Origin of the sequence: Janthinobacterium sp. GMG1 (assembly GCF_034427795.1) — a bacterium.
Classification (GTDB): domain Bacteria; phylum Pseudomonadota; class Gammaproteobacteria; order Burkholderiales; family Burkholderiaceae_D; genus Janthinobacterium.
The window spans coordinates 281,539-338,363 of sequence record NZ_JAXQNT010000006.1 but is presented as its reverse complement, the minus strand read 5'-3'; the positions used below and the strand labels follow the sequence as shown (position 1 = coordinate 338,363).

53 protein-coding genes, 8 tRNA genes and 1 pseudogene (2 of these 62 only partly in view) are annotated in these 56,825 nt (G+C 61.9%); 19 read left to right on the top strand and 43 right to left on the bottom strand.

All coding sequences use genetic code 11. The annotated features are described in order from the left end of the window. The 4 genes from SJI03_RS18205 to dbpA form a co-directional block, all read left to right on the top strand. Positions 1–1,650, top strand: the 3' portion of a protein-coding gene (locus tag SJI03_RS18205) for a TonB-dependent siderophore receptor (protein WP_322428115.1). 846 nt of this gene lie to the left of the window's left edge; the window shows 1,650 of its 2,496 coding nt (coding positions 847–2,496); the start codon falls outside the window, past its left edge; the stop codon is at positions 1,648–1,650. 116 nt (positions 1,651–1,766) lie between these two features. Then, positions 1,767–3,431 (top strand): acid phosphatase, encoded by a 1,665-nt coding sequence (locus SJI03_RS18200; RefSeq protein ID WP_322428114.1) that lies wholly within the window; start codon positions 1,767–1,769, stop codon positions 3,429–3,431. Between the two features lie 216 nt (positions 3,432–3,647). Continuing rightward, complete coding sequence (locus SJI03_RS18195; RefSeq protein ID WP_322428113.1) at positions 3,648–3,884, top strand: hypothetical protein; 237 nt, start codon at positions 3,648–3,650, stop codon at positions 3,882–3,884. A gap of 110 nt (positions 3,885–3,994) precedes the next feature. Next, positions 3,995–5,422, top strand: a complete 1,428-nt coding sequence (gene dbpA, locus SJI03_RS18190) for an ATP-dependent RNA helicase DbpA (protein WP_219313264.1) — start codon at positions 3,995–3,997, stop codon at positions 5,420–5,422. On the opposite strand, the gene SJI03_RS18185 is transcribed toward dbpA, so the two are convergent. The 4 genes from SJI03_RS18185 to SJI03_RS18170 form a co-directional block, all read right to left on the bottom strand. Further along, positions 5,409–5,951 carry a hypothetical protein gene (locus SJI03_RS18185; RefSeq protein ID WP_322428112.1) on the bottom strand — a complete coding sequence of 181 codons (543 nt, stop codon included), beginning with the start codon at positions 5,949–5,951 and terminating at the stop codon, positions 5,409–5,411. The genes dbpA and SJI03_RS18185 overlap by 14 nt on opposite strands. Then, positions 5,944–6,522, bottom strand: coding sequence for a hypothetical protein (locus SJI03_RS18180; protein WP_322428111.1), 579 nt, complete (start codon positions 6,520–6,522; stop codon positions 5,944–5,946). The genes SJI03_RS18185 and SJI03_RS18180 overlap by 8 nt, the downstream gene beginning before the upstream one ends. 42 nt (positions 6,523–6,564) lie before the next feature. Further along, on the bottom strand, positions 6,565–7,947 hold the full coding sequence (cysS, locus tag SJI03_RS18175; RefSeq protein WP_322428110.1) for a cysteine--tRNA ligase: 1,383 nt from the start codon (positions 7,945–7,947) through the stop codon (positions 6,565–6,567). 238 nt (positions 7,948–8,185) lie between these two features. Next, positions 8,186–9,427, bottom strand: a complete 1,242-nt coding sequence (locus SJI03_RS18170; RefSeq protein WP_416208764.1) for an MFS transporter — start codon at positions 9,425–9,427, stop codon at positions 8,186–8,188. Positions 9,428–9,554: 127 nt separating this feature from the next. Between SJI03_RS18170 and SJI03_RS18165 the strand changes: the two genes are divergently transcribed. Next, positions 9,555–10,385 carry a helix-turn-helix transcriptional regulator gene (locus SJI03_RS18165; RefSeq protein ID WP_322428109.1) on the top strand — a complete coding sequence of 277 codons (831 nt, stop codon included), beginning with the start codon at positions 9,555–9,557 and terminating at the stop codon, positions 10,383–10,385. A gap of 42 nt (positions 10,386–10,427) precedes the next feature. On the opposite strand, the gene aqpZ is transcribed toward SJI03_RS18165, so the two are convergent. From aqpZ to SJI03_RS18070, 19 genes and pseudogenes are all read right to left on the bottom strand, one after another. Next, positions 10,428–11,117, bottom strand: coding sequence for an aquaporin Z (gene aqpZ / locus SJI03_RS18160; protein ID WP_034778070.1), 690 nt, complete (start codon positions 11,115–11,117; stop codon positions 10,428–10,430). Between the two features lie 227 nt (positions 11,118–11,344). Beyond that, positions 11,345–11,755 carry a GNAT family N-acetyltransferase gene (locus tag SJI03_RS18155; protein WP_322428108.1) on the bottom strand — a complete coding sequence of 137 codons (411 nt, stop codon included), beginning with the start codon at positions 11,753–11,755 and terminating at the stop codon, positions 11,345–11,347. Then, positions 11,755–12,213 (bottom strand): Ivy family c-type lysozyme inhibitor, encoded by a 459-nt coding sequence (locus SJI03_RS18150; protein ID WP_158301342.1) that lies wholly within the window; start codon positions 12,211–12,213, stop codon positions 11,755–11,757. Before SJI03_RS18150 ends, SJI03_RS18155 begins: the two co-directional genes overlap by 1 nt. A gap of 65 nt (positions 12,214–12,278) precedes the next feature. Then, positions 12,279–12,689, bottom strand: a complete 411-nt coding sequence (locus SJI03_RS18145; protein WP_099380164.1) for a hypothetical protein — start codon at positions 12,687–12,689, stop codon at positions 12,279–12,281. A 29-nt stretch (positions 12,690–12,718) separates the two neighbouring features. Beyond that, positions 12,719–13,855 (bottom strand): amidase family protein, encoded by a 1,137-nt coding sequence (locus tag SJI03_RS18140; protein WP_322428107.1) that lies wholly within the window; start codon positions 13,853–13,855, stop codon positions 12,719–12,721. 158 nt (positions 13,856–14,013) lie between these two features. After that, positions 14,014–14,589: an elongation factor P gene (locus SJI03_RS18135; protein ID WP_034758247.1), complete on the bottom strand. Its 576-nt coding sequence runs from the start codon at positions 14,587–14,589 to the stop codon at positions 14,014–14,016. A gap of 135 nt (positions 14,590–14,724) precedes the next feature. After that, the gene (earP, locus tag SJI03_RS18130; protein WP_322428106.1) at positions 14,725–15,894 is read right to left on the bottom strand and encodes an elongation factor P maturation arginine rhamnosyltransferase EarP; all 1,170 of its coding nucleotides are present in this window, start codon (positions 15,892–15,894) and stop codon (positions 14,725–14,727) included. A 93-nt stretch (positions 15,895–15,987) separates the two neighbouring features. Further along, positions 15,988–16,063, bottom strand: a tRNA-Glu gene (locus tag SJI03_RS18125). Between the two features lie 57 nt (positions 16,064–16,120). Next, positions 16,121–16,196, bottom strand: a tRNA-Glu gene (locus tag SJI03_RS18120). Between the two features lie 124 nt (positions 16,197–16,320). Next, positions 16,321–16,396: transfer RNA gene (locus tag SJI03_RS18115), tRNA-Glu, on the bottom strand. Positions 16,397–16,638: 242 nt separating this feature from the next. Continuing rightward, positions 16,639–17,715 (bottom strand): DUF5694 domain-containing protein, encoded by a 1,077-nt coding sequence (locus SJI03_RS18110; RefSeq protein WP_322428105.1) that lies wholly within the window; start codon positions 17,713–17,715, stop codon positions 16,639–16,641. 386 nt (positions 17,716–18,101) lie between these two features. Further along, positions 18,102–19,072 (bottom strand): annotated as a pseudogene (locus SJI03_RS18105) (IS110 family transposase). A 179-nt stretch (positions 19,073–19,251) separates the two neighbouring features. After that, positions 19,252–19,327, bottom strand: a tRNA-Ala gene (locus SJI03_RS18100). Positions 19,328–19,374: 47 nt separating this feature from the next. Next, positions 19,375–19,450, bottom strand: a tRNA-Glu gene (locus SJI03_RS18095). 51 nt (positions 19,451–19,501) lie between these two features. Beyond that, positions 19,502–19,577: transfer RNA gene (locus tag SJI03_RS18090), tRNA-Ala, on the bottom strand. Positions 19,578–19,711: 134 nt separating this feature from the next. Then, a tRNA-Glu gene (locus SJI03_RS18085) sits at positions 19,712–19,787 on the bottom strand. A gap of 67 nt (positions 19,788–19,854) precedes the next feature. Next, a tRNA-Ala gene (locus SJI03_RS18080) sits at positions 19,855–19,930 on the bottom strand. Between the two features lie 124 nt (positions 19,931–20,054). Further along, positions 20,055–21,461 carry a glutamate--tRNA ligase gene (gltX, locus tag SJI03_RS18075; protein WP_322428104.1) on the bottom strand — a complete coding sequence of 469 codons (1,407 nt, stop codon included), beginning with the start codon at positions 21,459–21,461 and terminating at the stop codon, positions 20,055–20,057. Between the two features lie 70 nt (positions 21,462–21,531). Further along, complete coding sequence (locus SJI03_RS18070) at positions 21,532–22,443, bottom strand: LysR family transcriptional regulator (RefSeq protein ID WP_322428103.1); 912 nt, start codon at positions 22,441–22,443, stop codon at positions 21,532–21,534. Positions 22,444–22,544: 101 nt separating this feature from the next. Between SJI03_RS18070 and lysA the strand changes: the two genes are divergently transcribed. Both lysA and SJI03_RS18060 read left to right on the top strand, forming a co-directional pair. After that, positions 22,545–23,783, top strand: a complete 1,239-nt coding sequence (gene lysA / locus SJI03_RS18065; RefSeq protein WP_322428102.1) for a diaminopimelate decarboxylase — start codon at positions 22,545–22,547, stop codon at positions 23,781–23,783. A gap of 63 nt (positions 23,784–23,846) precedes the next feature. Further along, positions 23,847–25,418, top strand: coding sequence for a phospholipase D family protein (locus tag SJI03_RS18060; RefSeq protein WP_099380691.1), 1,572 nt, complete (start codon positions 23,847–23,849; stop codon positions 25,416–25,418). A 5-nt stretch (positions 25,419–25,423) separates the two neighbouring features. Here the strand turns inward: SJI03_RS18060 and SJI03_RS18055 are convergent, their stop codons facing one another. From SJI03_RS18055 to apbC, 3 genes are all read right to left on the bottom strand, one after another. Beyond that, positions 25,424–27,106 carry an alkaline phosphatase family protein gene (locus SJI03_RS18055; RefSeq protein ID WP_322428101.1) on the bottom strand — a complete coding sequence of 561 codons (1,683 nt, stop codon included), beginning with the start codon at positions 27,104–27,106 and terminating at the stop codon, positions 25,424–25,426. Positions 27,107–27,244: 138 nt separating this feature from the next. Beyond that, a complete protein-coding gene (locus SJI03_RS18050) occupies positions 27,245–27,652 on the bottom strand; it encodes a DUF4399 domain-containing protein (RefSeq protein WP_322428100.1) in 408 nt (135 codons plus the stop codon). A gap of 231 nt (positions 27,653–27,883) precedes the next feature. Next, positions 27,884–28,972 carry an iron-sulfur cluster carrier protein ApbC gene (apbC, locus tag SJI03_RS18045; RefSeq protein WP_322428099.1) on the bottom strand — a complete coding sequence of 363 codons (1,089 nt, stop codon included), beginning with the start codon at positions 28,970–28,972 and terminating at the stop codon, positions 27,884–27,886. A 160-nt stretch (positions 28,973–29,132) separates the two neighbouring features. Here apbC and metG point away from each other — a divergent pair, with 160 nt between their 5' ends. The 5 genes from metG (at position 29,133) to panC (ending at position 33,949) form a co-directional block, all read left to right on the top strand. Continuing rightward, the gene (metG, locus tag SJI03_RS18040; RefSeq protein ID WP_322428098.1) at positions 29,133–31,289 is read left to right on the top strand and encodes a methionine--tRNA ligase; all 2,157 of its coding nucleotides are present in this window, start codon (positions 29,133–29,135) and stop codon (positions 31,287–31,289) included. 19 nt (positions 31,290–31,308) lie between these two features. After that, positions 31,309–31,788 (top strand): GNAT family N-acetyltransferase, encoded by a 480-nt coding sequence (locus SJI03_RS18035; protein WP_034778216.1) that lies wholly within the window; start codon positions 31,309–31,311, stop codon positions 31,786–31,788. Positions 31,789–31,895: 107 nt separating this feature from the next. Then, positions 31,896–32,105: a DUF3460 family protein gene (locus SJI03_RS18030; protein WP_034778041.1), complete on the top strand. Its 210-nt coding sequence runs from the start codon at positions 31,896–31,898 to the stop codon at positions 32,103–32,105. 17 nt (positions 32,106–32,122) lie between these two features. Beyond that, on the top strand, positions 32,123–33,055 hold the full coding sequence (locus SJI03_RS18025) for a ScpA family protein (RefSeq protein WP_322428097.1): 933 nt from the start codon (positions 32,123–32,125) through the stop codon (positions 33,053–33,055). Positions 33,056–33,109: 54 nt separating this feature from the next. Continuing rightward, entirely contained in the window at positions 33,110–33,949 is an 840-nt protein-coding gene (gene panC / locus SJI03_RS18020) for a pantoate--beta-alanine ligase (RefSeq protein ID WP_099380687.1), read from the top strand. Between the two features lie 41 nt (positions 33,950–33,990). Here panC and SJI03_RS18015 read toward each other — a convergent pair whose 3' ends face one another. The 3 genes from SJI03_RS18015 to SJI03_RS18005 all read right to left on the bottom strand — a co-directional run bounded on the left by SJI03_RS18015 (position 33,991) and on the right by SJI03_RS18005 (position 36,143). Beyond that, a complete protein-coding gene (locus SJI03_RS18015) occupies positions 33,991–34,959 on the bottom strand; it encodes an IS1595 family transposase (protein ID WP_322428096.1) in 969 nt (322 codons plus the stop codon). A gap of 97 nt (positions 34,960–35,056) precedes the next feature. Further along, positions 35,057–35,494: a hypothetical protein gene (locus tag SJI03_RS18010; protein WP_322428095.1), complete on the bottom strand. Its 438-nt coding sequence runs from the start codon at positions 35,492–35,494 to the stop codon at positions 35,057–35,059. A 124-nt stretch (positions 35,495–35,618) separates the two neighbouring features. Continuing rightward, positions 35,619–36,143 carry a hypothetical protein gene (locus SJI03_RS18005; protein WP_322428094.1) on the bottom strand — a complete coding sequence of 175 codons (525 nt, stop codon included), beginning with the start codon at positions 36,141–36,143 and terminating at the stop codon, positions 35,619–35,621. A gap of 214 nt (positions 36,144–36,357) precedes the next feature. Between SJI03_RS18005 and SJI03_RS18000 the strand changes: the two genes are divergently transcribed. Both SJI03_RS18000 and SJI03_RS17995 read left to right on the top strand, forming a co-directional pair. Next, complete coding sequence (locus SJI03_RS18000) at positions 36,358–37,110, top strand: SDR family oxidoreductase (protein WP_322428093.1); 753 nt, start codon at positions 36,358–36,360, stop codon at positions 37,108–37,110. A 76-nt stretch (positions 37,111–37,186) separates the two neighbouring features. Then, positions 37,187–38,080, top strand: a complete 894-nt coding sequence (locus tag SJI03_RS17995; RefSeq protein WP_099380624.1) for an SDR family NAD(P)-dependent oxidoreductase — start codon at positions 37,187–37,189, stop codon at positions 38,078–38,080. Between the two features lie 71 nt (positions 38,081–38,151). Here the strand turns inward: SJI03_RS17995 and cheY are convergent, their stop codons facing one another. From cheY to flhD, 14 genes are all read right to left on the bottom strand, one after another. Beyond that, positions 38,152–38,550: a chemotaxis response regulator CheY gene (gene cheY / locus SJI03_RS17990; RefSeq protein ID WP_010396677.1), complete on the bottom strand. Its 399-nt coding sequence runs from the start codon at positions 38,548–38,550 to the stop codon at positions 38,152–38,154. Between the two features lie 147 nt (positions 38,551–38,697). Then, the gene (locus tag SJI03_RS17985; protein WP_034778028.1) at positions 38,698–39,768 is read right to left on the bottom strand and encodes a protein-glutamate methylesterase/protein-glutamine glutaminase; all 1,071 of its coding nucleotides are present in this window, start codon (positions 39,766–39,768) and stop codon (positions 38,698–38,700) included. Between the two features lie 108 nt (positions 39,769–39,876). Then, positions 39,877–40,485, bottom strand: a complete 609-nt coding sequence (gene cheD / locus SJI03_RS17980; protein WP_034758343.1) for a chemoreceptor glutamine deamidase CheD — start codon at positions 40,483–40,485, stop codon at positions 39,877–39,879. 9 nt (positions 40,486–40,494) lie between these two features. After that, positions 40,495–41,367, bottom strand: a complete 873-nt coding sequence (locus tag SJI03_RS17975) for a CheR family methyltransferase (RefSeq protein WP_034778025.1) — start codon at positions 41,365–41,367, stop codon at positions 40,495–40,497. 71 nt (positions 41,368–41,438) lie between these two features. Continuing rightward, entirely contained in the window at positions 41,439–43,160 is a 1,722-nt protein-coding gene (locus SJI03_RS17970; RefSeq protein WP_099380617.1) for a methyl-accepting chemotaxis protein, read from the bottom strand. Between the two features lie 180 nt (positions 43,161–43,340). Next, positions 43,341–43,847, bottom strand: coding sequence for a chemotaxis protein CheW (locus tag SJI03_RS17965; RefSeq protein ID WP_034758356.1), 507 nt, complete (start codon positions 43,845–43,847; stop codon positions 43,341–43,343). 30 nt (positions 43,848–43,877) lie between these two features. Further along, positions 43,878–46,079, bottom strand: coding sequence for a chemotaxis protein CheA (gene cheA / locus SJI03_RS17960; RefSeq protein WP_322428092.1), 2,202 nt, complete (start codon positions 46,077–46,079; stop codon positions 43,878–43,880). A gap of 43 nt (positions 46,080–46,122) precedes the next feature. Continuing rightward, positions 46,123–46,488, bottom strand: a complete 366-nt coding sequence (locus SJI03_RS17955) for a response regulator (RefSeq protein WP_034758362.1) — start codon at positions 46,486–46,488, stop codon at positions 46,123–46,125. A gap of 83 nt (positions 46,489–46,571) precedes the next feature. Continuing rightward, a complete protein-coding gene (locus SJI03_RS17950; RefSeq protein WP_099380615.1) occupies positions 46,572–47,120 on the bottom strand; it encodes a chemotaxis protein in 549 nt (182 codons plus the stop codon). Between the two features lie 46 nt (positions 47,121–47,166). Then, positions 47,167–48,144, bottom strand: a complete 978-nt coding sequence (motB, locus tag SJI03_RS17945) for a flagellar motor protein MotB (RefSeq protein ID WP_099380614.1) — start codon at positions 48,142–48,144, stop codon at positions 47,167–47,169. Between the two features lie 58 nt (positions 48,145–48,202). Continuing rightward, a complete protein-coding gene (motA, locus tag SJI03_RS17940) occupies positions 48,203–49,063 on the bottom strand; it encodes a flagellar motor stator protein MotA (RefSeq protein ID WP_077401985.1) in 861 nt (286 codons plus the stop codon). Between the two features lie 219 nt (positions 49,064–49,282). After that, the gene (locus SJI03_RS17935; protein WP_322428091.1) at positions 49,283–50,044 is read right to left on the bottom strand and encodes a class I SAM-dependent methyltransferase; all 762 of its coding nucleotides are present in this window, start codon (positions 50,042–50,044) and stop codon (positions 49,283–49,285) included. Positions 50,045–50,153: 109 nt separating this feature from the next. Beyond that, complete coding sequence (gene flhC, locus SJI03_RS17930; protein WP_077401979.1) at positions 50,154–50,717, bottom strand: flagellar transcriptional regulator FlhC; 564 nt, start codon at positions 50,715–50,717, stop codon at positions 50,154–50,156. A gap of 39 nt (positions 50,718–50,756) precedes the next feature. Continuing rightward, the gene (gene flhD / locus SJI03_RS17925) at positions 50,757–51,074 is read right to left on the bottom strand and encodes a flagellar transcriptional regulator FlhD (protein ID WP_034758381.1); all 318 of its coding nucleotides are present in this window, start codon (positions 51,072–51,074) and stop codon (positions 50,757–50,759) included. A 608-nt stretch (positions 51,075–51,682) separates the two neighbouring features. On the opposite strand from flhD, the gene kynU reads away from it, so the two are divergent. The 5 genes from kynU to SJI03_RS17900 form a co-directional block, all read left to right on the top strand. Then, a complete protein-coding gene (gene kynU, locus SJI03_RS17920; protein WP_322428090.1) occupies positions 51,683–52,933 on the top strand; it encodes a kynureninase in 1,251 nt (416 codons plus the stop codon). An 8-nt stretch (positions 52,934–52,941) separates the two neighbouring features. Next, a complete protein-coding gene (gene kynA / locus SJI03_RS17915) occupies positions 52,942–53,829 on the top strand; it encodes a tryptophan 2,3-dioxygenase (RefSeq protein ID WP_416208763.1) in 888 nt (295 codons plus the stop codon). Between the two features lie 15 nt (positions 53,830–53,844). Then, positions 53,845–54,390: an RBBP9/YdeN family alpha/beta hydrolase gene (locus tag SJI03_RS17910; protein ID WP_099380611.1), complete on the top strand. Its 546-nt coding sequence runs from the start codon at positions 53,845–53,847 to the stop codon at positions 54,388–54,390. Positions 54,391–54,497: 107 nt separating this feature from the next. Further along, on the top strand, positions 54,498–56,552 hold the full coding sequence (locus tag SJI03_RS17905; RefSeq protein ID WP_322428089.1) for a hypothetical protein: 2,055 nt from the start codon (positions 54,498–54,500) through the stop codon (positions 56,550–56,552). 2 nt (positions 56,553–56,554) lie between these two features. Beyond that, positions 56,555–56,825, top strand: partial view of a hypothetical protein gene (locus tag SJI03_RS17900; protein ID WP_322428088.1) — the 5' end (the start) only. It continues 755 nt past the right edge of the window; the window shows 271 of its 1,026 coding nt (coding positions 1–271); it begins with the start codon at positions 56,555–56,557; the stop codon falls past the right edge of the window.

Genomic DNA, 56,825 nt, shown 5'->3' with positions numbered 1-56,825 from the left:
CAGTTCCAGGCCTCGGTCGAGGGCGAGCTGGCTTCCCACGATGAGCGGCGCGCCATGGCCGACGTCTCGGGTCCGCTGAACGAGACTGGCACCGTGCGCGGCCGCCTGGTGACGGTGTACGAAGAAGGCGACAGCATCATCGACGGCTACAGCCGCGACAAGAAAGTGGTCTACGGCGTGGTCGAAGCGGACCTGTCACGCGACACGAAGCTGACGGCCGGCGTCACGCACCAGCGCAAGCGCTCGAACGGATCCTTGTCCTACCTGGGCTTCCCCCTGTTCTACAGCAATGGCGTCATGACGGACCTGCCGCGCTCTTTCAGCCCGGCCGCCAAGTCGAATAGCTTCGACACCAATTCGACCGACCTCTTCGCCACCGTGGAGCACGCGCTGGCCAACGACTGGAAGCTGAAAATATCGGCCAACCGCGTGCAGTCGTCGCAGGAAGAACGCGCCGTCTACCTGAGCGTCAGTGGCGGCTTTCCCGACCAGGCCACGGGCGATGGCCTGCGCTTGAACGCCGACTACCGCGACTACCAGCTTCAGGTCAACAGCGTGGACGTCAATGTGCGCGGGCCGTTCAGCGCGTTTGGCCGCCAGCACGAGCTGGTGCTGGGCATGGACTACAGCGAATTTCAAAGCACGACCGATGGCCGTTTCGACCGGGGGGTCGAAAACACGCCCGTCAACCTGTACCGCTGGAATCGCACGGCAACGCCCGTGTTTGGCGGCACCACCGTCATCTACGACAGCACGCGCCGCCAGGCCAGCGCCTACGCGGCCAGCCGCTTCAACCTCTCCGAACGCCTGAAACTGATCGCCGGCGCCAAGGTGCTGCGCTACAGCGAGAACTACATCTCGGACGCGCCGTCCGTGAATTTTTACAGCGCGTCCCCCGCCTCGGAGAGCCGTGTCTTCACGCCGTATGGCGGCCTCGTATTCGACATCGACGGCACGCACAGCGCTTACGCCAGCTACTCCACCATCTACCAGCCGCAAGCATCGCAAGACCGCTATGGCAAGCTGCTGGCGCCGCGCGAGGGCAAGACCCTGGAAGCGGGCGTCAAGAGCGGCTGGTTCGATGGCCGCCTGAACACCTCTGCCGCGCTGTACCAGATCCGCCAGAGCAATCTGTCCGAATCGGACCCCGGCTACACCGTGCCTGGCACGAACAATCCTGCCAACCGCGCCATCCAGGGCGCCAAGACCCAGGGCGTGGACCTGGAAGCGACGGGCGCCATCACGCCGGACTGGAATATTTCGGCATCGTGGTCGTACAGCCAGACGGAAAACAATGCTGGCAAGGCCATCCTGACCACCTTCCCGCGCCACCTGGTGAAACTGTGGACCACTTACCGCCTGCCCGGCGAGCTGCATCGCCTGACGGTGGGTGGCGGCATGAACTGGCAGAGCCGCGTGTATTCCGACATCGACGCATGGCAGATCAACAGCACCATGCACTGGGAACAGAAGGCATACTCGGTGGCCAGCCTGATGGCGCGCTACGACGTCAACGACAAGCTGTCGGCCACCGTCAACGTGGCCAACCTGTTCGACAAAAAATACACGGCTTCCGTGTCGGACTGGTGGTACTCGGGCATGTATGGCCCGGCGCGCAAGGTGGCGTTGAGCGTGCGCTATCAATTCTAGGCCGGGCTGAATATTTCACATTGGCGCAGGGCCGGTGATACAATTTTCCCGCTTCACGGGCGTTGCCGGCCATTGCCGTCAACGCCCGTGCCCATAGAGACACCCAAGGAGAATGTGTGAAGGACCTCGCCCCCGCCCTGCCAGCCGATCCGGCCGACCAACCCGCCAATCCCTCGCGCCGGCGCATCTTCCAGGCCGCTTCCGCAGTCGGCCTGGCCGCCAGCCTGCCGGCGCTGGCCGACGCCGCGCCAGCCAAAAAGACCATCGCCAAAGGTTCGCTCGACGCGAAACTCAAGGCGCACGTCAAGAACGTGGTCGTGATCTACCTGGAAAACCGCAGCTTCAACAACCTGTTCGCCAACTTCCCCGGCACCAGCGCGCCCCTGTCCGCCGTCACGGCGGAACAGGCGCAGCAACTGGACCGCGATGGCAAGCCGCTGGCCACCCTGCCGAAAATCTGGGGCGGCCTCGTGCCGAACCAGCAAAATATCGGCGGCATCGATTACCTGATCAAGGAAGAGCAGATTTCCGGCCTGCCGAACGCGCCCTACAAATTGAGCGACGCAGCCGGCAAGCCCCTGCCCGAGAGCATCATCACGCGCGACCTCGTGCACCGCTTCTATAACAACCAGATGCAGATCAACGGCGGCAAGAACGACGGCTTTGCCGCGTGGGCCGACAGCGGCGGCCTGGTGATGGGCCACTACGGCGAAACGTCGAAAAACCTGAACCTGTGGCAGATCGCCGAGCAGTACACCCTGTGCGACAACTTCTTCATGGCAGCCTTCGGCGGCTCCTACATGAACCACCAGTTCCTGGTGACGGGCCGCGCCAACGAATACTTCAACGCGCTTGATACGGCGGCGAAGAAAAAGATCGCCGTGCTGTCCGACGGGCCGCAAGGCGTGCGCCTGGCGATCTCGCCCGACTGCCCCGCCTCGGCACTGGACGGCAAGCCGAAATACGTCAATGACGGCGCCCTGACGCCGGACGGCTACGCCGTCAACACCATGGCGCCGCCCTACCAGCCAAGCTATGTCCGTCCCGCGTTTGACGGCGACCCGCTGCATGCCGATCCGGCTGACGCGAATACCCTGCCGCCGCAAACCTACGACACCATCGGCGATCTGCTGTCGCGCAAGGGCGTCAGCTGGGCGTGGTATGGCGGCGGCTGGCAAGCGGCGCTCGACCACAAGGGCGGCGGCAGCAAACCGAACTTCCAGTTCCACCACCAGCCGCTGAACTACTTCAAGCAGTTCGCCCCCGGCACGGCCGCGCGCGCAGAGCACCTGCGCGATGGCGGCACGGGCGACAGCCCCATCTCGAACAAATTCCTCGCCGCTGCCGTGGCGGGCAAGCTGCCGGCCGTGACCTTCTACAAGCCACAGGGCAATCTAAACCTGCACGCCGGGTACTCGGATATCGAATCGGGCGACCAGCACGTGGCCAACGTCATCCAGCATCTGAAGGAATCGCCGCAGTGGAAAGACATGATCGTGGTGATCACGTTCGATGAAAACGGCGGCTGGTGGGATCACGTGGCGCCGCCAAAAGGCGACCGCTGGGGTCCGGGCACGCGCATTCCCGCCATCGTCGTCTCGCCGTACGCGAAGAAAGGCGCCGTCGACCACAGTTTTTATGACACGACGTCGATCCTGCGCCTGATCACGCGCCTGCACGACCTGCCGCTGCTCGAAGGCCTGAAAGTGCGCAATGACGCCTTCGCGTCCCGTGGCGCGCTGCCGCCGGGCGACTTGACCGGTGCCCTGAGCTTCCGCTGATAGGCAACAGCGCATCCCACAATGCGGCACGCCTGTGATACACTGCGTGCCGCACTTAAATCCGCAGGACAAGTTTTCCTGCAGCTTGTCCCAACAATGAGCCCGACTCCAGTAGCCGGGCTTTTGTTTTGTGGATGAAGTTAAAGCGTATAGACATAGGCAGGCAGCACCTTGCCCGCCCCTTGGCTTTCGCAGGCCAGGGACTGAGGTTAGCAAATGAGAGACAAAAAAGACAACGCCACCATCGACTTGCCCGGCTTCGGCCCGCCGCCAGCGCACGAGGCCCAAGAGCCGGCGCCGGAGCCGCAGCGCCGCGCGCGCGCGCGCAAGGTGGCGCTGAAGCAGGTGCAGCTCGAATTGCTGGAGCCGACCGACGCCACGGGCCTGCCCGTCTGGACGCGCGACGCCGGCCTTGATCTCACCGGTTTGCCCATCTGGGCGCCCGACAATTAGTATCCATGCCGGCGGCCGTTTGCCGCCAGCTTCCACACCACCATCCGCACAAGGGCGTAGAACGCCTGTAGACTGTGCCCATCCACCCGCTTTTTACCGGCTCCGCCCCTATGAACACCACCACTGCCACTACCACTTCCTTTTCCAGCCTGCCGCTGACGCCCGCCTTTTTGGCCAACCTCGATTCGCTCGGCTACCACGAGATGACCACCATCCAGGCGCAAAGCCTGCCGGCGGTGCTCGATGGCCGCGACCTGATCGCCCAGGCGAAAACGGGCAGCGGCAAGACCGCCGCCTTCGGCATCGGCATTCTGCACAAGCTCAATCCGGCCTGGTTTGCCGTGCAAGGCCTGGTGCTGTGCCCCACGCGCGAACTGGCCGACCAGGTGGCCAATGAGCTGCGCCGCCTGGCCCGCGCGGCTGGCAACATCAAGATCCTGACCCTGACGGGCGGCGCGCCGATGCGCCCGCAAATCGCCTCGCTGGAACATGGCGCCCACATCGTCGTCGGCACGCCGGGCCGCATGCGCGACCACCTGGGCCGCGGCACCATCAACCTGAATCACGTGCAAACCCTGGTACTCGATGAAGCGGACCGCATGACGGACATGGGCTTTTACGAGGAAATCGCCGGCATCGTCAGCGCCTGCCCGGCGCGCCGCCAGACCTTGCTGTTCTCGGCCACGTATCCGGAAGACATCCGCCGCGCCACGGCGTCGTTCCTCGTCAATCCGCTGGAAGTGACGGTCGAGGCGCAGCACGACAACGACAAGATCGAACAGCGCTTCTATGAAATCGGCTTCGACGAGCGCAATGGCGCCGTCGGCAAGCTGTTGAAACACTTCAAGCCGGAATCCACGCTGGCCTTCTGCAACACCAAGGTGCATTGCCGCGAACTGGCCGACGAACTGCGCCAGCAAGGCTTTTCCGCGCTGGCCCTGTACGGCGAGCTGGAACAGCGCGAACGCGATGAAATCCTGGTGCTGTTCGCCAACCGCAGCTGCTCCGTTCTGGTGGCCACCGACGTCGCCGCGCGCGGCCTCGATATTTCCGACCTGGGCGCCGTGATCAACGTCGACGTCTCGAAAGACACGGAAGTGCACATCCACCGCATCGGCCGCACGGGCCGCGGCAGCAAGAAGGGCCTGGCCCTGTCGCTGTGCGCACCGAACGAGAAAAAATGGGTCAAGCTGATCGAGCAATACCAGAACAGCGCCGCCGAATGGCACGACCTGAAGGAACTGGCGGAAGATGACGGCATGGAGGCGCTGCCGGCGCCGATGGTCACCCTGTGCATCATGGGCGGCAAGAAGGACAAGCTGCGTCCGGGCGACTTGCTGGGCGCGCTGACGGGCGACGCCGGTCTCACCAAGGAACAAGTGGGCAAGATCAACGTGTTCGAGTTCATGACCTACGTGGCGCTGGACCGCAAGGTGGCCGAAGCGGCATTCAAGCGCCTCAACGCGGGCAATACCTTGGGCCGCGACTTCGGCAACATCAAGGGCCGCAGCTTCAAGATGCGCTTTATCGAGGCGTAAGCGCCTGCAATGCACGCAGGGCCGCCATGGCCCTGCGTCCCGGATAGTCTTCCCACACGGGATACTGCCGGCGGTAGTAGCAGTTCCAGTAGCTGATGGCGCGCCGCTCCAGGGTGTCCACATAGGCGGGGTTCTCCCGCAGGTAGCGCGCCAGCGCATCGGTATTCCAGGCCGGCAGCGCCGCGCCAATTGCCTCGACAATCTCCAGCACGTATTCGCCGCACAGGTGCACGACGAAGGGCACCGTCCACGCCCGCTCCTGCAACAGCAACTGCCTTGCACACGCTTCGCGCACATGGCCGTCATGGTGGCGCGTGCCCAGGCACAGGGCGAGCACGCCCGCGTCGCCGGGCAGCCGCGTACAGGCCAGCAACCGCTCGCGGTCGTAATACGTGCGCGTCGGGATCAGCAAGGCCTGTCCATCCTGGCGCACGGCAAATGGCGGATGTGCGGGGCTGCTCCCCAGCGCGGGCAGCAGCTGCGCCACCGCGCCGGCCAGCGCGGCCGGAAAGGCATCCGCTTCAGCCATCGCCAGCTTCCTTGCACACCTTGCGCACGCCCAGCGCAGGCATGTCGACCTTTTCAAAGATCACATTCGAATACCATGCGGCAGGATCGCCTTCGGTGGGCTTGCCCAGCGAGATATAAAAGCCGCCATGCGTGAACAGCGCCGTGGTTTCCTTGCCCGGCCTGGCGGCTTGCAGGAAGCCGGGCCAGGCCGCCTTGTCGACGGGCGTAAAACGCGCGGCCAGCAGCGCCAGCAAACGCGCATGCGTGGCTGGCGCATACGGGAACAGGTACAGGTACTCGACCAGTTCACCGCCATCGGCCAGGCGCGTGACGGCGGATGTCGCAGCCTCCACGGCATCCTTGCCCGCGCCAAAACTGCACAGCACCCCGCCGCTGTAGGCGAAATCGATGACGGTCGCCGGCGCGCACGCCTGCCGTTCGCGGTCGATGCCGACGGGCGGCAGCGCGCGCACTTGCGCCAGCAGCGCCTCGCTGGAAGTGGTCAGCGCGGGAAAGCCCGGACATTCGCTGGCCGCCTGCGCGGCAGAGAAGACCAGGCAACAACTCAGTAGCAGCAAACCACGCTTCACGGCACCTCCAGTGTCATCGGGCGGCCATTATGCCGGACATCCTCACAAAGGCCGCGCCTGTTGCCCCTGCGGCGTATCGTCGATGTCATAGCCGGCCGCGCGCGCCAGTGCACGCAAGCGGTCCGCCTCGGCCCACTGGCGCTGCGCACGGGCGATGGCCCGTTCCGCCATCCATGCCTGCACCGGCTGCGGCACGTCCACCTGCGTTGGCTGCCAGGCCAGCAGATCGAGTCCCAGGGCCGCATCGAAACGGGCCATGGTAGCCTTTTTGACGGCGTCCGGCAGCTCGCTTTTCAACAGTTCCCAGGCCACGGCCAGCGCGCGCGGGAAGTTCAGGTCATCGTTGATCTGCGCCGCGAAACGCGCCAGCCATGCAGGATCAGGAGCGGCCTCCCCCTGCGCTTCGCCAAGGCCATGTACGCTGACCCGCAGGCGCGCCAGGCCGCTGCTGGCGGCACGCAGGGCGTCGTCCGTGAAATTGAGGCTGCTGCGGTAGTGGGCGCCCAGGCACAGGTAGCGGTAGGCCAGCGGATCGACGCCCTGCTCCACCAGGCTTTGCAAGCGTAAAAAGTCGCCCGAGGATTTCGACATCTTCGCGTCCTGTGTTTTCAGGAAGGCACCGTGCAGCCAGAAGTTGGCCAGGCGCGTGCCGTGGCGCGCTTCCGTTTGCGCGATCTCGTTGCTGTGGTGGACGGCCACGTGGTCTTCGCCGCCGCAATGGATGTCGAAATACGCGCCCAGGTGCTTTTCCGCCATGGCCGAGCATTCGATATGCCAGCCCGGAAAACCCAGGCCCCACGGGCTGTCCCATTCCATCTGCCGCTGTCCCGGCACGCCGCTGAACTTCCACAGCGCAAAGTCGCAGATGTCGCGCTTCTCGCCCAGGTCCACGCGCTTGCCCGCCTGCAGGCCGTCGCGGTTCAGGCGCGCCAGTTTTCCGTAACTGTCCTGGCGCGTCGTGTCGAAATAGATGCCGTCGTCCGTGCGGTAAGTGTAGCCCTTCGCTTCCAGGTCGAGAATAAATTCAATCTGCTCCGCGATGTGGTCCGTGGCACGGCACCAGACGGTGGGCGGCAGAATATTCAGCGCGCGCAGATCGCCCTCGAACGCGCGCGTGAATTCGACGGCGATATCCCAGGCCGACTTGCCGCTGCGGGCGCTGCGTACCTCGATCTTGTCGTCGCCGCTGTCCGCATCCGATGTCAGATGACCGACGTCCGTGATGTTCATCACGTGGCGCACCTGCAAGCCGTTGAACTCGAGCGCGCGGCGCAAGCCGTCGACGAACAGATAGGTGCGCAGGTTGCCGATGTGCGCATAGTCGTAGACGGTGGGGCCGCAGGCATACACGCCAGCCTTGCCGGGGGCGATGGTCTCGAAGGGCCGCAGGCTGCGGCTATACGTGTCGTACAAATGAAGTGTCATGCGGGACTTTCATGCGCGTTGCGGAAAAAGAAAATGGCCACAGGTTTTTCAACACTGTGGCCATCGGGATGAGGAGTAAAAGTTTAACGGCGCCGGGCCGCATCCTCGCGAAGCCAGGTACACGGACACAGCGCAGCAGCGGCGCGGTATGCAAGGACTGGATGGAGGATGGAAGAGCTCATGGGGGAGAATATCGCATGCGTGCGGGCGGGCCGTCAAGCCCTCCCGCGACGCGGGCCTACTTTTTCGCCTGCTCGATATGCGGCAGCAGTACCGTCAGGATGCCCAGCAGCGGCAGGTAGGAGCAGATTTTATACACATAGGCGATGCCCGACACGTCGGCCAGGTGGCCCATCGCGGCGGCCGCGATGCCCGAGACGCCGAACATCAGGCCAAAGAATATCCCCGCGATCATGCCCACCTTGCCCGGCACCAGTTCCTGCGCAAAGACGACGATGGCGGAAAAGGCGGACGAAATCACGAAACCGATGATCACCGTCAAGACGGCCGTCCAGAACAGGTCGACGTACGGCAGCAGCAGGGTAAATGGCGCGGCGCCCAGGATGGAAATCCAGATCACGCGCTTGCGGCCGATGCGGTCGCCGATGGGGCCGCCCATAAAGGTGCCGGCCGCCACCGCGGCGAGGAAGAGGAACAGATACAACTGGGCATCGCCGAGCGACAGGTGAAATTTGTCGATCAAATAAAACGTGTAATAGCTCGACAGGCTGGCCATGTAGATGTACTTCGAGAACACCAGCAGGGCCAGCACACCCAGCGCGCCAATCACCTTGTTGCGCGACAAGTTAGGGCCATGGCCGCCCGTCTTCGGCTTGAAGCTGGCCAGGTGGCCGCTATACCAGTGGCTGACCTTGTACAGCACCCCGATGGCCAGCACGGCCAGCAGGCTGAACCAGGCGACATTGCCGTGGCCACGGTTCACAATGACGGCCGCCGCCAGCAGGGGGCCCAGGGCGGAGCCGACATTGCCGCCCACCTGGAACAGCGACTGGGCAAAGCCGTAGCGTCCGCCGGACGCCATGCGCGCCACGCGCGACGCCTCCGGGTGGAAGGTCGAGGAACCGACGCCGATCAGGCCAGCGGCGATCAGCAGGGTCGGGAAGGTCGAGACGATGGACAGCATCAGCACGCCGGCCAGGGTAAAGCACATGCCGACCGGCAACAGGAATGGCAGCGGACGGCGGTCCGTGTACAAGCCGATCCACGGCTGCAGCAACGATGCCGTGCACTGGAACGTCAGGGTAATGAGGCCGACCTGGGTAAAACTGAGTGAAAACTCGGCTTTCAGCATCGGATAAATCGACGGCAATAATGCCTGGATCAAGTCATTGAGCAAATGCACGAAGGCGACAGCGCCCAGGATGTGCATGGCCAGACCGGATTGTTGTTGGGAACCTTGAAGCGAGGGAGCCGCCGGCACGGGCGTGGCCAATGCTGGGGCAGGTGTAGTTGTGTGCATGTGTCATCCGCAATAATCGGGCACGGCGGGCGGCCCGGCAAAGAAGCCAGTATAGTATGGTCGCTGAACTGATAACTTCCAATAATCGTCGCCCAAGTGACAACCAAGAGACAAGCCAACGCCCTACATGTACACCCAGCAACCCGCCCAGACCCATCCCGATGGCGTGCCGTTCAGCCGCAGCACCAGCTCGCACGATTACCAGCACGTGCCGCGCCCCGTGACGGCCATGTCCAGGCAATATGCGGCGGGCGACTACACGGCGCCGCACAGCCATGTGCGGGCGCAACTGCTGTATGCGACGGAAGGCGTGATGCGCGTCTCCACCGGGCACGGCGTGTGGATCCTGCCGCCGCGGCGCGCCCTGCTGATCCCCGTGGGCGTCGTGCATGAAGTCCACATCTTGAGCGAACTGAGCATGCGCACCGTGTACATCGATGCGCAGGTGGCGGCCCAATATGGCCCCGATTGCAAGGTACTGGAAGTGAGCCGGCTATTGCGCGAGCTGATCCTGGCCTTGCTGGCCGAACCGATCGAATATGCGCTGGCGGGACGCGGCGACTGGCTGGCGCACCTGATCCTGTCGGAACTGGCGGCGGCCGATACCGTGCCCCTCGCCATCCCCTGGCCGCGCGACCGGCGCCTGGTGGCCGTCTGCTCGGCCATCATGAGCGCGCCCGGCAGCCGGCGCAGCATCGAGGAGTGGGCGCAGGATGCGGGTGCCAGCGCGCGCACCCTGATCCGTCTATTTCCCAAGGAAACGGGCTTGCACTACCGCCAATGGCTGCAGCAAGTCCACCTGGCCGAGGCCTTCTGCCGCCTGGACCGGGGCGAAGGCGTGGCGGCCATCGCCTATGCGCTGGGCTACGCCAGCCCCAGCGCCTTCAGCGCCATGTTCCGCCGTATCCTGGGCCGCACGCCGCAACACTACCTGAGCGAGTGGCGCGCCGCCGATTAAACGGAAAAAGCAGCCCGCAGGCTGCTTTTTACATATTAAAACTTACTCTTTTTCGCCCGCAATCAAGCGGTAGGCCAGCGCGCCCAGCAAGGCACCGATGATCGGTGCCAGCCAGAACAGCCACAACTGGCTCGTGGCCCAGTCGCCCACGTACAGGGCCACGCCCGTGCTTCGGGCCGGGTTGACGGAAGTATTCGTGACAGGAATGCTGATCAGGTGGATCAGGGTCAGCGCCAGGCCGATCGGCAGCGGGGCAAAGCCGGCCGGCGCGCGCTTGTCGGTGGCGCCCAGGATGACGATCAGGAAGAACATCGTCAGCACGATTTCAATGACCAGGGCCGACAGCATCGAATAACCGCCCGGCGAGTGGGCGCCGAAGCCGTTCGAGGCAAAGCCCTTGCTGACATCGAAACCGGCCTGGCCGCTGGCGATCACGTACAGCACGCCGCCGGCCACGATGGCGCCCAGCACTTGCGCGATGATGTATGGCAACAGTTGATTGGCGGGGAAGCGGCCGCCGGCCCACAGGCCGATCGACACGGCTGGGTTCAGGTGGCAGCCCGAGATGTGGCCGATGGCGTAGGCCATGGTCAGCACCGTCAGGCCGAATGCCAGCGCCACGCCGGCAAAGCCGATACCGAGGCCGGGAAAAGCGGCGGCCAGCACGGCGCTGCCGCAACCGCCCAGAACCAGCCAGAACGTGCCAAGAAACTCGGCGCCATATTGTTTCATGATGTATTCCTTTAAATAGTCGAGAAAACGTACCAGGGGACGACCAGTCAGACCGCTCATTGAGCTCGCCCTCACCGCATGGTGATGGCAAGGCAAACACCAGCAAAGTACAGCTACGCAATCGCAGCACAGCGCGCATAATGACATATTGTCATTATCAAGGCAACATTAATTTCATGCAACAATATTAATGGTTTTCTTGGAATCAACTGTTATTTTATCAATCATTAAGACGCAGGGCGGCGCATGTATTTGTGTGGCGCCTCCAATGGCGCAAAACCAAAGCCCGCATACAGGCCATGCGCGTCATCGGTCCCCAGCATCCAGGTGACCTCGCGCAAGCGATCATCGCCGAGCACGGCGGCCACCATCTGCTTGCCATAGCCGCGTCCCTGGTATGGCAGCAGGACAAACACATCGCGCAGGTAGGCAAAATCCGTGTAATCGGTGATGACCCTGGCGAACGCCACTTGCTGGCCATCGACATAGCCGCCGAAACACAGCGCGTTGGCAATCCCCTTGCGCACCGTTTCCAGCGCCACACCGCGCTTCCAGTACGACTGCTCGCTCAGGTAGCGGTGGATCAGGGGCACGTCCAGCTCGTCGCGCACGCTGGAAATACGCAGTGGCGCGTGCATCAGTTCTTGAACAGCAGGTCGGCTTCGGCGATGCTGGGTTCGCCGAAGTACACGGTGCGCAAGCCGCCCTTGCCATCGCTGCCCATGTACACGCCCGTCATGCTGCGCTCGGCCGGATCGTACAAAATGGTGTAGTGGTGGCCGCAATTGTGCGGCTCGCAGACACTGCTCAGCAGGCGCGCCTTGCCGTCGATCTCGACGGGCTTGAGCGGGCTGGCCACGCCATCGGGCACCCAGCGCTGCCGCTTCAGGCCAGCCTTTTTCAGGCCGATATTGAAAGCCTTGCGAAAGGCATAGTCCGCCTTGTAGACGTCGGGGAAATACGGGCAGGTATGGCCGCCGTCGCAGCTTTGCGCCTGCTCGATCAGCGACAGTTTGGGCGTACGCGCTTGCGCCGGCATGGCGGCCAGCGCCACGGCGGCGCCCAGGAACAGGGGTAAGAGCAAACGTGCGGACATGCAATCTCCTAAAAGCATCCAATAATGGCTGCAGCATAGCAGAATGGCATGCTTGCGCAGCGGCCTCAGGGAGAGCAGCGGATGCCGACTACTCCGTTGACCTTGCCTTCCGGCCATCCCGTCTCGCGCCAGCGGTACACGCCGGGCGCGACGATGATCAATTGCCATTCCACCAATTTGCCAGCGGCATTGAGGCGGGTTTCATTGTCATAGCGCAAAGTCAGGCTACGCTCCGTTTCCGCCACCACGGTCGCGGCAAAGCGGTTGGTTTCACCCAGCTTGCTTTTCCACGTCCGGTCACTGAAGATCGCCAGCCGCTGATGATCGTCAGACAGCTGCATGCGCGTAAAGTGCCGCGCTTCTTCGCAAACACTATTCGTATTCACGCTGTCGGACCAGCTGCCAGACAATTGCGCGGCATCAAAAGGAGTCGGGATGGCGGTCAAGGCCACAGTCAGCAGCAAGGTTGCAAGCATAGTTTATCGAAAGAAAACGAAAAGAATCATCATGGCAGGCGCAGCGCCAGGGTAATGCTCGACGGCAGCGCGGGCGTGCGCCGGTGCAAGGTCGCCTGCTCATAGGCATACGCCATTGCAATAAGTTGCATGTCGCCGTGGGCCGGGCCGATGAAGGACAAGCCGACCGGCAAGCCCCCTGCCACGCCGGCCGGCACCGTGATATGCGGCAAGGCCGACGGCGCCTGCGCCCCGCCATGGCAGGTGGGTCCCACCAGCGCGTCGAGTCCGTGCGAGCCCAGCAACGCTTCGATACCGCCAGGTTCGGGTGCGGGCGGCATCTCGATCAATTCCGCGCCCTGTTCGCGCAACGCCAGCAACGCCTGCCCGATCACGGCGTCGGTGCCGGCGCACAGGCCGAACAGGCTGCGCGCCACGCCGATGCGGCGCCCATGCAAGCCGGCCGTATCGAGTACCACGCCATCGGCCAGCCGCTCGCCGCTCAAGGCTGCAAGCAGCCAGGCCGCCTCGCGCACGCTGGGCGCCATCGGTCCGGCCGTGGCTGGCTCACCGCCCTGCCCCGCGGCAGTCCTGCCCGTGGGCTTGATGGCGACCAGGCCGCAGTTTGAAGCAGGCGCGACGATGGAGCCGTCCGCCGCGCTGTCGACGGCCAGGATGGTCAGCCCGGCCCAGCTGGCACTGGCATGCGGTACGCTGACGGCGGCCCACTGGCGTAAATTGCTTTTGCCGATGATGACGGCGCCGGCCGCGCGCAGGCGCGCCGCCACAAAGGAATCGCAGCTGGCATGCGTGGCCAGCGGCGACTGCGTGCGCGTCTTCATGCGGTCGCCCGTGGCAATATTGTCGCGCAAGACGACGGGAATGCCGTGCAAGGGGCCGCGCACCTTGTGCACCTGGCGCTCGCGGTCCATCTCCAGGGCAATTTTCAACGCATCGGGATTGATTTCAATGCCAGGATAGGCGCGCGCGCCGATGCTGCACAGGGAGCGGATGCGCCCCAGGTACTGCGACGTCAGCGCATGGGAACTGAGTTTGCCTGCCTGCATCATCTGCTGTTGCGGCAAGACGCCCGCATCGAGCAGATGGGCCATGGGGCTGGCGGGCGCCGTGGCACGGGCCAATACGGGACGCGACGCGCCACCGCGTAACATCTGACTGCGCTGCATGGTATCTCCAGGAAACTTCAATGTTTCTGCCGCAATAATGTTCTAGCCATAGCATAGCAGTCCTTGCAACACAATTGTTGTTGAAGGGAATTATTTTTTAAGCAAAAAAAAACGCTGCCCGAAGGCAGCGTTTCTTGATGATTCGGCACTGGGGCAAATCAGTTGCGTACGACACGCTTGTATTCGTTGGTACGGGTGTCGATTTCGATGACGTCGTCCTGTGCCACGAACAGCGGCACTTGCACGGTGTGGCGATGTGCGTCGATGGCGTTTTCGATCTTGGCTTCTTTCAGGACGTTGCCCGACGTGTTGCCCTTGACCGCTGGCTCCGAGTACACCACTTGACGGGCGATGGTCGTAGGCAGTTCAACGGAGATAGCTTTGCCGTCGTAGAAAATGGCTTCGCATTCCATGCCATCTTTCAGGTAGTTCAGCGCTTCGCCCAGGTTTTCTTCTTCGATTTCGTACTGGTTGTACTCGGTGTCCATGAACACGAACAGCGGGTCGGCGAAGTACGAGTACGTCACTGGCTTTTTATCCAGAACAACAACGTCGAACTTGTCGTCGCCGCGGAACACGTTTTCCATCGGGGTGTTCGTCAGAAGATTTTTCATCTTCCATTTGTAGGTGAAGCCCGTGCGGCTCGAACCGTTGACATCAGAACGCAACACGATCATTGGCTTGCTGTCGACCATGATGATATTGCCAACACGAATTTCTTTTGCGGGTTTCATAGGAATGTACGTAAAAAGTGGGTTGCATGAAGACCATCTGCCGCCTGTGCGCCATCGGCGCCGCAAGCTTGCGTTTGATCGGTTAAAAATACGTTAGAAATAACCGGGCATTTTACCTTAATTTTTGGCAAGCGCCTATCTCGTCGCGCCAGCGAACGCCAGTAGGTTACTTGCCAGATCGCCATTAGCCTGCATCTGCCGCTGCCAGGCCTGCGCCTGCGCCCGGATGCGCGGCAGATCGGCCTGCAATGCGGGCCACAGCTGCGCCCACGGCAAGGCATCCGCGCTGGCGCCATTCCAGGCCAGCGCCGCTTGCACCAGACTGTCGATGGCACCGTCGGCATCCATCGCATAGCGCTGCAGGAAGGCGCGCAATTTCACGTGATGCAAGTTTTCATCCTGCACGTAGATATGCCAGAGAAACGGCTGGCCGGCCCATTGCGCGCGCACGAAGGAATCTTCGCCGCGCACGAGATTGACGTCGCAAGCCCACAGCAGACGGTCGTAATCGCCTTGCGGCACGAACGGCAGCACGCGCACGGTGAGCGCGCCGCGCGTGCGCGCCGCACCGGCCACCGCCGCATCATCGCCGATAAAGGCCTGAACGGCATCGAACGCGACGCCTTCCGGCACCAGGCACGTCACGGGTTCGCTGCCAGCCTGCCAGGTCGCAAACAGCTCGGCGACGGGAGCGGACGGGTAGCAGAACAGCGAAACTTTCAAGGCGCGCATTTCCGCCTCCGTCACGCCGAATTGGCCGAGGAATGCCGCCATGGCATCCCCATCGGCCTGGAACGCCAGCCTTTGCTCCTCCAGCGCCGCTTCGCGCAGCAGCCCGCCCGTTTTATCCGTAAAGCCAGGGAAGAAGAAATGCTTGATCATGCCGTGGCGCGGCGACGTCAGCGCATGGCAGCCCTCGACCCACTCTTCCGCCGTCAAGCCTTCCAGGTTCAGCCACACGGGATGCGGGGCGCACTGCGCCATGGCGCTGATATAGCCGGGCGGAATGTCGCAGGCAAAGAATTCGATGACGATGTCGGCGATATCGGCGGGCGCAAACACGCCATCCTGGCCGCGCCAGTGACGCACCGTGACGCCGGAGACGTGCTGCGCTTCGGCCGCCGCATCGACTTCAGGACAGATGCGCTGGAAACTGGATAAATCATCGACCCACAGGGTAACGACCACGCCGTGCTCGCCGCTCAACTGCCGCGCGAGGCGCCAGCAAATACCGATATCGCCGTAGTTGTCGACGACTTTGCAGAAGATGGCCAGAGATGCTGCACGATCGGTGGGTAATGGCATATGCAAGGGAAAGAAAAAATGTTAGCATGGCGACCATAACAAAAAAGCCGCACTGTTACCAGGCGGCTTTGTTGTTGGCTGATTCAGCCGGTCTGGCGTCCCCAAGGGGATTCGAACCCCTGTACTCACCGTGAAAGGGTGATGTCCTAGGCCTCTAGACGATGGGGACAGAAAATCTGTCCAAGATGCATTATTCCGCACCCCGACCTGTTACTGCTTGCGAATCTGGCGTCCCCAAGGGGATTCGAACCCCTGTACTCACCGTGAAAGGGTGATGTCCTAGGCCTCTAGACGATGGGGACAGAAATCTGTCCTGAATGCACTACTTTGCATCCTGACCCGGTACTGCAGCAATATGGCAGAAACAAAAAAAGCCTGACTTGTCAGGCCCATTCAGCACTGCACTCTTACTTTACAACTAAATCCTGGCGTCCCCAAGGGGATTCGAACCCCTGTACTCACCGTGAAAGGGTGATGTCCTAGGCCTCTAGACGATGGGGACCTGTGCTGGCTTTACTCTCAGCGGACTCTTCGTTGAAGGCTTTGCTTAGCCCCTCAAAAAAGCGTGCGCGAATTTTAACACGAAGCGATTCACGAAATCAACTGCTGGCCTTCTTATTTTCCACCTTTTTGCATCCCCCTTCCCTATGGAAACAAGATGATGGCAGGAAGATATGCAAAGCAACAGCACGCCAGGCATGCAGGAAAAACCGCGCCAACCTCCCGGCGCGGCAAAAGCACTCCTTAGCGCAAGATATCGTCCGTACTGGTGATGCGCACGTCATGCATCTGGTTCAGATACGCCTCCAGATAGCCCTTGTGGGATGCGCCGACGATGACCAGCACGCGCATGCCCGGGCGCGCCGCCATGATTTCGCGGACATTCGACGCCATGCGCAAGTTGCGCACCTCCCAGGAGGCGACGTAGTTGCGGCCATACCGCTGCGGCGAAGGCTCTTCGAGCGCCGCGCCAAAATCGCCGCGGAAGGCCAGGTCCGCCTCTACCCGTCCGTTATAGGCGCGATACATCGCCAGCACACCAGCCGGCGTATTGAATTGCCCCTCGAACCCGGCGTGGATGCGCTTGCGCTCGGCCGAAAAGGAGTTATTCCAGGCCGCCCTGATCGCCTTGGCATACGCCTTTTCATCGTCAACAGGCATATCGGACGTATGGTCATCCATACCATGCACCCGCTCGTGCCCGCCCTTCGCCGCCAGCACGGCAGCAATCTGATAGCTCTCGTTGCGCTGCCCCAGCAGGGAATTGAGGTCTGCAGCCAAGGGCTCGCTAATGCCGTCACCGGCGCGCCGCTCCTCGACGGGCAGGCGCAGCCATTGCACCAGCGCCGATGCACGCTCGCCACCCGCCAGGAACAGGGAAGCCAATGTTCGCCGCTGCGCGGCGGACAGCACCGCCGGCCAGGCGGCCAGCAAGCGCTCCGCCTGGGCCGTGGCTGCGATTACATCCAGCCCCGTGGCAGCCCGCGCGACGGAAGTGTCATAGCAATAGGTTTTCACCGTATCGTCATAGCGCTGCGGATAAGCACGCAAGAAAGCGCACTGCAAGCCGGAAAGTGCCTCGATCGCGATCGCGTCCGGCCGCCAGCCCGCCAGGCGCTCGTTAAGCAAGCTCAATTGAGACAGATCAAACGATTTCGGCAACTGCGATAAATGGGGCGAGCCGAGCACCAGCACGTCATTGGACGGGCCCTTTTGCAACTTCAGCGCACCGGGGTCAAATCTCGCCTCAGGCGGCGCATCCGCGTGCGCGGGAACGTGAATAACGGCGGCAAGAAAAAAACTGGCAAGTACGCGATGCATCCTGTCTCCTCAATGTAATGGTCCATGTTTTATTCGCAGGCCTGATGAAATCAAGCCGCCAGCCAAATGTAACCACTCCGCAAATCACTGTCAGTTATATCCATGCAACCAATAGGCACAAAAAAATCTATGGTCACCCTCCTTTTTGCAAGCTGATTTTGTATGATGTGAGTAGGCTTGCTTAAATCTATCCGGCGTCTGGTTGGAGATGGATCTCCGCGCCACGATGAGAGTCGCGCCTGTCGGTCCTTAAAAGCCGCTCGGCCTTTGACAGCCGATTTTTTAGCCAGGTTATCCGTCAGGCCGGTGTGCCGTTCACGTCATCCAATGTCAGCAGTCGCAAAACCAGGTAGGTGTGCTGTAAAGCAGTGAGTCTTGGGAGGCCCTCATGTTGTCATGGGCGCCTCTTTTATTTCAAATTCGGTATGGTGGGCCGCGATGGCCCATGCCGTGCGCGCCAGTTTGTTGGCCAATGCGCAGGCCACCACATTCGAGTGGCGTCGCGTGAGCATGGCGTGCACCCACTGCGCCAGGCGCCCACGTTGACGCTCCAGCCTCTGCATGTAAGCCCGCGCGCACTGCACCAGCAACTTGTTTTTACCGCCGGTACTGTACTGGCGTGGCACCAGCCCAACGGCGGCGGCGAAGTCACGCCCGCAGCGGTAGTGTTTGCCGTCACCCACTTCGGCGGCCAGCACGCTGGCCGTGATCGGACCGATGCCGGGCACTGTCATGAGTCGCCGGCCTAAATCGTCCTCGGTCACTTGCCGGGTCAGGTCCTTCTCAATATCGGCAATCTGCTTGTCGAGATACTTGAAATGGGCATGCAATCGCTCCAGCAGCAGCATCAACCGTGCTGGCAGGCGCTGTTCTGCCAGCACGGAAGGCAATTTGTTGATCGCAGCGTGGCCAACCGGCAAGCTGATGCCAAACTCCAGCAGAAAGCCGTGGATTTGGTTGCTCGCCCTGACACGCTCGCGTACCAGCGATTCGCGCACGCGGTGCAGCGCCGAAAGCGTCTGTTGAGCCTCGTTCTTGGGCGTGACAAAACGCATGGCGGGACGGCTGGCCGCCTCGCAAATGGCTTCGGCATCGATGAAGTCGCTCTTATTGCTCTTGACGAAGGGGCGCACGAACTGCGGCGAGATCAGCTTGGCCTCATGGCCAAAGCCGGCCAGAAGTGCGCTCCGGCACAGGCCTCTATGATGATGGTGCAGGGATGGAAAGTGGCGAGAAACGCGATCAGTTGTGGGCGGCTGAACTTCTTGCGCAGCAGTGTTTTACCTTGGCGATCCTGTCCGTGGACATGAAAGCTGTGTTTGCCGAGATCGATGCCGATGAGCGTAACGTTTTCCATGATGGCCTCCTTCAGAAATGAAAACACCCTATAAGTTTAGTAACTTATATGGTGGAGGGTGACCATCTCATTAGCCGCCGAGGCGACTTTGAATATCTTGTGACTTATATGCTATTTCCGGAAATAAAAAAAGCCGCTCAAGGCGACTTTGATTTATTCACTACCTGTTTCTGCGCTGTTGGTGGAGGTAAGCGGGATCGAACCGCTGACCTCTTGCATGCCATGCAAGCGCTCTCCCAGCTGAGCTATACCCCCCGGGCGCAGAAACACTGCTACTTCTTCACTACAACACCAGACTGAACTGGCGTCCCCAAGGGGATTCGAACCCCTGTACTCACCGTGAAAGGGTGATGTCCTAGGCCTCTAGACGATGGGGACCTCGGTACTACATTTTTACCTCTACAGTTTGCCGCTTTATCTCTGCGCTGTTGGTGGAGGTAAGCGGGATCGAACCGCTGACCTCTTGCATGCCATGCAAGCGCTCTCCCAGCTGAGCTATACCCCCCGGGCGCAGAAATAATAAAAGCCGCACTTGGCGACTTTGTTCCACTACTTGCTTTCCATCCAGATTCCGCTTTTTACGGCTCTGAACTTACAACAATCAGTACAAACAACTGCCACTACTATATCACAACTACCTGGCGTCCCCAAGGGGATTCGAACCCCTGTACTCACCGTGAAAGGGTGATGTCCTAGGCCTCTAGACGATGGGGACCGCGGAACTTCCAAACAACATCTGCACCACTTCAACGACTAACAAAACCTGACTGCGATTTTGCTGCTGGTGGAGGTAAGCGGGATCGAACCGCTGACCTCTTGCATGCCATGCAAGCGCTCTCCCAGCTGAGCTATACCCCCGTTGGTGCAGAAACAAGAGTATAGCAAAGAAGTTTCACTCTGCAAATACCCTTTTTCGTCTATGAGCAACTTTTCATAGGGGCGGTTTCCGCACCGTATTTTTACGCGTATTTCATCGCGGCGATTACAGCCACTTTGCCAGGCGCGCCAGCACGGTGTCGCGGCCGAAGATCACCACCACCTGGTCAATGGCCGGGGTCTGCAACTGGCCCGTCAGAATCAAACGCAAAGGCATGGCCAGCAACGGCATCTTGATGGTATTGGCGGCCAGCACTTCCTTGATCATGGCGGCGACGGCTTCCTTGCTCCACTCCACCGTGGCGATACGCTCGGCAAACTGCGCCAGCACGGGCTTGATGGCATCCGTGATGTGCTGCGCTGCCAGTTCCGCTTCCGGCTGCGGCTCGCGGAAGAACAGCATCGAGGCGGCAGCCAGTTCATTGATGGTATTGGCGCGCTCTTTCATCATGCCCAGCACTTGCGCCAGATCCGGCGCGCCTTCGAAGACGGCGCCGGCGGCGACCATTTGCGGGCGCGCCAGGTCGGCCAGGCGCGTGTTGTCTGTCTGCTTGATATAGTGGTTGTTCAGCCAGGCCAGTTTTTCATTGTTGAACTGGGCCGCCGATTTCGACAGGTGGTTCAGGTTGAACCACTCGCAGAACTGCTCGGTCGAGAACACTTCATCGTCGCCATGGCTCCAGCCCAGGCGCGCCAGGTAGTTCAGCATCGCTTCCGGCAGGAAGCCTTGCGCCGGGTAATCCATCACGCTGACGGCGCCGTGGCGCTTCGACAGCTTCTCGCCATCCGCACCCAAAATCATCGGCAGGTGGCCGTACAGCGGCAGCGGAGCGCCGATGGCGCGCAGGATGTTGATCTGGCGCGGGGTGTTGTTGACATGGTCGTCGCCGCGGATCACGTGGGTGATCTGCATGTCCCAGTCATCGACTGCCACGCAGAAGTTGTACGTCGGCGTGCCATCCGGGCGCGCGATCACCAGGTCGTCCAGCTCGCGATTCGAAATCGTGATCGTGCCCTTGACCACATCGTCCCACGTCACGTCGCCATCGAGCGGGTTCTTGAAGCGCACGACGGGCTTGCGGTCGGCAGGGATGGCTGGCAGGGTCTTGCCCGGCTCCGGGCGCCAGGTACCGTCGTAACGCGGCTTTTCGCCGGCGGCGCGCATGCGCTCGCGCATCGCTTCGACTTCTTCCTGCGACGAGTAGCAGTGATATGCCGTGCCTTCGGCCAGCATCTGCGCCACCACTTCGCGGTAGCGGTCCATGCGCTGCATCTGGTAGAACGGGCCTTCGTCGTGATCCAGGCCCAGCCACTTCATGCCTTCGATGATGGCTTGCACGGCTTCCGGCGTGGAACGCTCCACGTCCGTGTCTTCGATGCGCAGCACGAAGGTGCCACCAAAGTGACGGGCATACGCCCAGCTATATAAAGCGGTGCGGGCGCCGCCCAGATGCAGATAGCCGGTCGGGCTGGGAGCGAAACGGGTACGGACGGGAGTAGCGGTTGTGGTCATCGAAGTAGTCAGGCTTGAATAAGTAAAGCGCCATTTTACTCTGTTGACCGCCGCCGCTCCACAAGCGTCGTCACAGCTGCAGCAAGCGCCTTTTCACCTCGTCCGCCTGCGCATGCAGCGCCCGCTCGAACAGGGCGACCAGTTGCGACAGGGGCCGGTGCAGGGGCTTGACCAGATTCACCGTGAACGGCAAGGACACGGCAAAACGGCGAATCTGCAAGCCCTGCCCCGCATAATCGAGGGCCGTGAGCGGATTGACGATGGCCAGCCCCACGCCTTCGCGCACCATGGCGCAGACGGAAGCGGCGCTGTGCGTGTCGAGCGCCATGCGCCGCTCCACGCCCGCCTGCGCGAAGATGGCGTCGATCTGCTGGCGGTAGGGGTCCACGGCGGCCAGGCTGATGAAAGGCTGGCCTGCGAAGTCCGCCGGCTGCAACACGGCCTTGCCGGCGAGCGCATGGCCATCGGGCAGCACGCACACTTCATCGACAGACATCAAGGTATCAAGCACTGTGCCCGGCGGCGCATTGTCCACTTCCGTCAGGCCGATATCGTGGCGCTGCGCCGACAGCCACTCTTCCAGCAGCGGCGACTCCTGCGGCGTGATGCTGATGCTCACCTTGGGAAAATCGGCGACGAAGCGCTTGCACGCCTGCGGCAACAAGGACTGGGAAAACACGGGCAGGCAGGCGATCGACAGCTGCCCCTGGTCAAACTGGCGCAGGGCCGCCGCCGTGCTGACGATGCGCTCCAGGCCGAAATACGCGCGCTGCACTTCCTCGAACAGTTGCAGCGCCTGGGCCGTCGGGCGCAAGCGGCCCCGCTCGCGCTCGAACAGGGTCAGGCCCGTCAAGTGCTCGAGGCGCGCCAGCTCGCGGCTGACGGTGGGCTGCGACGTGTGCAGCATGGCGGCGGCGGCCGTCACGCTGCCCGTCGTCATGATGGCTCGGAAGACCTCGATATGGCGCAAGGAGATAGTCATGGCCATATCATAAATGAATAAGGTAGCCCTAAATAGATATTTTATAGTCGAAGCACAATCGGCCATCATGCGCTATCTCCTCATTCCACCGAAAGCACACGATGAAGCCCGTCACCGACCAGACCCTTGTCCAACTCGCCCAGCAACACGGCACACCATTATGGGTGTATGACGCGGCTACCATCCGCGCGCGCGTGGCGCAGCTGGCGCAGTTCGACACCGTGCGCTTCGCGCAAAAGGCCAATTCGAACATCCATCTGCTGACGTTGATGCGCGAGGCGGGCGTGCACGTGGACGCCGTCTCGCTGGGCGAGATCGAGCGCGCGCTGCAGGCAGGCTTTACGCCAGCGCAAACGAACGGCGCCGCCGGCGTGGTGTTCACCTGCGACCTGTTCGACCGCCCTACCCTGGCGCGCGTGGCGGCAGCAAAGATCGAAGTCAATTGCGGCTCCGTCGACATGCTGCGCCAGCTGGGCCCTGTGTCGCCCGGCCACCGCGTCTGGCTGCGCATCAATCCCGGCTATGGCCATGGCCATAGCAACAAGACCAATACGGGCGGCGAAAACAGCAAGCACGGTATCTGGCATGAAGAGCTGCCAGAGGCGCTGGCCGTCATCCGCGCGCATGGCCTGCACCTGGTCGGCCTGCACATGCACATCGGCTCGGGCGTCGACTACAGCCACCTGGAAACCGTCTGCGGCACCATGGTCGACCTGGTCAAGAATATGGGCCACGACATCGAAGCCATTTCCACGGGCGGCGGCCTGTCCGTGCCTTACCGCGAAGGCGAGCAGCCGGTCGACACGGATCACTACTTCCAGCTGTGGGACGCGGCGCGCAAGCAGATCGAGGCGCACCTGGGCCATCGCGTGCACCTGGAAATCGAACCGGGCCGCTTCCTCGTGGCCGACGCGGGCCTGCTGGTGGCCGAAGTGCGCGCCACCAAGCAAATGGGCGGCAACCATTTCACCTTGCTCGATACGGGCTTCAATGAACTGATGCGCCCCGCCATGTACGGCAGCTACCATGAAATGTCGGTCATCGCGCATGACGGCCGGGCACTGGACACGCAGCACGCCACCGTGGTCGGCGGCCCCCTGTGCGAATCGGGCGACGTGTTTACCCAGCGCGATGGCGGCGTGGTGGAAACCCGTTTACTGCCAGCAGCGCAGGTGGGCGACTACGTCGTCTTCGAAGGCGCGGGCGCGTATGGCGCGTCGATGTCGTCGAACTACAACAGCCGTCCGCATGCGGCGGAATACCTGGTCGATGGGGAACAGTCCCGCTTGATCCGCCGCCGCCAGACGGTGGCCGAGCTGATCGCGCTGGAACAACTCTAAAACCGCGCCCGCGTGCGGGCATGCGCATCTGCTAACATCGGGGCAACTCGATGAAAGCCCGCCATGCCCGCCACCACCCTTGCCCGCCGCAGCGGCGTTTTTCTACTGCCTCTGCTGCCCCTGCTGCTGTCCGCCATCCTTGCCGGCTGCGCCTCGCTGCCCTCGCTGGACGGGCGCAGCCCCTCCAGCGTCATCACCGATACGGCCGACACCCGGCTGGCCACGGCCATTGCGCCCATGGTGGCGCAGCATCCCGGCGTGTCCGGCATTTATCCACTGGTCGACGGACGCGATGCGTTTGCCGCGCGCGCCCTGCTGGCCGCCGCCGCCCAACGCAGCCTCGATGTGCAGTACTACATCTGGCACAAGGACATCACCGGCACCCTGCTGTTTGACGCCCTGCGCCAGGCGGCCGAACGGGGCGTGCGCGTGCGCCTGCTGCTCGACGATAACAACACGGCGGGCCTGGACCAGACCCTGAGCATGCTGGGCAAGCAGGCGAATATCGAAATCCGCCTGTTCAATCCCTTCGTGCCCCGCTCTCCGCGCGCGCTGGCCTTTGCCACGGATTTTTCCCGCCTCAACCGGCGCATGCACAATAAATCGTTCACGGCCGATAACCAGGCCACCATCGTTGGCGGGCGCAACGTGGGCGATGAATATTTTGGCGCGGCCGGCGACGTGCTGTTCGCCGACCTGGACGTGCTGGCCGTCGGCCCCGTCGTCGACGACGTCTCGCAGGATTTCGACCGCTACTGGAACAGCGCCTCGGCCTACCCGGCCAGGCTGCTGCTGACCACCCCTGTCGAGGGTGACGCGGCCACCATCGCCTCCGAGGCGGACCGCATCGACGATACCAAGGCGGCCGAGGAATACGTGCAGGCGCTGCGCACCTCGCCCTTCGTCAGGCAAATGATGGAGCGCACCCTGCCCTTCGAATGGGCCCAGACGCGCATGGTCAGCGACGACCCGGCCAAGGTGCTGGACAAGGCCCGACCAGGCACGGGCGTGGCGGACAAGCTGCAAAACCTGCTGGGCGTGCCGGAAAAGGAAGTGGACCTGGTGTCGCCGTATTTCGTGCCCGGCAAATCGGGCACGCAAGCCTTTGCCGACCTGGCGAAAAAGGGCGTGGGCGTGCGCATCCTGACGAATGCGCTGGAAGCAACCGACGTGGCGGCCGTGCATGCCGGCTATGCGAAGTGGAGGAAACCGCTGCTGGAAGCGGGCGTGCTGCTGTACGAGTCGCGCCGCTCGTGGGAAGCCGGCGACGCGCGCGAACAGCCGGGCCACTTCGGCAGCTCCGCATCGAGCCTGCATGCCAAGACCTTTGCCGTCGACGACCGGCGCATCTTTGTCGGCTCGTTCAATTTCGATCCGCGCTCGATCGAGTTGAACACGGAAATGGGCCTCGTCATCGACAGCCCCGCGCTGGCCAGCCAGCTGGGTCTAGCCATGCGCACCACGATCCCGCAGCGCGCCTACCAGGTGCTGCTTGGCGACGACGGCGCCCTGTACTGGCTCGCCCGCGACGCCAGCGGCGCCACCACGCGCTACGACACGGAACCGGGCACCAGCGTGTGGAAGCGCATGGGAGTGGCGATTCTGTCCGTGCTGCCGATCGACTGGCTGCTGTAAGCGGCCTAGCGCACCGCTTCCGTCAACACCCGCCCTTCCGACGCCGACGGCTGGCGTATGCGCAGCAAATGGGCCAGCGTAGGTGCGATATCGACCACTTCCGCATACTGGCCATACGCGCCCGGCTTGATCCAGCGGGGGCCGAAGACCATCAGCGGCACGTTGGTGTCATAGGTATAGGGCGTGCCGTGCGAGGTGCCGCCGCTGCCCTTGCCGAAGTACCAGGCCGGTTTTGTCACCAGCATCAGGTCGCCCGACAGCTGGCGGTTCCAGGCGCGGCGCATCAGGGTGTCCATGCGCGTGGCGACGGCCCCCGTTTCCATCTGCGTGCGCGTATAGACTTGCGCCAGGCCGTCCTGCTGCAGCAGGAAGCGGGCCGCCGCATCTTCCAGGGCAGCGCGATTGACGCCGCTCTTTTCAGCCAGCGCGTAATCGAGATAGATATTCGGCAGCGATGACATCGTCACCAGCTTGTCGATGCCCAGGGTCGTCGCCAGATGCTGGCTCAAGGCATCGACCAGCTTGGCGCCGTCGATGCGCTTGGCCGAGAAACCGCGCGTTTCGGCAAATTCCGGCACGTTGGCAAAGCCATGGTCGGCCGTCAGTACCACCAGCACGTTGTCCATGCCGACTTTTTTATCGAGGTCAAGAAAGAAGCCGGCCAGCATGCGGTCCAGGCGCTGCAGGTGGTCGTGCGACATCTTGCTTTCCGGGCCGTAGGCATGGTTCACGTAGTCGTGCGCGGACAGGCTCACGCCGAGGATATCGGGCACGCCGGCCGGGTTGCGGCCCAGGTTCTCGCCATCGATGGCGGCGCGGGCGAATTCCAGGGTCAATTCATCGAGGAAGGGACTGGACTTCAAGCGGCTGTAGTATTCGCCATCGAGCTTGCCGCTGTCGCTGTAGTAGGCGAACGGGAAGGTGTTGCGCGTGCCCGGCTTGGCTGCCACAAGATCATCGCGGGCGTCGCGCGCATAGGCCGAATCGGCCAGCAGCGGCGTCCAGCTCTTGCCATAGTAACGGTCCTGCGGTTTGGCGGCCTGGTAGCGCTGCACCCATTGCGGATGCTGCTGCATGTAATAGGTGCTGCTGGCGAAATTGCCCGTCTTTTCCATGTACATATAGGCCGTGCCGGTTTTCCCGGCCAGCAGGATGGCGCCGCGGTCCTTGCCCGATACCGTGACGACCTTGGCCTTGTCGCCCGTGGAATAGCGCAGCTCGTCGCCCAGGGTGCTCACGCGCAGTTTCGTCGGCGCCGTGCCGTCGTCGGACTGCGTCTCTTCGCCGATGTAATGGAAATTGCCATCTTCGGTGCAGTACACGGATTTTTTCGTGACGGGGTCGATCCAGTTATTGCCGATCACGCCATGCTGGTACGGGTAGGCGCCCGACAGCACGGCCGAATGGCCGATGGCCGTGACCGTGATGCCATGTGCCTGGTGCGCATCGCTGAACCACGCGCCCTGCTCCAGCAGGCGGCGGAAACCGCCCTGGCCGAACTGGTCGCGGTAGCGCGTCACCTGCTCCTGCGGCAAGCCATCCACTACCAGCACCACTACCAGCTTCGGCTGCGCCGCAGAGGCAACGGCAGGAATCGCCTTGGCCGCATGCGCCTGGCACGCCGCCACGCCAGCCATCAGCAGCAGCGCCTGCGCCAGTTGCCGGGAAAGGGAGAAATGTTTCGTCATATCCGCTCATCAAAAGTTAGGCCACCGGCCAGCATACGCCGACTATATGACACAATAATGACAAGAGGCAACAATATAAAAAAGGCCAGGCTCCGTCGCTGGAACCCGGCCTTTGCCGCAACAGACAATATATCTGACTTACTTGACCGTCACCTTGATGCTTTTGCTTAACTCCGGCCCATACGACTGGTGCGCGCCATTGGCGAACTGCATCGTCAAGGTGTACTGGCCAGGCGGCAAGGTGACGTCCGTTTCCGTTTGTCCTTTGCCGAAATGCAAATGCTTGTCATCCATGGGAATCATGTCGCCCGCCTTCATCGGCCCCATATTAATGAGCAAATGATGGTGGCCCGTCTTGACCGTCATGTCGCCGGCCGGCTTGACGTCCATGCCGCTGACGGCAAACTTGACCTTGAACGGGCTCGTCACTGTCGCGCCATCGACGGGCTCGACGAACGAGACGGATTGCGCAAACGCGCTGGCGGCCATCAGGCTGCCGGCAATCAGGACTGCGGCCTGGCGCAGGAATACGGTGGTCAATTGCATGATGCCTCCTCTTGTTTAATAACAACACGGACTGCATGAAACCATATTCCTGGCGAGCATGGCGCCGGGGAAGAATTATCCTAATGGATAATCCAATGGCACCACGGCGGCCTTGAAAACCGTAGCGAGCAAGCTCAATGTCGGGTTGAGTAACGCAACCGTACTTTAGTACGGTGAGTAACGCCGACCCGAAAGTGAGCTGCGCAGTAGGTTTGCAAGGTCGCCCGACGTTTAATCGTTTTTAATGACGATGCTCGGGAACTTGCTGGTCATGTCCTTCGCCTTTTCCGCCACCTTGATCGCGATGGTGCGGGCGATCTGCTTGTAGATCACGGCGACGGGGCCTTCCGGCTCGGCCACGACGGTCGGCGTGCCCGAATCCGTCTGCTGGCGAATCGCCATGGTCAGCGGCAAGGCGCCGAGGAATTCCACGCCAAAGTCCGCGCACATCTTCGCGCCGCCGCCGGCGCCGAAGATTTCTTCCGCATGGCCGCAGTTCGAGCAGATGTGCGTGCTCATGTTTTCCACCACGCCCAGAATCGGGATGCCGACTTTCTCGAACATTTTCAAACCCTTGCGCGCGTCCAGCAGGGCGATGTCCTGCGGCGTCGTGACGATGACGGCGCCCGTGACGGGCACTTTCTGCGACAGGGTCAACTGGATGTCGCCCGTGCCTGGCGGCATGTCGACGATCAGGTAATCGAGGTCGCGCCAGTTGGTCTGGTCCAGCAACTGCTGCAAGGCTTGCGTAACCATCGGGCCGCGCCACACCATCGGCTCGTCCGGATCGATCATGAAGCCGATCGACGACACTTGCAGGCCGTGGTTTTCCATCGGCTCCATGCTCTTGCCGTCCAGCGTTTTTGGCTGGCCGCTGATGCCCAGCATCATCGGTTGCGACGGGCCATAGATGTCGGCGTCGAGCATGCCGACGGTGGCGCCTTCGGCCGCCAAGGCCAGGGCCAGGTTGACAGCCGTTGTCGATTTACCAACGCCACCCTTGCCGGAAGCGACGGCGATGATGTTTTTCACGTTGCTCATCGGCTTCAAGCCGCGCTGTACCGTGTGCGAAATGATTTTCGACGACACGCCCACGCTGACATTGCCCACGCCCGGCAGCACGCGCAGCGCGGCCAGCACGGATTTGCGGATCAGGTCGATCTGGCTTTTGGCGGGGTAGCCCAGCTCGATGTCGAGGGAAATATCATCGCCATCGACCGTCAGATTCTTGACGGTTTTGCTGGAAACGAAATCTTTATGTGTATTTGGATCAATAACCTGGGCCAGCGCGGCCTTGACGTCTTCTACTGTGATGCTCATGTAAATCTCCGTGTGTACTACATATGTGCAATACGCGCAGTCTAGCGCAAATTTGCATGGCGCGATGGCGGCAAAAGCATCACTTGCCGGCGCTGCATCTGCTCATATTGCCTTTCCGCTGTTAAAATGTCCTATTATCCATCCCAAAAGTGCATCAATCATGACTCGCAAGCTGTTCGTCACCACTGCCCTGCCTTACGCAAACGCCGCTTTTCACATTGGCCACATCATGGAATACATCCAGGCTGATATCTGGGTCCGGTTCCAGCGAATGCAACGCGATGGCGCAGCCGGCCGTGAAGTGCACTTTGTGGGCGCCGACGATACGCATGGCACGCCCATCATGATTGCCGCCGAAAAGGAAGGCATCACGCCGCAGCAATTCGTCGCCAACATCGCTGCCGGCCGCGCCCAGTACCTCGATGGCTTCCATATCGCCTTCGACAACTGGTATTCGACGGATTCGCCGGAAAACGTCGACCTGTCGCAATCGATCTACCGCAAGCTGCGTGATACGGGCCTGATCGTCACGAAAACCGTCGACCGCTTCTTCGACCCGGTCAAGGGCATGTTCCTGGCCGACCGCAACATCAAGGGCGAATGCCCGAAATGCGGCGCCAAGAACCAGTACGGCGACAATTGCGAAGTGTGCGGCGCGGCCTACCAGCCGACCGACCTGGTCAACCCGTTCTCCGTGTTTACCAACGCGACGCCAGTGATGAAGCCGTCGGAACAGTATTTCTTCAAGCTGTCCGACCCGCGCTGCTTCGAATTCCTGAAAAGCTGGCTGAACACGCCAGGCCGCTTGCAGCCAGAAATGGTCAACAAGGTCAGCGAATGGCTGGGCGAAGCCGGTGAAAAGCTGGCCGACTGGGATATCTCGCGCGATGCGCCCTACTTCGGCATCCCGATTCCCGATGCGCCAGGTAAATTCTTCTATGTGTGGATGGATGCGCCCGTCGGTTACCTGGCCAGCCTGAAAAACTATTGCGACAAGAAAGGCCTCGATTTCGACGCCCTCTTGAACGATCCTGCCACGGAACAAATCCACTTCATCGGCAAGGACATCGTCTCCTTCCATTTGCTGTTCTGGCCCGCCATGCTGAAATTTGCCGGCCACCCGGTGATCGACAAACTGAAAGTCAACGTCCACGGCTTCCTGACGGTCAACAACGAAAAGATGTCGAAGTCGCGCGGCACGGGCATTTCGCCGCTGCGCTACCTGGACCTGGGCATGAACCCGGAATGGCTGCGCTACTACATCGCCTTCAAGCTGAACTCAAAAGTGGAAGACCTGGACTTCAACGGCGAAGATTTTGTCGCCCGCGTGAACAGCGACCTGATCGGCAAGTACGTGAACATCGCCAGCCGCTGCGCCGGCTTCATCGCCAAGCGTTTCGACGGCAAGCTGGCGTCGACGCTGTCGGAAGGCGCGCAAAGCTGGATCAACCGCGCACTGACGGTGGACGTCAACGGCGTCATCGTCGAGCGCCAGGCCAGCATCGCTGCGCACTTTGAAAACCGCGAATTCGGCAAGGCCTTGCGCGAAATCATGGAAATCGCCGACATCACCAACCAGTATGTCGATGAAAACAAGCCATGGATCCTGGCCAAGGATGCGGACAAGACGGCCGAGCTGCACGACGTGTGCACCACGGCCCTGATCCTGTTCCGCCAGTTGACGATTTTGCTGTCGCCGGTCCTGCCGGGCGTGGCCAAGAACGTTGCCTCGTTCCTCAACGACGCGGAATTTACCTGGGCCGACACTCAAGTGTTCGGCGACGCCGTCTCGAACAGCATGCTGGGCCGTACCATCGGCGCCTACAGCCACTTGATGACGCGCATGGATGCGAAGATGATCGAAGCGCTGTTTGACGCACCGCAAGCCGCCGCCATCGCGGTACCGGCTGCCGATGCCGCCAACGACGCCGCAGCGCCTGCAGCTGCCGCCGGTGCCGCCATCGAGGAACTGGCGCCCGAGATCAAGATCGACGACTTCCTCAAGGTCGACCTGCGCATCGCGAAAATCGTCAACTGCGAACTGGTCGAAGGCTCCGACAAGCTGCTGCGCCTGACGCTGGATGCGGGCGAAGGCCGTTTGCGCAACGTGTTCTCCGGCATCCGCTCGGCTTACCAGCCGGAAGAACTGGTCGGCAAGCTGACGGTGCTGGTGGCCAACCTGGCGCCGCGCAAGATGAAGTTCGGCATTTCGGAAGGCATGGTCATGGCGGCATCGAGCGCAGATGAGAAGGCCAATCCAGGCATCTACATCCTGAACCCGTGGCCGGGCGCCGAACCTGGCATGCGCATCCGTTAAGCCAGCACAAGGACCGATGATGAATATCGTGGTGCGCGAAGCAACGAATGCCGATGCACAGCTGATGGCCGAGCTGACCCGCGCCGCGTGGGCCGGCAAGGTGGCAGCCTCGTCCAGTGGACACCACGAGACGGCGCAGCAGGTGGAAGAGCAATTGCGCCATGGTGGCGGTTTTCTGTTGCTGATCGACGACATTCCAGCCGGTTCGCTGCGCTGGATGCCGCTCGACAGCGACCCCGCCATCTGGAAGATTTCACGCATGGGCGTGCTGCCCGCCTACCGGGGCAGCCACGTTTCGCAGCATTTGCTGGAAGCCATCATTCATCACGGTCTGTCGTGCCAGGCCGAGGAATTGCGCTTGGCCGTGCGGCGCGACCAGCGCAAGCTGATCGATTTTTATGCGGCCTTTGAATTCGACCTGGCCGAAGAACTGGAATATTCGCACGCCAACCCCGCCGAACCGGCGCCGATGGTGATGCGGCGTTTGCTGCGTTATTGATTTTTAGCAATTTCGCCCCGGACTTGCCGATACAACAACCCGCCAGGCCACACGGCGCGGTAAAATACGGCCGGCTGACCTTACCCATAAGACACTCAGAAGAGAATATGAAACTGCCTGCAAAACACAACAACTACGTATCCGACCATACCTTGTTCATCGCCGAACTGAAGGCCAAGAATCCTGGCATGGAAGCGGGCCAGCAAGCGGGCCGCGCCCTGCTGTGGGACAAGCCGGCCGTCAGCATCGATGAGCAGGAACGCCAGCTGGCGTCGGCCGTCAAGCAACAGGCTTACGTTTACCAGAACAAGAACTAATATCTGGAACCGGCACGATGTTGCCTGAAGAGTCTGCAGTCACGCCGGAAGCCGATGCTTCCGGTGCCGGCGCAGTCATCGAGTCGCCCGAACCTGTCGCTGAAGGCGACGGCAGCGGCGACCCTGCAGCATCTTCAAGCAAGGTAACGGACGCGGCGCCCGCCGCCGACCCGCTGGGCATCGCCCGCCTGTATGGCGAGCCGATGATGCGCATGCCGACGGATTTGTACATTCCGCCGGACGCGCTGGAAATCTTCCTCGAAGCCTTCGAAGGCCCGCTCGACTTGCTGCTCTACCTGATCCGCAAGCAAAACTTCAACATTCTCGATATTCCGATGGCGCAGGTAACCCTGCAATATCTGAAATATGTCGACCAGATCCGCGTGCGCAACCTGGAACTGGCCGCAGAATACTTGTTGATGGCGGCCATGCTGATCGAGATCAAGTCGCGCATGCTCTTGCCTTCGCGCAAGAGCGACGTCGAGGAAGATGGCGGCGACCCCCGTGCCGAACTGGTGCGCCGCCTGCTCGAGTACGAGCAGATCAAGCTGGCCGCCTACGACCTGAATGCCATCCCGCAGTTCGAGCGCGATTTCGTGCGCACGCAGATTTTCATCGAGCAAAGCCTGACGCCCACCTGGCCCGACGTGGAACCGGTGGACTTGCAGCAGGCGTGGCTCGACGTGCTGAAACGCGCCAAACTGACCCAGCATCACCGCATCAGCCGCCAGGAACTGTCCGTGCGCGAGCACATGTCGAGCATCCTGCGCCATTTGCAATCGTCGCGCTTCGTCGAGTTCAGCGAACTGTTCGACATTGCCGGCGGCGTGCCCGTAGTGGTGGTCAACTTCGTGGCCCTGCTGGAACTGGCCAAGGAAACCTTGATCGAAATCACGCAGGCAGAACCGTTTGCACCCATCTACGTCCGGCTGGCCTATTCGCCCGCCTGACCCCTTCCCTTTGTCACTGACCACCGTACAACGGGGTTTTAGCGAAAGCAATCCATGAAAATTATTTCCGACATCGAAGAATTGCGCGACCAGCTCAGCGGACAGCTGCGCACGGCGTTCGTCCCCACCATGGGCAACCTGCACGAAGGCCATCTGTCGCTGATGCGCCTGGCGCGCAAGCATGGCGACCCCGTCGTCGCCTCGATCTTCGTGAACCGCCTGCAATTCGGCCCGAACGAAGACTTCGAAAAATATCCGCGCACCATGGCGGCCGACATCGCCAAGCTGGAAAAGGAAGGCGTGTACGTGCTGTTCGCGCCGACGGAAAAGGAACTGTATCCGGAACCGCAGGAATACCGCGTGCGCCCGCCCGATGACCTGGGCAATACCCTGGAAGGCGAGTTCCGCCCCGGCTTCTTCGAAGGCGTGTGCACGGTCGTCACCAAGCTGTTCTCGTGCGTGGGTCCGCGGGTGGCCGTGTTCGGCAAGAAGGATTACCAGCAACTGATGATCATCCGCAACATGGCGCGCCAGTTCGCGCTGCCGACGGAAATCATTGCCGCGGAAACCTACCGCGCAGACGATGGCCTGGCCTTATCCTCGCGCAATATGTACCTGTCGGAAAGCGAACGCGCGGAAGCGCCGGAACTGTACAAGGGCCTCAACTTCGTCGCGGAGGAAGTGCGCAAGGGCAACCTGGCCGTCGGCGAACTGGAACAGGCGGCCATGCAATTGCTGGACAACCGCGGCTGGAAATCGGACTACATCGCCGTGCGCAAGCGCGCCAACCTGCAAGCGCCAAACGCTGCGGAACTGGCCGCCGGTGAACCGCTGGTGGTGCTGGCCGCCGCCAAGCTGGGGCAAACCAGACTCATCGACAACCTCGAAATATAAGCACTGTCACAACGGGGCCATTCGGCCCCGTTTCTTTTTGGCTATGTCACCGCCAGATGTGGGAATACTCCCAGCGTTGCTTTCAATAACGTTTCTGGTGAACGGATGCGTCCGGCGTCGAGTATCCAGCGCCAGCCCAGGTAATTTGGCAGGTAGCGCGTGGCCACGCCATGAAACGGACCGAGCCATTGTCTCAGGCGGCTGTGATACGCATTGACGTTCTGCACATGCGCGGCGCCCTGCACGCGGATGCCGGCGCGCAAGTTGACGGCCTCGTGGCTGATGCCCGCTTCCCTCGCAAACGCCCGGTAGGCCGCATGGCCATCCGTTACCAGCAGAACATCCTTGTCGATAACGGGCAACAAACATCGGTGCAGCTGCGCCTTCGTCAACGCGCCTTTGCCCGTGACGAAATCAAGGGTCTGGCCCGTGCGGTCGCGCGCCACCAGGATGCAGACTTGCTCATTCGAGATACCGCGTTTAAAGGCATGGCCGCCCCGGCGGCGAGCCGGCCGCGTCATCTGCCTCGATCCCTTTTCCGATTCCAGCACGTAGAGTTCATCGGCCTCGGCGATGCCATGCAGGCCATGCGGCCGGTCCGTCTTCGCCACGCTGAGAAAGCGGTGGCGCCAGCGAAACGTGGTGTTGCGGTGTAATCCCAGCTGCTGAGCGGCCTGGCGCACCGAGGCGGAGTCGAGCAGGCAATCGGCATACGCGATCCATAGCGCCTTGTGACGCAAGCGGGCCAGCGGCGTGCCCGTCAAGGCATTGAAAGTGCGCCCGCAAGGCACGCAGCGGTAGCGCTGCAAGCCGTGCGCATGGCCATGCCGGTGCAGGTGAGGCGAGCGGCAGGCGGGACAGGCCAAGCGCGGCTGCGCCACGCTTTCCAGCAACGCGACGGTCGCGTCTTGCGGTGCGTTGTCACACAGCAGGGCCATGCCTGTCTGCCGCTGGCGTCGGTTCAGGTGAGCAAACTGGGCGATAAAACGGATCCATTCGGCTGGCTGCACGATCTGCTCCCTGTGTGGTAAGTATGCAGAGTCAGACAGCAATGCCAAGGGAAAATTCCGGCAGTTCCCCTATTTATCGATGACAGAGCCTTCTTTTTTACCTCTCCATCCCTACCAGCTTGAGTTCGGCAAACAGCGGTTTGCTGCTGCCGCGGGCCGCTTGCAACATGTCATAACTGGCCGCATCGAGCACGATTTCTTCTCCCGCCCACAGCTTGCGCTGGTTTGCAGGCAGCCTCAGGCTGCGCAGGATGGCCCGCACCTGGGCCGGATCGGCCGCCAGCAAACGGATGGCGTGCGCATGGCGCTGCGTGCCCATGAGTATCGGCAAACCGCCCTCGGGGCCATTCTGGTTCAGGCTGACATAGTCATGGCCGCCCACGCGGTGCAGGTAGGCATGCCTGCCATCAGCATCGGCAGGCTCCTGCATCTCGACAGACGCGACAGGCGCAACGGCGGTTTGTTCAAGGCTCACGCCACAGGCCGTCAACAGGGCCGTGCTCAGGGCAAAAAATAATACGGGTGCTCGGCGCATCGTGCGCTCCTTCTTGTCGGGGTCGGGGACAAAGGTGGAATACTGCAGCGATCATGGGCCACTTTAGTTGAAGTGTAAAGTTAACTTATGGAAATATTTCATTCCTCTTCGTAACTAGTTGTAGTTAGTCGATATTGCGCAAAATCCCACCGTAAAACTGCTCGCCCTGGCGCACGTGGGCGCCGAAATCGAAGCCTTGTTCGCGCATGCGGGCAAAGTCACCTGCACTGATATGCATCACATAACTGTGCTGGTTCACCACCAGCCGCGACGGCAAGGCTGCGCCCTGCACGGCTACGCCGCCATACCATTTGCCGGCCTCGTCATGCAGGGCAGGATAGACCTTGCCGCCCGCTTCCACCTGCCAGCCGCCATCGAGCAAGATCCAGATGGCGCCATCGCCGTCCTTGCTCGCGGCGATGGGCGTTCCCGCCTCGACTTCCCACTCCTGCGCATGGGCGATCACGTCACGCAACTGCGCCGTGTTCAATTGCGTGAAGAAAGGCGTCTTGCGCAGCAGGTGCAGATAGGTGACAGATGCTTGCATGGCAACTGGTGGATGCTTGGCGTTGAAGGAATAGGCGTAGCGGGCCAGCGGCAACAGCAGCGCGCCGGCGGCAAGCAGAACCAGGGACAATCGTTGAAACATGGTGGCCTCCAAGGGAAACCAGCACTGTAGGCGAGTCGGCAAGGCCGATAAAGGGGGCATTCCTGCCTGCACTGTGCCATGCAGGCCAACAATCATTGTTATTTCTGTTTGCACAGTAAAACCATATTAACCATCTTTATCCACAATCAAACAAAGATCACAATGACTGCACTGGCTCGGCATTTCGGGCCTCCCACACGACAGGAGAAGCACCATGAACACAACACCCCATCCCGACAAAGTTGCCATCGTCACGGGCGCCTCGCGCGGCATTGGCGCCGCCATCGCCCGCCGCCTGGCACGCGATGGCATGCAGGTCGTCGTCAATTACGCCAGCGGCAAGGACGCGGCGGACGAACTGGTGGCGGCCATTCTTGCCGACGGCGGTGCCGCCATCGCGGTCAAGGCCAACGTGGCCGATGCGGACGACGTGCAAGCCCTGTTCGATGCGGCCGAAGCGGCCTTCGGCGGTGTCGACGTGCTGGTCAACAACGCCGGCATCATGCCGCCCGTGCTGCCCGCCCTGGCCGACACGGACAATGCCACCTTCGACAGCCTGTTCGCCATCAATGTCAAGGGCAGCTTCAACACCATGCGCCAGGCGGCGACGCGTTTGCGGCACGGCGGCAGCGTGGTCAATTTCTCCAGCAGCGTGATCGGCCTGGCCCTGCCCGGCTACTCCGTCTACGGCGCCACCAAGGCAGCCATCGAGGCGATGACGAATATCTTCGCCAAGGAATTGCGCGGCAAGAACATCACCGTCAATGCCGTCGCCCCCGGCCCCACGGCCACCGCCCTGTTCTTGAACGGCAAGACGGAGGAAATGATAGAACGCATGAGCAAGATGGCACCCCTGCAACGCCTGGGCACGCCGGACGACATCGCCGCCGCTGTGGCCTTCCTGGCTGGCCCGGATGGCCGCTGGGTCAATGGACAGACATTGCGCGCCAATGGCGGCCTGGTATAACACCTGGCTAAACCTGCTGCGCGTCGGTTTTGCCAGGTGTCGTGAATATTCAATCAAATCCTTTACGAGCCATATCATGAAACAAGTCATTTTGATTACCGGCGCCTCGACCGGCATCGGCGCCCTCTCCGCCCGTGCCCTGGCCGCCGCCGGCCACACGGTCTACGCCAGCATGCGCGACACACAGGGCCGCAATGCGCCACGCGTGCAAGAGTTGCGCGATTTCGCCACGGCCCACGGCACCGACCTGCGCGCACTGGAACTGGATGTGCTGTCGCAAATATCGGCCGATGCGGCCATCGCCACCATCCTGGCCGAACAGGGCCGGCTCGACGTCATCATTCACAATGCGGGCGGTCTCGTCACGGGTCCCATGGAAGCGTTTTCACCACAAGAAATCGAACACGTCTTCGACACCAACGTGATCGGCGCCCAGCGGGTCAACAAGGCCGTCCTGCCCGCCATGCGGGCGCACGGCAGCGGCTTGCTGCTGTGGGTCAGCAGTACCACCACGCGCGGCGGCTTTCCGCCGTTCATGGGGCCATACGCTGCCGCCAAGGCGGCCATGGATTCGATTGCCGTCACCATGTCGTATGAATTGACGCGCTTTGGCATCGAAACGTCCATCGTCACGCCCGGCGCCTTCACGCGCGGCACGGCGCACTTCCCGAACGCGGGCAAGCCGGCCGATCTCGCCACCAGCGCCGCGTACGCGCGCTATGACGGCTTGATGGACCAGGTGGGCGCGCGCCTGTCGGCGCTGACGCCAATCGGTGCCGACCCGCAGGCCGTGGCCGACGAAATCGTGCGCGTGGTGGGCCTGCCCGCCGGCCAGCGCCCATTTCGCACGGTGATCGATTTTATCGGCGACGGCGCGCGCGAAGTATCGGCAATCGCCGAACAGGTGCGCATCGACTTTGCACGGCGCATCGGCATCGACGATTTGCTGTCCATCCACGCCGCAGCCTGAAGCAAGGGGTGAAAAAAAACGCTGCCAGTTCGCACTGGCAGCGTTTTTTCTTGAACCGACTCAAGCCGTGATCAGGCGCCGGCTTTTTCCAGCTTCTCGAAAATCTTGTTCAGCTTTTCATCGAGAGTCGCGGCCGTGAACGGCTTGACGACATAACCGCTGGCGCCAGCCTGGGCGGCGGCGATGATGTTTTCTTTTTTCGCTTCGGCGGTAACCATCAGCACAGGCAGCTTGGCCAGTGCGGGATCGGCGCGGATATGCTGCAGCATCGTCAGGCCATCCATGTTTGGCATGTTCCAGTCCGACACGACGAAATCATACGATTCCGCGCGCAGCTTGGCCAGGCCCATCACGCCGTCTTCCGCCTCATCGACGTTGGCATAACCCAGTTCCTTCAACAGATTCCGGACAATGCGGCGCATCGTCGAAAAATCGTCAACGACTAAAAATTTCATCTTTGGATCAGCCATGAATAACTCCGTTGTTTCTGTAGCGGTTTGTTAATAATATCGACATGAATGCCGACATTATGGTCGACACTACGGCAGCAAGTTGTAGGATAGCATTTTCGTTGCTTTTAGGCGAACAAACTTGCCTCAGATCATATAAAACGTGGCTTACACGCGCAAAGCACGCATGCCATGCGCAGCCAGGTGTCCCAGCACCATGCCAGGCAACGCCGTCAGAGCGCCAACCTCATGCGTGGCACCGACGGCGATCGCCTCGCGCGGCATGCCGAACACCACGCAACTGGCTTCATCCTGCGCAAAATTATACGCTCCTGCGGCCTTCATCTCCAACATGCCTTGCGCGCCATCCTTGCCCATGCCGGTGAGGATCACGCCGACGGCATTCTTACCGGCAGATTGCGCGGCCGAACGGAACAGCACATCGACGGACGGGCGGTGGCGGTTAACCGGCTCGCCCTGGTCGATCTTGGTCATGTAGTTGGCGCCGCTGCGCGTCAGGGTCAGGTGCGAATGGCCGGGCGCGATGTAGGCGTGACCGGGCAGCACCCGTTCGCCGCCCGCCGCTTCCTGCACCGAGATCTTGCACAGCGAATCGAGGCGTCGCGCGAACGAACGCGTAAAGCCTTCCGGCATGTGCTGCGTGATCAGGATACCGGGGCAATCGGACGGCATCTGCATGAGGAATTCGCGGATCGCTTCCGTGCCGCCCGTCGAGGCGCCCACGATGATCAGCTTTTCGCTCGACGTCAAAGGGCTGCGCAGCGCAGGCAGCGGCGCGGCCACCTTGTCGCTGGCCGACGGCAGGGTGCGCGCGCGGATGCGTGCCTTCGAAGCGGCGCGGATCTTGTCGGCGATCATGTCCGTGTACTCGCGCATGCCGCTCTGGATGGAAATCTTCGGCTTGGTGACGAAATCGACGGCGCCCAGTTCCAGCGCGCGCATGGTGATTTCCGAACCACGCTCGGTCAGCGACGACACCATCAATACCGGCATCGGGCGCAAGCGCATCAGTTTTTCCAGGAAATCGAGGCCATCCATCTTCGGCATCTCGACGTCGAGGGTCAGCACGTCGGGGTTGGTCTGCTTGATCATCTCGCGCGCCACCAGCGGATCGGGCGCCGCGCCCACCACTTCCATGTCGGGCTGGCTGTTCACGATTTCCGTCATGACGCTGCGGATCAACGCCGAGTCATCCACGATCAAAACCTTGATCTTCATATTCTTCCTTCCAGGCCTTGCGGCCCTTATTCTTTATTAAATTAGTACACCGGACAGACCGCCGCAAGCCGCACAGCACGACGCGCAGCAGGTTTGCTCTGGTGCTTATCAGAACAGCTCGACCTCGCCACCCACCGGCGCGACTTTCAAGCGGCTGGCGTAATCGAGTTCGCGGCGCACCAGCGTATCGTTATGCGTCTGCATCAGCTTTTTCACCAGCACCTTGCCGCTGCGGGGGAAGAAATACACCTTGCGCGGGTGGATGTCGTTGAGGTCTTCCGCCACCACGCGCATCTTTTCCGCCTTCAGGTAATTGATGACGAAAGCCGCATTGCGTTCGCCCACGTTGATCGCCGTGAAGCCGCGCAGCACGGCGCCGCCGCCGAACACTTTCGCTTCCATGTTCTCGCGCCGCGCACCCGCCTTCAGCAAATCGTTGATCAGGATTTCCATGGCGTAGGTGCCATAGCGCATCGACGCGGAAATCGGGCTATTCGGGTCGCTGCCGCCATCGGGCAGCATGAAGTGGTTCATGCCGCCCAGGCCCGTGACGCGGTCGCGGATGCAGGCCGAGACACAGGAGCCGAGCACGGTGACGATCAGCATGTCCTTGTTGGTAAAGTAGTACTCACCAGGCAAGATCTTGGCGGCGTCACAATTGAACGTCCTGTCGTAATAGACGTTAGTGGCGAATTGCTCTTTGGATTCCAGGCTCATATTTCACTCTCATGTACGATGCGACGATGCCTTGGGCGCGGCGCCCCGAGGCTGATCGAGCTCATAGACTGTTTTACCGCGCAGCTTCAATGAATCCGACACGTACAGAAAATTCTCCGAATGGCCCGCAAACAGCAAGGCATCCGGCTTCATCAAGGGCACAAAGCGCGACAGGATCTTGCGCTGCGTCGCCTTGTCAAAATAAATCATCACGTTACGGCAAAAGATGACGTCGAACTGGCCCGTCAATGGCCAGCTGTCGGCCAGCAGGTTGAGCGGCTTGAAAGTGATCATCTGGCGCAGCTCCGGGCGCACCCGCACCTGTCCTTCGCGATCGCCCTTGCCGCGCAAGAAAAAGCGCCGCGCACGGTCGGCCGGCATCTTGTCGAGCCGGTCCAGGTTGTAGACGCCATTGGCGGCCGTGGCCAGCACGTTCGTGTCGATGTCCGTGGCGATGATGGTGACCGGCGGCGTGAGCGTATTGAACGCCTCGCACACCGTCATGGCGATCGAATACGGCTCCTCGCCGGTGGAACTGGCCGAACACCAGATGGTGATCGGCCCGCTCAGTTTTTTCACATGCTCGGCCAGCAGCGGGAAATGATGCGCCTCGCGGAAGAACGACGTCAGGTTGGTCGTCAGCGCATTCGTGAACGCTTCCCACTCGTCGCCCATGCGGCCCGCTTCCAGGTCGTCCAGGTAGCGGACGAACGAGGAGATGCCGGTCGCGCGCAGGCGCCGCGCCAGGCGGCTGTAGACCATCTCCTGCTTGCTGTCGGCCAGCGCGATGCCGGCCCGCTTGTAAATCATGGCGCGGACCCTTTCGAAGTCCTTGCCGGTGAAATCAAATTCCTTGACCGAATCCGTTTTAGTTTGCGGCATTTTGTTTTTACCTCTCTATGACTACTCTGACCAATGCCTTTGCAAGTATAACTAGCGGGACCGGGTTGGCGTCAGAACTCTTCCCAATCGTCGCCGCCGGCCGCCGCCAGCTTTTTCGCGGGCGGTGGCGTGCCGGCTTGCGCCGTCTTTGCCAACCGCCGTGTCGTTGCCGCCACACTCGGCGCCGGCCGTGCCGCCGCCTTGACTACTGGCGCGGGTACGGGCATGGCCGCCGGCGCCGCGCTCTCGCCATCGAGCTTGAAGATGCTGACGGCATCGGCCAGTTTCTGCGCCTGGTCCTGCATGCTTTCGGCCGCCGCTGCCGCTTCCTCGACCAGCGCCGCGTTCTGCTGCGTCATCTGGTCCATCTGCGCGATGGCCTGGTTCACTTCCTCGATGCCATGGCTCTGTTCCTGCGTTGCCGCCGTGATTTCGCCCATGATGTCGGCCACCTGCCGGATCGACGTGACGATCAGGCCCATGGTCTGCCCCGCCTCGTCCACCAGGCGGCTGCCGGCATCGACCTTGTCGACCGAGTCGCCGATCAGGCCCTTGATCTCTTTCGCTGCGCCAGCGGAGCGTTGCGCCAGATTGCGCACTTCCGACGCCACCACCGCAAAACCGCGTCCCTGCTCGCCTGCGCGCGCCGCCTCGACGGCCGCATTCAAGGCCAGGATATTCGTCTGGAACGCGATGCCGTCGATGACGCCGATAATATCGACGATCTTGCGCGAACTGTCCTTGATGGAGCCCATGGTATCGACCACTTGCGCCACCACCTTGCCGCCCTGCTCCGCCACCGAGGACGCCGACACGGCCAACTGGTTGGCCTGGCGCGCGTTGTCCGCGTTCTGCTTCACGGTCGACGTCAGTTCTTCCATCGACGATGCCGTCTCTTCGAGCGAACTGGCCTGCGTTTCCGTGCGCGCCGACAGGTCCGCATTGCCGCTGGCGATCTCGCGCGACGCCACGGTAATCGTGTCCGTCCCATTGCGCACGTCGCTGACCGTCTGCACCAGGCTCTCGTTCATGTCCTTGAGCGCCTGCTGCAAGGCGCTCGTTTCATCCTTGCCTTCGACTACCACGCGCGACGTCAGCTCGCCGGCCGCCACTTTCTGCGCCACGGCCAGGGCGCCCGACAGCGGCACCGTGATCGAGCGCGTGATGAAGATGGCGCACCAGGCGCCGATCGCCACCGCCGCGCCGCCCAGGATGAACAATACCGTCATCAGGCGCGCATCGGCCGCCAGCGAGTCGTCCATGAAGCTTTGCTGCGCCACATGCTGCAAGTCGAGCAGCTTGTTGATATCGGCCAGGGTCTTCTTGTTCAAGGGGTCGATGCGGGTGGCAATCACCTTCGCCGCACCCTCGCTGTTAAACGCCAGCACCTGCCCCATCGCTTCCTTGAAGGCCGCATCGACATCGCCGTCGACCTTGGCGATATTGGCCAGCAGCGCCTTCTCGCCCTCGGACAGGCCCAGGCTGGCCAGCTTGCCGCGCGCGCCGTCGTACAGCTTGCGCTGCTCGCGCACCTTGCCCTCCTCCACCTGCATCAGGCCCACATCGCCCTGCAGGCCGATATTGCGCATGGCGATACCGGTTTCCAGCATCGCGCTTTTCATCAGCGACGCCTGCGTATTCTTTTCGCTTGCCAGTTCCAGGCCTGTGAGCAACTGGGCCTTGTTACGGTAATTCAGTGCATTCGCCGAAACGATCACTACCACCAGGATGGCGAGGATGCTGCCAAAACCTATCCCCAGCCGGGTGCCTATCTTGAAATCGCGCAAACTCATTACAGTCTCCAATATTTATGTGAACGGCGCCCGTTCAACCGGACGGCGCCGTGTTGTGGCCTGGTCTCTGACGGACCTTGCAGCCTGCCGGCGCGCCTCTGCCCGCGCCGGTACATGCATATCTGTAGTGATTCTTTGCGTGCCAAAACGGCGGCGCACCGGGCGCCGCCTTGCTGCCGCTTACGCCGCCAGCTTGTCGATCAGGCCCATCTCGCTGCTCGACATCAGCTTGTCGATGTCGACCAGGATCAGCATGCGCTCGTCGATGGTGCCCAGGCCGATCATGTAGTCGGTCGAGAAGGCGGTGCCCATTTCCGGCGCCGGCTTGACCTGCTCCGGCGTCAGGGTGGTGACGTCGGAAACGCTGTCGACCACCATGCCGACGATGCGGCCGCCGATGTTCAGGATGATCACCACCGTGAACTGGTCGTACACGGGCGTGCCCAGGTTGAACTTGATGCGCATGTCGACCACGGGGATGATGATGCCGCGCAGGTTGATCACGCCCTTGATGAATTCAGGCGCATTGGCGATGCGGGTAACCGCTTCGTAACCGCGGATTTCCTGGACTTTCAGGATATCGATGCCGTACTCTTCGGAGCCCAGGGTAAAGGCCAGGAATTCACGGCCGGCGATGTCCTTGCCGTCGCCCGCATTGCTTCCGGATGTTTGTTGAGTATCTGACATGGTGCGTTTTCCTATCTTTATCTATCGGTATTACGAAAAAATGGACTCGTCGGCCAGCTGGCGAGAGGAACGGATCAGGGCGGCGACATCGAGAATCAGCGACACGCCGCCATCGCCTAGGATGGTGGCGCCGGAAATGCCCACCACCTTGCGGTAATTCGATTCGAGGTTTTTCACCACGACTTGCTGCTGTCCCACCAGGTCGTCGACAAACAGGGCCGCCTTGCGCCCTTCCGTCTCGAGGATCACGCAGATGCCTTCCGAGGGACTGGTAAAGCGCGGCGCGATGTCGAACATCTGGTACAGCGGGATCAAAGGCAGGTATTCGCCGCGCACTTTCACCACCTGCCCCTTGCCACTGATGTCCTTGATATCCTCAACGGCTGGCTGCAGGGATTCGATGACAAAGCCCAGCGGTAAAATATACACTTCGTCGCCGACGCGGATCGACATGCCATCGAGGATGGCCAGGGTCAGCGGCAGCGAGATCGAAATCGTCGTGCCGAAGCCCTTGGCCGAACGGATGTCGACGACGCCGCCCATGGCGCTGATATTGCGCTTGACGACATCCATGCCCACGCCGCGGCCCGACACGTCGGTGACCGCTTCGGCGGTGGAAAAACCGGGCGCGAAAATCAGCTGCCACACGTCGGCGTCGCTCATCGTCTCGGACACGTCCAGGCCCTGCTGCGCGGCCTTGGCCAGGATACGCTCGCGGTTCAATCCAGCGCCATCATCGGATACTTCGATGATGATGTTGCCGCCCTGGTGGCTGGCCGAGAGGAACAAGCGGCCAGCTTCGGTCTTGCCGGCGGCCACGCGGGCAGCCGGCATTTCCACGCCATGGTCGATGCTGTTGCGCACCAGGTGCGTAAGCGGATCGACGATGCGCTCGATGAGGCCCTTGTCCAGTTCCGTGGCGGCGCCATTCGTGATGAAGTCGACCTTCTTGCCCAGTTTCGTCGCCAGGTCGCGCACCATGCGCGGGAAGCGCGAAAAGACGAAATCCATCGGCATCATGCGGATCGACATCACCGCTTCCTGCAAGTCGCGCGTGTTGCGCGTCAGATGGCTGACGCTGTCGAGCAGTTTTTCATGCAGCATCGGGTCGAGCGCGCTGGCGCGCTGCTCGATCATCGCCTGCGTGATCACCAGTTCGCCCACCAGGTTGATCAGCTGGTCGACTTTCTCGATCGAGACGCGGATCGACGACGACTCGGCGCCGGCCTTGTCGCCCTCTTTCTTGGCCGGTTTCTTTTCCTGCTCCGCTTCGGCCACGGCGCTGGCCACGGCCGGCGCAGCGGCAGCGCTGGCGTTGCCCGCCCTGACCGCGTCAGCGCGAATCTGTTCGAGCGGCTGGAAGAAGCCGTAGCCCTGTTCGGTATCGTTCTGCACGCCGGCGGCGGCGCGGATGTCCTCGAGCGGCTGGAAGAAGCCATAGCCGGGATCCGCCGCGCCCTGCGCGCCCGGCGTGCCTGGCAGCGGGTCGAAGAAACCGTAACCTTGCGCTTTTTCCTGCGCCGCGCGGGCCGCTTCGGCTTCGCCTGGCGCCAGTGGCGGCGCCTGCGTGATCACCATGTCGTCCGGATTGAGCACGAACGAGCAGATGGCCAGGATATCGTCCAGGCTTTCATGCGTCGTCACTTCCAGTACCTTGCGCGCATCGGGCAAGGCGGACACGACGACGTCACCGAGCAAGCCCAGTTCGGCCGCCAGCGCCTCGACTTCGCGCGGCTCCATGGCAGGCAGCTCCAGGCGGATGCGATGGCCGCCGGCATGGCTGACGGCGGCCTTTTCCGCCGTATGGAAGGCTGGCGCGACGGGTGTAAGCGCGGCCACGGGCACGTCCTGCGAGAACGACTGCAGCATCATGCGCACATTGGCCACGGCATCCTGATCGACGGCGCTGCCCAGACGATGGCCGTCGAGCTGCATCTTGAGGATATCCTTGGCCGCCAAAAAGGCGTCGACGTGTTCCGCCGTCAGGGCCATCTGGCCCTGGCGGATGCGGTCGAGCAGCGACTCGAGAATGTGCGTCACCTCGCTCATGTCGGAGAGGCCGAACGTCGATGCGCCGCCCTTGATCGAATGGGCGGTGCGGAAAATGGCATTCAGGTCTTCGGCGTCGGGCGCCGCAATATCAACGGCCAGCAGCAGCCGTTCTTTTTCAGCCAGCAGTTCTTCGGCCTCATCGAAAAAGACCTGAAAAAACTGGCTAATATCGATGGTCATAGGGTGACTCCGTCAATTGCATCGTTGTGCTGCGCGGCTGGCATCAGCCGATCACCTTCTTGACCACTTCGATCAGGCGTTGCGGATCGAACGGCTTGACCAGCCAGCCATTGGCGCCGGCGGCACGTCCCTTCGATTTCATCTCGTCCGACGACTCCGTCGTCAGCATCAGGATGGGCACCTTCTGGTAGGTCGGCAGCTCGCGCAGCAGCTTGATCAGCTCCAGGCCATCCATGCGCGGCATGTTCTGGTCCGTCAAGACCAGGTCCACGGTTTGCAGCTTGGCTTTTTCCAGTCCGTCCTGGCCGTCGACGGCCTCCACCACCTGGTAACCGGCGGCTTTCAGGCTGAACGCCACCATCTGGCGCAATGAGCTGGAATCGTCCACTGCAAGTATCGTTTTGGCCATCTTTGCTCCCACTTATTCCGGGCATCCTGCCCGAGTATTTGATTAATCAATCCATGCAACCACAAGCGTTCCACACTGGCATGCTAGAACAGCTCGATGTCGCCACTTTCCAAATGCTGTTGACTGACAGCCTTGCGCAGCACGCTGCGCAACTCCAGGCTTTGAATCGCCAGCGCCATGCTGACTCGCCCCAGCAAGGCGACAATTTCTTCATTGTCGCTCTCCGGCAACATCTCCGCGCCATGCTCGCCCAAGGTCCCGAGGAACTCGCGCAAGCCCGTCACGCGCTTCAAGGTGCGCTCGATCAGCTGGCTGGTCATGTCCTGGAACTGCAGGCTGGTGATGGCGGCATTCACGTAGCCCCCCACCTCCTCCTGCAACGCCAGCAGTTTTTCGCGCTGCTGCTCGGCCGGAATACCGCCGTCGAGCAGCAGGGCGATGGTGTCTTGCTGCGCAGCGACGGCTGCGTGTATCGCCATGAAATTGAAGGACAGCTTCTCGATCGCCTCTTCCAGCAAGATGCCGGTCTGCACCAGGTCGGTTTCCACCTCCGTCAAGTGCTTGCGGCCATGGTCCGACACGCCAGACAGCAGGCGCTTTACATGCGAGCCAAGTATTTTCTTTCTTGTCATAAAGGTCTCATTGTTTCAATACACCACGCGTCGACAGCCTTGCGTGTTATTTTTTCGCCGCTACCGGGCTGGGGGCTGGCGCCGCCGCGGGCGGCGCACCGGCCGCCAGCCCTGAAGCGACTGCGGCGGAAGCGGCATCGGTCACCGGCAGCTCGATCGCCGAACCATCGCGCAGGACATTTTCTTCCGTGCGTTTGTTCATGACGATGATGCTGATGCGCCGGTTGATCGGATTGAAGGGGTCGAGCTTGTCCAGGTGGGCGGCCGAACCCAGTCCCACCACGCGCAATACTTTCTCTTCCTTCATGCCGCCAATCACCAGTTCGCGCCGCGACGCATTCGCGCGGTCGGCCGAGAGTTCCCAGTTGCTGTAGCCGGCATCGCTCATGTAGGGCGTCGAATCCGTATGCCCGGACAGGCCGATGCGGTTCGGCACTTCATTGAGGACCGAGCCGATGGCGTGCAGGATTTCCTTGGTGTACGGTTGCAGATTCGCATTGGCCAGCGCAAACATCGGACGGTTCTGCTCGTCGACGATCTGGATGCGCAAGCCTTCGCTGGTGATATCGAGCAGCAACTGGTTCTTGTATTTTTTCAGCAGGGGATTGGCGTCGATGGTCGCTTCGATGCGCGCCTTGAGCGCCTGCAGGCGCTTGCCTTCCTCGCGTTCGAGCGCGGCCTTGGCGGAATTGAGGTCGAACGACTTGCGCTGCTGCTCTTCCTGCGCCTTGCGCACTTGTCCATCCTGGCGCGACAAGTCCTGCCCGCCGCCCTGGATCACGGAATTGCTCTCGCCGCTGCCGGAACCGCCCGCCATCGCCACTTTCAGGGGTGTCTTGAAGAATTCGGAAATGCCGTTCAAGTCGCCCTTCGAGGTGGAACCCAGCAGCCACATCAGCAGGAAGAAGGCCATCATGGCCGTGACAAAGTCGGCGTAGGCGATTTTCCACGCCCCGCCATGGTGTCCGCCAGCCGTCTTCTTGATACGCTTGACGATAATCGGGCGCATGCCTTCATCGGCCATGGCGTCCCCCTTCCGTGTGCTGCAAATGACTCATGGTGTCCAGGCGTATATTCACTGCTTACTTCGTTTTCGATTTCTTGATGTGGTCTTCCAGCTCATTGAACGTCGGGCGCTCGGTCGAGAACAGCACCTTGCGGCCGAACTCCACGGCCAGCGCCGGCGCATAGCCGTTCAGGCTGGCCAGCAGGGTGACTTTCACGCATTGGAACATCTTGCTCGACTCTTCCAGCTTCTGTTCCAGCAGGCTGGCCAGCGGGCCGACGAAACCATACGCCAGCAAGATGCCGAGGAAGGTACCGACCAGCGCGTGCGCGATCAGCATGCCCAGCTCGGCCGGCGGAATGCCCACCGATTCCATCGTGTGCACCACGCCCATGACGGCGGCGACGATACCGAAAGCGGGCAAGCCATCGCCCACCTTGGCGATCACGTGGGCCGGCACGGCGCCTTCGTGATGGTGCGTCTCGATTTCGTTGTCCATCAGGTTTTCGATCTGGAACGCATCCATGTTGCCCGATACCATCAAGCGCAGGTAATCGGTCATGAATTCAACGATGTGGTGGTCGGCCAGCACGGCCGGATACTTGGAAAACAGCGGACTTTCCTCGGGCTTGTCGATATCGCCTTCGATCGACATCAAGCCTTCCTTGCGCACCTTGCTGAGCACTTCGAACAGCAGCGACATCAGTTCCATGTACAGCTCTTTGGTATAGCGCGAACCCTTGAACAGGCTGGGCAAGGCGGCGATCGTCGCCTTGATGGCCTTGTTATTGTTACCAACAAGGAAGGCGCCCAGGGCGGCGCCGCCGATCATCAGCAACTCCAGCGGCTGGAACAGCGCCGCCAGATGGCCGCCGGCCAGCGCGAAGCCGCCAAAGACCGAGGCGCAGACGATGATGTATCCGATTATGACTAACAAGTGCCCTGACTCCCAATAATGGCCGCGGCTGTGTGCCCGGCATGTTCAAACCTGTTCCTGTCTTCTGGCGGCTGCGCCGCCGGCAAAGACAGCGGCAAAAAAAGCAACCGGAAGTTAATTGAAATGCGCTGCTTTTCAATGCAAATCCGAGAAAATGCCGTGTGGAACTACAATAACGTGAGATTGCCCTACGGGCAAGCAAATAACGCAGACAATTGCTTAAAAGCACCATATGTAAAGTAAAGGGCCACCCTCTGTGGCGGCGATGGTCTTATCGGGCGCGCGTGCCGCGATCTGGAATTCGTAACTAAGAAGCATGCTACCGGGCAACATTTCCCTTTCCGCCTTGCGCCACAGGGCCGCCATCGCCGCCGGCGACAGGTAGGCAAAGACGGCATCGTAGCGGCCGAAATCGAGCGCCTCGTAGTCGCCACGCAGGAAGCGCGCGCGGCTGCCCGCCAGCCCCGCGCGCACGCGGCTTGCCAGCCACGGCAGCGGCGCCAGCTCGATGCCGGAAAACTGCCCGTCGGGCCGGCGCCGCGCCAGGTCCAGCACCAGGCCGCCCAGGCCGCTGCCGATATCGACCAGCCGCACGCCGGGACGGTCCGCGATGAGCTCGGCCACCGCCTGCCATACCTTCGGCCCCGACGGATAAAACGGCACTTGCGTACGGAACGTCGACCAGTACAAACTCAGCAGGAAAACAAAGGCCGCCAGGAACACGGCCGGCGGCAGATCGAGCAGACTGGCCGCCAGCAAGGCAGGCGCGAACAGCAGGCTGATGGCGCACCACCAGCGCGCCAGTCCCGCGCGCCACGTGATGAGCGCCGCCAGCACGCCCTGCACCAGCGCCACGGCCGGCAACGACATCGCCACGCCGGCACGCGCCAGGCCATATACCAATAGCAACATCAAGGGAAAGGCCAGCACCTGGATCAGGATGGCCTTGAGCGCGGGCGCGCGCAGGATTTGTTGCAGCATGGGACAGTCAACGGAAGAAAACGCCAGTGTAAGCGAAAGCACCATGAAAAAACCGGAGTCCGGTCTGGCGACCGCTCCGGTTTTCACTGAGGCTATTATTGGGACAATATCAGGCGGTGACGCTCGGCGGCGCGACAGCGGCCGCTTCATCGCGCGCCTTCTTGGTCTTGCCGGCACGCGAAGGCATGTGGCACAGGCCGCAGACATAATCGGCGTTCAGGTCGAGGCAGTTGACGACAAACTTGCCGCCGCACTTGCCGCAAGGGGCCATGTCCAGCATCTTGCTGCTGAAAAAGCGCACCAGGGTCCAGGCCCGCGTCAGCGACAGCAGGGGCTCTTCACCCGCTTCGGGTGGCATCTGTTCCAGATACAGCTTATACGCCTTCATTACGGCTTCGATGCCCGTGGCGCCGGCGTGGTCAACGAGGAATTTGTGGATATTGATGAACAGCGAGGAATGGATATTCGGTTGCCAGGTGATGAACCAGTCGGTGGAAAACGGCAGCATGCCCTTGGGCGGCGAGACGCCCTTCAATTCCTTGTACAGATTCAGCAGGCGTTCGCGCGACAGCGAGACTTCGGTCTCCAGCAGTTGCAAACGGGCGCCCAGCTGTATCAATTCGATGGCCAACTGGATTTCCTGCGCTTCCGATACGACACTTTTCTTGGCCATGCTGCTTGCTCCGCGACTGACGAGTACTAATTTAAAAGCTTAAGCGATTTCTTCGACGCCTTGGCCGGCCATCAGGATAGCCGCGTGCGATTGTGCCAGCGAGCGGTCTTTATTGTAGTTCGTCAACATGCCCAGGATGGCGCTGTCGTCGAAGCGGAAGCGGGCCAGCATCATGTTGCCGCCAGCCAGTTTCAGGATCTGCGCATTGCTCATGCCTTCGATCAATTCCGCGATTTCGGCGGCAATGCCCAAACGGAAGATGGCCGTTACCTTGTCCGCACGAATCATTTGCTGGGCCAGCATCAGGTAGCTCAGGTTAGCGTCGCGAATCTCAGCCATCATGTCGTTAGCAGTCATTTCCATCTCCTCAATCCGTTGAATTCAGCTGGCGTTGTGTGTTGCCAGTGAGATACATTCTGCAGGAGCAACATTAAACGCAACAGAGGCGTAGCGCTGTATTTTTGGTCGGGGAATAGCGGATGGGATCGTAGGTGTTTGTCTGACAAACACTGCTCGATCATGCTCGCACGCCAGCAATGGCGCGGATGTGGGAGGTTGGCTCTGTGTCGGATTTAGCCGACTTTTGGCCTGTAAAAAATATCACTTTTTTACAACAACTTGATAAGAATCAAGTCTATCTACCTAGATAACGGCTGCCCTGGCAGGAACTTTAGGGCTTTTTTGAAAAATATTTAAAATGCCCGCATTCTTTTTCCGTCGGTTTGACACCGTTCATGTAATCGTTGACGGCGGCGTCTGGCAAAACTTTAGGGTTATTTGAAAATATTTTAAAAAAATCGTGATCTTTTTCGTTGACGCCCCACAAACGTGCATTTTTTCACTGCCTGCCCATGCCAGGAAACACGTTTTTGCGGCGGGGATTTGCTACACTGCCACTTCCGCGTGATACTTTAAGCCTCAAGCAATATCATGCCACCCAGACAAGTATCAATATGAAAGCCACCATGATTTCTCGACATGACTGCAGCGCGCGCGACCTCGATGACCCGCTGGCGCCCCTGCGCCAGCAATTCGACTTGCCGCAAGGCGTGATTTACCTCGACGGCAATTCCCTGGGCGCGCGGCCGAAAGCGGCGCTGGCCCGCGCGCAGCACGTCATCATGGCCGAATGGGGCACCGACCTGATCCGCAGCTGGAATACGGCGGGCTGGTTCGACCTGCCCAAGCGCCTGGGCGACCGCCTGGCCCCGTTGCTGGGCGCCGGCACGGGTGAAGTGGTGATCACCGACACCACCTCCGTCAACCTGTTCAAGGCCCTGGCCGCCGCCCTGCAGATGCAGGCCAGCGATCCCGCGCAGGCCGCGCGCAGAATCATCGTCAGCGAACGCAGCAACTTCCCCACCGACCTGTACATGGCGCAAGGCCTGGCCGCCTGGCTCGACCGCGGCTACCAGCTGCGCCTGGTCGACAGCCCGGACGAACTGGCGCAAGCCATCGACGCCGATTGCGCCGTCGCCATGCTCACGCACGTGAACTACCGCACCGGCTACCAGCACGACATGGCCGCCATCAGCAGCCATTGCCACGCGCAAGGCGCGCTGGCGCTGTGGGATCTGGCCCATTCGGCCGGCGCCGTGCCGTTGGACCTGAACGGCGCCGGCGCCGACCTGGCCGTCGGCTGCACCTATAAGTACCTGAACGGCGGCCCCGGCTCGCCCGCCTTCATCTGGGTGCCGGAAAAACACCAGGCGCGCTTCCGCCAGCCTTTGTCCGGCTGGTGGGGGCACGCCACGCCATTCGCCATGGAGCCCGGCTTCGCGCCAGCCGACGGCATCGCCCGCGCCCTGTGCGGCACGCAGCCGATACTCTCGCTGGCCCTGGTCGAATGCGGCCTCGATATCTTTGCGCAAACGAGCATGGAAGCCATCCGCCGCAAGTCGCTGGCCCTGACCGATCTGTTCATCGCGCTGGTGGAACAGCGTTGCGCCAGCCATCCGCTGGGCCTCGTCACGCCGCGCGGGCATGCGCGGCGCGGCAGCCAGGTCAGCTTCACGCACCCGCACGGCTATGCCGTGATGCAGGCGCTGATCGCGCGCGGCGTGATCGGCGACTACCGCGAACCGGCCATCATGCGCTTTGGCTTCACGCCCCTGTACACGAGCTTTGCCGACGTGTGGGATGCCGTGGAAATCCTGCGCGACATCCTCGACACCCAATCCTACGACATCGCCGCCAAGCGCGATGCCGTCACCTGAAGCATCCCATGAGCGACGACAAGAATATGAACAAGGAAAACACCAGCGGCTGCCCCATGCATGCCGGCGCCCAGGATGCGCAGTGGCATGGCGCGCAGATGGATTTCAGCGAATCGATGAGCTACGGCAATTACCTGGCGCTGGACCGCATTCTGACGGCCCAGCATCCGCTGTCGCCGAATCACAACGAAATGCTGTTCATCGTGCAGCACCAGACGAGCGAATTGTGGATGAAGCTGATGCTGCACGAAATGCACGCCGTGCGCGCCAACCTGCAAAGCGGCGACCTCGCGCCCGCTTTCAAGATGCTGGCCCGCGTGGCGCGCATCATGGACCAGCTGGTGCATGCCTGGGACGTGCTGGCCACCATGACGCCGCCCGAATACACGGCCATCCGCCCCTACCTGGGCGCCTCGTCCGGCTTCCAGTCTTATCAGTACCGCGAAATCGAATTCATTTTGGGGAACAAGAACGCGGCCCTGCTCAACGTGCATACGACGGCGCCCGATACCTACAAAGTGCTCGACGCCGCCTTGCGCGCGCCGTCCGTCTACGACGAGTCGATCAAGCTGCTGGCCCGCAGCGGTTTGCCCATCGCCCCCGAGCGCCTGAACGCCGACTGGACCCTGCCGACCAGCGCCGACGCCTCCGTCAAGGCGGCGTGGCTGGAAGTCTACCGCGACCCGTCGAAACACTGGGCCCTGTACGAACTGGCCGAAAAGCTGGTCGACCTGGAAACGGCCTTCCGCTTCTGGCGCTTCCGCCACGTGACGACGGTGGAGCGCATCATCGGCTTCAAGACGGGCACGGGCGGCACGGCGGGCGTCAGCTATTTGCGCAAGATGCTCGACGTGGTATTGTTCCCGGAGCTCTTTGCCCTTCGCACGGAGTTATAACTTTAAGGAGCATCGATGTCGTCTCTCGTCCTGACCCTGGCCGGCCTGTGGAATTCCGGGCCGCAGCACTGGCAAACCCATTGGGAAACACGCCACCCGCAATGGTCGCGCGTGCCGCACCGGGAATGGCAGACGCCGGACAAGGACGAATGGGTGGCGGAACTCGACCGCGCCATCGCCGTCTGCGAGCGCCCGCCCGTGCTGGCGGCGCACAGCCTGGCCTGCACGCTGGTGGCCCATTGGGCGGCCAGCGGTTCGCCGCACAAGATCGCCGGCGCCTTCCTGGTCGCCCCCAGCGATGTGGAAGCGCCCTCCTACCCATCCGGCACGACGGGCTTTGCGCCGATGCCGCTGCAAGCCTTGCCGTTCCCCAGCCTGGTGGTCGCCAGTGGCGATGATCCCTACGTCAGCTTCTCGCGGGCACGCGCGTTTGCCACCGCCTGGGGCAGCGATTTCACCATGATCGGCGACGCCGGCCATATCAATGGCGACGCCGGCTACGGCCCCTGGCCGGACGGTGAACAGCTGCTGCTGGACTTCTGCGCCGCGCACCAGCCCTGAACGGGGCGCGCACGCGCACACGATAGAAGCACCGCTATTTGCCCACAAGGAAGAACGCAGGCAGAATCGTGGCCTTTCCATAGCGGCGCCCCGGCGCCAGCCACACGATGAAACGTCTGCTTCTGCCCTTGCTCCTCTGCTCCGCGCTGGCCCACGGCGCGCCCTTTTATGAAGGCAAGAGCCTCGCCCATCCCGCGATCAGCGCCTCGCAGGACAGCGGCCTCGATATCGCCTTCCTCAAGGAAAAAGAAGGCGTCAATGGCTACTACTGCGAGTGCAAGGGCAGCGGCTCGAAACCCATATTGCTCGACCAGTTCGGCAATGCCGTCATCCGCTCCGTCTTCTACGCCTCGCTGGACCAGGAGACGAACGACAGCGTGCAAACCATGCTGGTGCTGTTCCGTCAGGGCGACAAGAATGGCTTGCGCGCCTACCGCTACGACCGCAGTTCCGGCAAGTACCGGCGCCTGGACGGCTTGCAGCCGGCGTTGAACCGCATCGTGGCGCAAAGCGCCGCGCCCAACGCGGGCCAGGTCAAGGCGGCGCTGGCGAAGCTGGCGCCGATGGACTACAGCGTCGCCCGGGGCAAGAGCGGCAATGCGGAGTTTGACGCCATCGACCATACGCAAGGCACCATCGTCGGCTACTACAGCGATGAGGGCAAGCCCGTGGCGGCTGGCAGCCAGGACGCCATCATCTACAAGAAAACCTTCGGGAAAAAAGGCGAGCGTTTTCTCACCGCCAGCTATACCCTGTACAGCGACGTGGGCGCCGGCATCCTGCCCAATTACCGCCTGTGGCAAGTGACGTGGGAAACGGCGCCGAAGCAGTTTACAGGCAGCCAGGAAGGCCCTTCCGTCATCTACAGCCTGGCCTGGGACGACGGTTCGGTGGTCGAGCGGGGCCAGTACGTGAAGGGCAAGCGCCAGGGCCTGTGGGTGCGCGACGGCATGCACGAAGGCAGCGAAAAAGGCCATTTCGTCAACGGCCTGCAAGAAGGCCTGTGGTCCTTCAACTATCCCAAGCAGAGCGAGAGCGGCATGTACCGGGCCGGCAAGCGCGAAGGCCGCTGGACGGTCGTCAACTATGCCGATGCAGAGGAAGTGACGGGCTTCGACACCTACGCGGGCGGCCAGCTGAACGGCCCGCACGAACGCAGCATGGGCGGCAAGCTGCAAACGCGCGGCAACTACGTCAACGGCGCGCGCCATGGCGCGTGGATCACGGAAGACGGTGACGGCAGCTTCATCGAAGGCTTGCGCGACGGGCCGTGGAAGCTCAAGCTCAAGGACAAGGCCACGCAAAGCGTCACTTACGTGCAAGGCAAAAAACAGGGCGAGGCCCTCGACAAGGATGCGCAAGGCGCGCTGCGCGTGCGCGACCATTACCAGGCGGGCGTGCTCGATGGCAGCCGCACGCGCTACCTGGGCCCGGCCGGCAAGGAATACGCGGTCTACACGGCCTCCTACCGCAGCGGCCAGCTCGATGGGCGCGAACAGGCGTTCGACGACAGCGGCAAGATCCTGCGTCTCGACACCTTGTGGGACATGGGCAAGAAGCAGGGCCTGGACGCGCGCTACTACCCGAACGGCAAGCCGGAGCGCCTGGCCGTCATCGACCAGGGCCGCCTGCTCACGCACCTGCGCGAGTACTATGAGGATGGCAAGCTGTTCAACGACATCCACCGCTGCACCTTCAAGGAGTACGGCAGCACGCGCGACGACGTATGCGAGTACCACCACATGTACTACCCGGACGGCAAGCCGCAGTATTACTACGCCTTCCAGTTTGGCCAGCGCCAGGAAGGCTATTCGAACTACCCGAACGGCAAGCTCAAGGACGAACTGCTGGTCGACCGCGCCGCCGACACCTCCGTCCTCAACGTCTATTACGAAAACGGCCAGCTCAAATGCACGGAGCCGCGCAGCGGCCACAGCACCCGCACGGTCAACGGCGAGACCATGATCAGCTACGCTTCGACCGACCGCGACGGCGACAATATCTGCTACCACCCGAACGGCAAGGTGGCCAGCATCTATACTTTCCGCAAGCGCGTGCTCGTGGAGTGCGGCAAGCGCTACGACGACACGGGCAAGCAGACGTTTCCGGGGCCGGAAGGCTGTCCTCCCCCCAGGAAAGTCGACTATCCGATAGGACTATGATCATGACGCAAGCAACACAGCCGCAGCGCATCCAGAACCCCGGGCGCATCGATGCCGTGGCGATCCGCGCCGCCATCGCGGGCGGTCAGCAGGTGCTGGTGCAGTTCGATACCCTGGGCGAGCCGGAGCCGCTGCTGGCCGACCTCGACGCCCTGGCCGCCACCTGCGGCACGGCGCTGACCATCCGCATCTACGGTTACGACCCGCGGGTGTTCGATGCCCGCATCTTGCGCGCGCTGCCGCATGTGGCCAGCCTGTCCATCGATTGCCACT

Excerpts from the sequence above, each read along its gene's own strand:
- kynU (WP_322428090.1), top strand. The coding sequence starts at position 51,683 with ATGATTTCTCGACATGACTGCAGCGCGCGCGACCTCGATGACCCGCTG.
- SJI03_RS18060 (WP_099380691.1), top strand. The coding sequence starts at position 23,847 with ATGCCCGCCACCACCCTTGCCCGCCGCAGCGGCGTTTTTCTACTGCCT.
- SJI03_RS18010 (WP_322428095.1), bottom strand. The coding sequence starts at position 35,494 with ATGCGCCGAGCACCCGTATTATTTTTTGCCCTGAGCACGGCCCTGTTG.
- cysS (WP_322428110.1), bottom strand. The coding sequence starts at position 7,947 with ATGACACTTCATTTGTACGACACGTATAGCCGCAGCCTGCGGCCCTTC.
- SJI03_RS18055 (WP_322428101.1), bottom strand. The coding sequence starts at position 27,106 with ATGACGAAACATTTCTCCCTTTCCCGGCAACTGGCGCAGGCGCTGCTG.
- gltX (WP_322428104.1), bottom strand. The coding sequence starts at position 21,461 with ATGACCACAACCGCTACTCCCGTCCGTACCCGTTTCGCTCCCAGCCCG.
- SJI03_RS18150 (WP_158301342.1), bottom strand. The coding sequence starts at position 12,213 with ATGTCCGCACGTTTGCTCTTACCCCTGTTCCTGGGCGCCGCCGTGGCG.
- SJI03_RS18035 (WP_034778216.1), top strand. The coding sequence starts at position 31,309 with ATGAATATCGTGGTGCGCGAAGCAACGAATGCCGATGCACAGCTGATG.
- SJI03_RS18145 (WP_099380164.1), bottom strand. The coding sequence starts at position 12,689 with ATGCTTGCAACCTTGCTGCTGACTGTGGCCTTGACCGCCATCCCGACT.
- dbpA (WP_219313264.1), top strand. The coding sequence starts at position 3,995 with ATGAACACCACCACTGCCACTACCACTTCCTTTTCCAGCCTGCCGCTG.
- SJI03_RS17995 (WP_099380624.1), top strand. The coding sequence starts at position 37,187 with ATGAAACAAGTCATTTTGATTACCGGCGCCTCGACCGGCATCGGCGCC.
- SJI03_RS18170 (WP_416208764.1), bottom strand. The coding sequence starts at position 9,427 with ATGCACACAACTACACCTGCCCCAGCATTGGCCACGCCCGTGCCGGCG.
- earP (WP_322428106.1), bottom strand. The coding sequence starts at position 15,894 with ATGCCATTACCCACCGATCGTGCAGCATCTCTGGCCATCTTCTGCAAA.
- motB (WP_099380614.1), bottom strand. The coding sequence starts at position 48,144 with ATGGCCGATGAAGGCATGCGCCCGATTATCGTCAAGCGTATCAAGAAG.
- flhD (WP_034758381.1), bottom strand. The coding sequence starts at position 51,074 with ATGACTGCTAACGACATGATGGCTGAGATTCGCGACGCTAACCTGAGC.
- SJI03_RS17955 (WP_034758362.1), bottom strand. The coding sequence starts at position 46,488 with ATGGCCAAAACGATACTTGCAGTGGACGATTCCAGCTCATTGCGCCAG.
- panC (WP_099380687.1), top strand. The coding sequence starts at position 33,110 with ATGAAAATTATTTCCGACATCGAAGAATTGCGCGACCAGCTCAGCGGA.
- SJI03_RS18195 (WP_322428113.1), top strand. The coding sequence starts at position 3,648 with ATGAGAGACAAAAAAGACAACGCCACCATCGACTTGCCCGGCTTCGGC.
- SJI03_RS17935 (WP_322428091.1), bottom strand. The coding sequence starts at position 50,044 with ATGCTGCAACAAATCCTGCGCGCGCCCGCGCTCAAGGCCATCCTGATC.
- aqpZ (WP_034778070.1), bottom strand. The coding sequence starts at position 11,117 with ATGAAACAATATGGCGCCGAGTTTCTTGGCACGTTCTGGCTGGTTCTG.
- SJI03_RS17910 (WP_099380611.1), top strand. The coding sequence starts at position 53,845 with ATGTCGTCTCTCGTCCTGACCCTGGCCGGCCTGTGGAATTCCGGGCCG.
- SJI03_RS18135 (WP_034758247.1), bottom strand. The coding sequence starts at position 14,589 with ATGAAACCCGCAAAAGAAATTCGTGTTGGCAATATCATCATGGTCGAC.
- cheD (WP_034758343.1), bottom strand. The coding sequence starts at position 40,485 with ATGAGCCTGGAATCCAAAGAGCAATTCGCCACTAACGTCTATTACGAC.
- flhC (WP_077401979.1), bottom strand. The coding sequence starts at position 50,717 with ATGGCCAAGAAAAGTGTCGTATCGGAAGCGCAGGAAATCCAGTTGGCC.
- SJI03_RS18005 (WP_322428094.1), bottom strand. The coding sequence starts at position 36,143 with ATGTTTCAACGATTGTCCCTGGTTCTGCTTGCCGCCGGCGCGCTGCTG.
- SJI03_RS18110 (WP_322428105.1), bottom strand. The coding sequence starts at position 17,715 with ATGCATCGCGTACTTGCCAGTTTTTTTCTTGCCGCCGTTATTCACGTT.
- SJI03_RS18000 (WP_322428093.1), top strand. The coding sequence starts at position 36,358 with ATGAACACAACACCCCATCCCGACAAAGTTGCCATCGTCACGGGCGCC.
- SJI03_RS17905 (WP_322428089.1), top strand. The coding sequence starts at position 54,498 with ATGAAACGTCTGCTTCTGCCCTTGCTCCTCTGCTCCGCGCTGGCCCAC.
- cheA (WP_322428092.1), bottom strand. The coding sequence starts at position 46,079 with ATGACCATCGATATTAGCCAGTTTTTTCAGGTCTTTTTCGATGAGGCC.
- SJI03_RS17950 (WP_099380615.1), bottom strand. The coding sequence starts at position 47,120 with ATGACAAGAAAGAAAATACTTGGCTCGCATGTAAAGCGCCTGCTGTCT.
- SJI03_RS18155 (WP_322428108.1), bottom strand. The coding sequence starts at position 11,755 with ATGCACGCGCCACTGCGTATTTCCAGCGTGCGCGACGAGCTGGACGTG.
- SJI03_RS18070 (WP_322428103.1), bottom strand. The coding sequence starts at position 22,443 with ATGACTATCTCCTTGCGCCATATCGAGGTCTTCCGAGCCATCATGACG.
- SJI03_RS17985 (WP_034778028.1), bottom strand. The coding sequence starts at position 39,768 with ATGAAGATCAAGGTTTTGATCGTGGATGACTCGGCGTTGATCCGCAGC.
- SJI03_RS18025 (WP_322428097.1), top strand. The coding sequence starts at position 32,123 with ATGTTGCCTGAAGAGTCTGCAGTCACGCCGGAAGCCGATGCTTCCGGT.
- apbC (WP_322428099.1), bottom strand. The coding sequence starts at position 28,972 with ATGAGCATCACAGTAGAAGACGTCAAGGCCGCGCTGGCCCAGGTTATT.
- metG (WP_322428098.1), top strand. The coding sequence starts at position 29,133 with ATGACTCGCAAGCTGTTCGTCACCACTGCCCTGCCTTACGCAAACGCC.
- SJI03_RS18185 (WP_322428112.1), bottom strand. The coding sequence starts at position 5,951 with ATGGCTGAAGCGGATGCCTTTCCGGCCGCGCTGGCCGGCGCGGTGGCG.
- kynA (WP_416208763.1), top strand. The coding sequence starts at position 52,942 with ATGAGCGACGACAAGAATATGAACAAGGAAAACACCAGCGGCTGCCCC.
- SJI03_RS18050 (WP_322428100.1), bottom strand. The coding sequence starts at position 27,652 with ATGCAATTGACCACCGTATTCCTGCGCCAGGCCGCAGTCCTGATTGCC.
- cheY (WP_010396677.1), bottom strand. The coding sequence starts at position 38,550 with ATGGCTGATCCAAAGATGAAATTTTTAGTCGTTGACGATTTTTCGACG.
- SJI03_RS18030 (WP_034778041.1), top strand. The coding sequence starts at position 31,896 with ATGAAACTGCCTGCAAAACACAACAACTACGTATCCGACCATACCTTG.
- lysA (WP_322428102.1), top strand. The coding sequence starts at position 22,545 with ATGAAGCCCGTCACCGACCAGACCCTTGTCCAACTCGCCCAGCAACAC.
- SJI03_RS18165 (WP_322428109.1), top strand. The coding sequence starts at position 9,555 with ATGTACACCCAGCAACCCGCCCAGACCCATCCCGATGGCGTGCCGTTC.
- SJI03_RS17975 (WP_034778025.1), bottom strand. The coding sequence starts at position 41,367 with ATGCCGCAAACTAAAACGGATTCGGTCAAGGAATTTGATTTCACCGGC.
- SJI03_RS17970 (WP_099380617.1), bottom strand. The coding sequence starts at position 43,160 with ATGAGTTTGCGCGATTTCAAGATAGGCACCCGGCTGGGGATAGGTTTT.
- SJI03_RS17965 (WP_034758356.1), bottom strand. The coding sequence starts at position 43,847 with ATGTCAGATACTCAACAAACATCCGGAAGCAATGCGGGCGACGGCAAG.
- SJI03_RS18140 (WP_322428107.1), bottom strand. The coding sequence starts at position 13,855 with ATGCAGCGCAGTCAGATGTTACGCGGTGGCGCGTCGCGTCCCGTATTG.